This window comes from Acidimicrobiales bacterium (genome assembly GCA_036378675.1).
GTDB lineage: Bacteria > Actinomycetota > Acidimicrobiia > Acidimicrobiales > Palsa-688 > DASUWA01.
The window spans coordinates 1-57,671 of record DASUWA010000047.1 but is presented as its reverse complement, the minus strand read 5'-3'; the positions used below and the strand labels follow the sequence as shown (position 1 = coordinate 57,671).

Sequence of the window (57,671 nt, the reverse complement as noted above, 5' to 3'; positions counted from 1 at the left end):
TCGGGTCCGCACCGGGCACCAGCTGGAAGGAGTTGCCGGAGAGCTTGGTCACCCACTGGCAGTTCGTCATTCCCGAGGAGGCGCGGTTATTGATGTCGATGTGGTGAGTGCCTACCAGGCCCATCGCGTCCCAGTCATGGACTTTTGAGAGGGCAGCGATGAGCGACGCCTGAGTCGGATGCGAGCCGGCCGCGTTGACCCCTTTGACGAAGAGGGCAACCGAGAGATAGCCGTTGTACTCCGCGTATGTCGGCTCGTCCGTCACACCAACCGACTGAAGGTCGCTTTGGAACTGCTGAGTCGCCGCGGTGTGCATCTCCACGGGCTCGTAGGTCAGCGTGAAGTAGACGTTCTGCGCCTCTTGAAGAGCGCCTGGACCGGCTTGGAGCAAGTCACCGCCGTAACCGGTAGGCAGGAGAGCGACCTTGAGGTTCGCACCGGCCTGTCGCAAGGCCGTGATCAAGGCGAAGGATGTGTTCGGATCCACGGTCGCGGTGAATCCGTCAACGCCTTTGCTCTTCATTTGCAGAGCTTCGGGAGCAACATTGGTGCTCCCGAACGGGAACGCCGCGTTCACATAGCCGACCTTCAGGCCGAGGTATTGCGCGGATTTCGCGGCGGCCTGAGCCGCCTCGGATGATGACGGCGAGATGCTGTAGCCGAGCGCGCCGACGGTGGTAACTCCCTGGTTCTTGAAGAACTGACCGGTCGTCGTGGAGACGACCTCGGTGTGGACCGCGCCGTACACGCCGAACATGTTCGTGCTGGTTTGCCACTCCGTCCCGTCCTCGGCGGCTCCGATCACCGGGATGTTGTGCTGGGTCAGGTAGGGGGCAGCGGCAAAGCCAAGGGCAGAGTGGAGAACGACGGCGAACACGTGGTTCTGCTGAACCAGCTTCTGAGCTGCCGACAGTGCGCCACCTGGCGAAGTGGCGGTGTCCGCAACTACGTAGTTGATGTTGTAACCCTCGCGCTTCGCGAGGACCCTGCCCGCTTCGATGCCTTGCACGATGGTTTTGTTGCCTGACGCTGCCGGCCCGGTTAGGTCAGTGAGAACCCCGATGGTGTAGGTGTGCCCGGTGTTCCCTCCACCGGCGCTGGCATTGCCGGCGGTTCCCGACTTGGACGTGCTGCCGCAAGCCCCTGCGACCATCATCGCTGCAGCCACCACTGCCAGCAGCTTCCCCTTGGCCTGAACCATCGTCGCGATTCCCCCCGTTTTGATTGGTATGAAGGCGCGCCCATCTGGACTATCCACACAAAAAGGAACTTCTACCCGAGTGCGGACCCAGCGCAAATGGCGTTTTCCGCAGGGGCGGACGTTAGCACCCATCGATGAGCTTCGCCGCGCAGCTATGCGCCTTTCTTCAGAAAACGCGAGAGCAGAATCAGGCGACGAGACTGCCAGGCTTCGCCGACGATTCCTCGTCGGATTCCGGGCACCCCCGGCAGGGCTCCGGTCGGAGTATCCGCTCCGGCCCGACGGGGGTGAGCTCGGTACCAGGTTCGTCGCCGTGAGCGTGCGTGGCCCACGGATGGGGACTCCGGCGTAGGCCGTTGCGATGGGCGATCTCGAGCCCGAACCACACGGCCCACCCGATCGGCACCAGTCCCCAGAAGCTCACGATGCGGTAGAGCAGCACGACGGCGACCGCCGAGGTCGACGGGGTTCCGTAGGCGACGAGAAGCGCTGCCATCGACGCCTCGACCACTCCAAGCCCGCCAGGTGTCACCGGCAGGCTCGCGGAAATCTGCGTGAAGCCGTAGATGACGAGTACATCCCGCCATGGAACCGAGATGTGCAACGCCTCGATTACCGCGACCAGCGCGGCAGCGTCGTAGAGCCAATTGGCGAGCGCCAGTGCGAAGGCTTCCGCCCAACCGGGCAACCCCGGACGAACCAGGCCAAGGCTGTCCACCGTCCGGCGGGTGAGCCGGCCGATCGCACGAACCGGTCTCAAATGCGATGAAACCGCCACCCAGGTTTCACCAAAGAACTCGTTCACTTTTTGGCTGTGACGCGCCGCCTCAAAGGCGATCGCTACGAGAATGGGGATTGCGGCGAGAACCGCGGCGAGCCATCGCAGATGAGCAAACGGACCCGAGTTGCCGGCGATCCACGCGCCCGCAGCAACGATCACGAAGACGGCGAAGCTCGATAGAGCTCCAGCAACCACGATTACCCACCCGGCCAGGACCCGGTTGGCGCCTCTTCTGCGCAACTGACCGAACGCCCAAGTGGCCGACCAGGCCGGACCGCCGGGCAGGGAGGTGGACATCGCGTTGCCCGCCAAGGCGATTTCGATCATCGAGAGCAACGGCACCTGCACGCCCCCAGCCCGGAGGAGCCAGCGCTGAAGCCGGGCGAATACCACGAAGGAAACGATCTCGGCAGCAATCGCTACAAGAAGCCAGCCGACCCGTATTTGCGAGAGCATCGAGCCCGCACTGGACAACTGGGACCGATGATCGTAAGCCGCCCAAGCCGCGCCCCCGAGCGCCGCCACGGTCACGCCCTGCCGGAGAACCACCTTCCACCGGGGGCGGGCTCCTCCGGAGGCAACTCCGACCGCCGCCGCGGCCTCAACGCCCTCGGTAACCGTCAACACACCTTCTAGAACGTTTCACGGACCCGAAAATCATCCCGCCCACCTTGGAGCCTCGACTGTCAATGCTTGTACGGTACCGAGGCCGGTTGCGACGGTACGAGGCTTTTCAGCCGAACGAAGGGCATCGGCGGACCACGAGTGGAGACGGCTAGCTCGGGACGGTCAAATGTCGTTGGTCCATGAGAGTGCCGTTAACATCCCCCGGCCGTGGATGCCCGGACCTTTCTCGGACTGGAGAGCACTCACAACCCCTATCGCTGGTTGCTGCCGGTCACGCCCGGCGTCTGCACACCGGGGGGCTTCCTGTTCGGAGGCTGCGGGCTAGGAGCTGCGATCGCTGCTCTCGAAGGCACCACCGGTCGACCGGTGATATGGGCGACGGCGCAGTACCTCTCGTACGCCCGACCGCCGGAGGTGCTCGACCTCGACGTGATAGTCGCCGTCGCAGGCCATCAGGTCACCCAGGCAAGGGCCGTCGGGCACGTGGCCGACCGTGAAGTAATCACGGTCAACGCGGCCCTCGGCCGACGCGAGATCCCGTACGAGGGGACCTGGGCGACCATGCCCGAAGTGGCCCCGCCGGACCAGTGCAGCCAGAGAGAGATGCGCTTCAGCACCGAGGGGGACACCCTCCCCGATCGGCTGGACATCCGCCTCGCCATAGGCAGGACCCTCGCAGAGCTACCCGGCCCAGGCATGCCCGGCGGGCGCTCTGCGCTGTGGGCGAAGATGCCGGACGTACTCGACCTGTCGTCGGCGTCCCTCGCGATACTCGGCGACTACGTGCCCTTCGGTATCGGCCAAGCGCTCGGCGTCCGAGCCGGCGGCAACAGCCTGGACAACACCCTCCGGGTGGGAAGCCTGGTTCCTGCAGACTGGGTCCTCCTTGACATCGGAGTGCACCAAGTGGCTAACGGTTTCGGTTACGGAGATGTCCATCTCTGGTCCGAGAAGGGCGTTCTCTTGGGAACCGCGAGCCAGTCCACCATCGTCCGGACATGGCGGGAAATGCCCGGCTAGGCGCCACCGGTCACGCCGCGTAGTCTTCGATCGTGGGGGTTTCGTCCTGGGGACTTAGAGAAATCCCCGAAGACCAGCGCCGCCGATACCGGTCAGAGCGATGGTGGTCCGGAGAGACACTCGGATCGCACCTCGCGGGGCGCCTGGCCGCCAACCGGAACCTTCCCTTCGTGGCGCACTCGGCAACCCGTCCGTGGCGGGGAACCTTCGGCGATGTGCTCGACCTCTCCCGTCGTGTAGCGGGCGGACTCGAACGAAGAGGGGTGCAAGCGGGGGACGTTGTCTCGTTCCAAACGCCCAACTGGATCGAAGGGGCAGCAACCTTCTACGGAGCAACGATGCTGGGCGCAGTCGTCGCTCCGATCGTCCACATCTACGGCGTTCACGAGCTTTCCTACATCCTTGAACAATGTGAGCCGCGGGTACACGTGACTGCGTCCGGGTTCGGTCACCAGAACTACCTGGCCAACCTCGGGTCGCTCCCGGACCTGCGCATGGACGTCTTCGTGGTAGGCGACGATCGACCACAAGGTTCCCTTTCCTTCGACGAGATCGCGTCTGCCCCGCCCGTTGCCGGTCCCTGGGCCGGCGACCCGTCATCGCCCGCGCTCGTCGGCTGGACCTCGGGGACCACTTCGAGGCCAAAAGGGGTGGTCCACTCACACGAGACCGTCCTGGCCGAGATCATGCAGCTGAGCGAAGGGGCCCCACCAGACCCAAGGCCGACCCTCCTAGCCAACCCGATCAGCCACGCCATCGGGATGCTCGGCGGGCTTCTCGGACCCCTCGAGAGGGGTAGACCCGTTCACCTCCTTGATCAGTGGGATCCCGCCAGGGTGCTCGACCTGCTCCTCAACGACGATCTCAGCTCAGGTGGCGGCGCTCCTTACTTCCTGGTCAGCCTTTTGGACCATCCCTCGTGCACCGAGGAGCACGTGAGGCACCTTGCCTATCAGGGAATGGGCGGCGCGCCGGTTCCAAGAGCCGTCACCGAACGGGCCACTGCCTTGGGGATCACGGTGTGGCGGTCCTACGGCTCCACCGAGCACCCGTCGATCACGGGTTGCCGGTACTCCGACCCGCTCGAGAAACGTCTCAACACGGATGGGGCGCCGATGCCCGGGAACGAGATACGGCTGGAAGATCCAGAGGGTAAGCCGGTCGGGGTGGGCGAATCCGGCGAGATCCTCTCGCGAGGACCAGAGCTGTTCGTCGGTTACACCGATCCGGCGCTCACCGCCAAAGTGTTCGAGCCCGACGGCTGGTACCGCACCGGGGATATAGCCGTCATGGACGCGGACGGTTATATCGCGATAACCGACCGCGTCTCCGACGTGATCATTCGGGGAGGCGAGAACATAAGTGCGGCTGAGGTCGAAGAGCTCCTGTTGAGGATCCGGGGCGTGGCTGAGGTCGCGGTCGTCGCCGCCCCCGACCTGCGAATGGGCGAGCACGCGGCTGCCGTCCTGCGAATGTTGCCCGACCACCCGCTTCCCACGATGACCGACGTGCAGGCGCACCTGGAGCGCAGCGGGCTAGCCAGGCAGAAGTGGCCCGAGGACCTCATCGGCGTACCGGAGTTCCCGCGCACCCCTTCAGGCAAGATCCAGAAGTTCCGGCTGCGGGAGCAGGTGCGCACCAGCTCGCACATCCATTAGCGGTCAAGACGATTCGATCGTCCCCTCCTCCGGTTAAAGGGGTCCCATCCGCGTTGCAATGGGGTAGAAATTGAGTAAGGACCGATGGGCTGCGCGCCGCAAACCGTTAACAGGTAAAGGTGCCGAGCTTCGCAGTTCAGGTGCGGCGTGTGTACGAACCCGCGAAGCGCGGTGATGGCACTCGGGTACTCGTTGACAGACTGTGGCCTCGCGGGATCAGCAAGGACGAAGCTGGGCTTGACGAGTGGTGCAAGCAGGCGGCGCCATCGACCGAGCTTCGCAAGTGGTACGGGCACGATCCGAAGCAGTTCAACGAATTCCGGCGGCGCTACCGGGTCGAACTTCGGCATGGAGAGGCGGGAGAGGCTGTGGAGCACCTGCGACAGCTAGCCAACCGGCGGACTCTGACCTTGCTGACCGCGACCAAGGAGGTCGACATCAGCGGGACGTCTGTCCTGGCCGAGGTGATAAGAGGGTAGAACAGCCCTTTACAGTGGCACTGTGAAGATCACTGCGCTGGATCACATCGTCCTGAACACGGCCGACACCGCGCGATCACTCCGCTGGTACACGGACGTTCTGGGACTCGAAGGAGAGCGGGTGGAGGAATGGCGGAAGGGCGAAGCCCCATTCCCGTCGGTTCGCATCGGGCCAGACACGATAATCGATCTTTTCCAGGTCGAGCGCACCGGCGAGAACATGAACCACGTCTGCTTGGTCGTGCCTTCCGAAGACTGGGAAGCGATGCTGGCCGCGGGCGTCATCCCGGTCGAGAGCGGACCGACCAAGGTGTTTGGGGCTAGGGGCCTCGGCGAGTCTGTATATACGCGAGACCCAGACGGAAATCTGGTCGAACTGCGCCGCTACCTCTAGCGCTTGCCACGAACGTAACTGCCAACACCTTCGTGCAATAGATCCGGCGCGCACACGGGCGTGCCTTCACGCTGGCCACTCCGCCCGATCGGCGGATCTACGAAGCTTCGCGCGACCCGACCCTCGTCTAGATTCGAGCGCGCTGGTACATGATCACCATCGGGGACCGGATGATCCCCGGTGCCCCAGAGTATACACCTTTGGTACACGTAGCGTGTATAGTAGGTGTATGAGCAAGGTGCGCACGAACATCGAGATCGAGGACAGCTACTTGCAGGTGATCATGGATCGCTATCACCTGCGAACCAAGACCGAGGCGGTCGACCTAGCACTGCGCCATCTCGCCGGACAGCCGATGACGCGTGAAGAGGCCATCGCTATGCGCGGCGTCAGGGCCATCGGGAAAGTGCCAACCGACTCCCGACCGCCCAGCCCGTGATCCTGACCGATACGTCGGCTTGGGTGGAATACGACCGGGCGACGGGCAGCCCAATCGACCGGCGTCTGACCGAACTAATCACTCACGAAGGTCCCGTGGCCGTCACGGAACCCGTGATCATGGAGGTCCTCGCCGGTGCTCGCAGTGACGACCGTGAGGCCGATCTGCGACGCCTCTTGCTCAGGTTTCAATTGCTGGCTTTTGATGTAGCGGGTGATTTTGATGCCGCGGCCAGGATCTACAGACAGTGCCGTCAGGTCGGTGTGACCCCCCGCGGACTCATCGACTGCATGATCGCCGCCGTCGCCCGACGCAACCAGGCAACACTGTTGGCGGCGGACACCGACATCAGCCGTGTCGCCAGAATCGTCGGGATCAATCTGGACGACGCTTCGATCAAAACCTGATCTCCCCGGTCCTGCGGAGGGCCTCGGGGTAGCCATTCACCGGTAGTCATCCGACAATGCTGTGTGGGTGTGTAGCCACCCACACGCCGTTTCGTGGAGTGGGCCGGGACGGATTTGAACCGCCGTAGGCGTACGCCGGCAGATTTACAGTCTGCTCCCTTTGGCCACTCGGGCACCGACCCAGGGGTCTAGGAGATTACAGCGTCTGCGCCCGCGCCAGCGATCCCGCGGGGATGCAAGCCCCGGAAAAAAAGAGACCGCCTACCGTCACCGATAACCAACCCGTCTCGTGAGGCTTCGCCGTTAGGCTCTGCCGGGTGACCGAAAAGGGCAGGTGGCGGCACACGCGCCGTCAACTTCTGGGTTGCAGCGAGGACGGGGGTCAGCCCAAGTGCTGAGCCGCCTTCTCCGCGAGCGCCTGGGCCCCTATCGACGGACCCTCGCCGCAATGCTCCTGCTGCAGGCGGTCCAGACGACCGCGAGCCTGATCCTGCCAACCTTGAACGCGAGGATCATCGATCGGGGCATCCTCAGGCACAACGAGGCCTACATCCGGTCGACCGGCGTGGTGATGCTGGGATTCTCTTTGGTCCAGATCGTCTTCGCCGTCGCGGCGGTATACCTCGGAGCAAAGGTGGCGATGAGCTTCGGGCGCGACATCCGCAGCGCCTTGTTCCACCAGGTGACGGCCTTTTCGGCCAGGGAAGTCGGGACGTTCGGCGCCCCGTCTCTCATCACGCGCATCACCAACGACGTCCAGCAGGTGCAGATACTCGTCGTAATGGCCTGCACCATGGCGATCGCGGCTCCGATCACGATCGTCGTCGGCATAATTGCGGCGCTGCGCCAAGACCTTGGCTTATCGGCGATCCTCGGCGTGAGTATCCCGATAGCGGCAGCCATCCTGGGCACACTCGTTTCGCGGATGGTGCCGGCGTTCCGCCTGATGCAGGAGCGCATCGACCAGATCAACCGAGTGCTCCGGGAGCAGATCACGGGGATCCGCGTGGTCAGGGCGTTCGTGCGCGAGCCACTGGAGCGCACGAGGTTCGCAGACGCCAATCAGGAGCTCACCGATACGTCGTTACGAGCGGGACGCCTCATGGCGGCGATGTTCCCGACAGTGAACCTGGTCATCAACGCTTCGAGCGTCGCCGTTCTATGGATCGGCGCGTCACGGATCCAGGCGGGACACATGCAGATTGGGTCCCTGGTCGCCTACCTCACCTACCTGATCCAGATCCTGATGTCGGTCGTCATGGCCACGTTCGTCATTTCGATGGTCCCTCGCGCGTCGGTCTCAGCCGGGCGCATTCAGGAGGTGATCCAGACTGAGCCGACGGTCAAATCGCCTCCAGCACCGGCCTCGCCGAGTCGGGGCGAGCTCGACGTGGAGTTCCGTCATGTCGGGTTCCACTACCCGGGGGCCGAGCATCCAGTCCTTACGGATGTCTCGTTCACTACCTTGCCGGGCCAGACGACCGCGATCGTCGGGAGCACCGGCGCAGGCAAGACGACTCTCCTCCAACTTGTGCCGCGCCTGTTCGACGCGACTGAAGGCTCGGTGAGGATCGGGGGCGTCGACGTCCGCGATCTCGACACCGCGTTCCTATGGTCGGTGATAGGGCTGGTCCCGCAACGCCCGTATCTTTTTTCCGGGACCGTTGCAACCAACATCGCGTACGGGAAACCCGACGCTTCCGAATACGAGATGTGGGAGGCGCTCGAGGTCGCCCAGGCTGCGGACTTCGTTCGGCTCATGCCCGGGGGTCTCCACGCGCGGATCGACCAGGGTGGAACGAACGTTTCGGGAGGCCAAAGGCAGCGCTTGGCGATCGCCCGCGCCCTTGTGCGCAAGCCTGACATCTACCTGTTCGATGACTCTTTCTCGGCTCTTGACCTCTCAACCGATGCCCGCCTCCGGGCCGCACTGAAGCCCTACACACAAAGCAGCGTGGTTCTCATCGTCGCGCAGCGGGTATCCACGATCGTCTCGGCGGACCGGATCGTCGTCCTCGAGGACGGAGAGATCGTCGGCATGGGGACCGACGCCGAGTTGCGCGCAAGCAATCCGACATACGCCGAGATCGTCCAGTCCCAGCTCGGGGAGCGAGAGCGGACATGACGACCGTCGAGGACCGCGAGGGGGACCTCCAGGGAGTAAGCCCCGAGGAAACCCGGCCCGCGGGTCGGTGGAACGCGATGGGTGTCCCGACCGAGCGTTCGCGCGACTTCAGGACTGTTGTGGGACGGTTGGTGGGACTCCTCGCCGCAGAGCGATCTAAGTTGGCTCTCGTTGGCGTCACGTCGGTGGCCGGCGTGGTGATGAACGTCTTCGGCCCACGAGTGCTGGGGCATGCGACCGACCTGATCATCTCCGGGTTCTTCCGTCACCACATCCGTTTCTCTTCTCTCGACGGCGTTCTCCGGGAAGCGCTCCTGCTGTATGTGGGGTCGGCCCTGTTCTCTCTGGTGACCGCCTACACGCTCGCGGGTGTTGTCCAGAGGCTCATGCAGCGGTTGCGACGGTCGGTCGAAGACAAGGTTCACGCTCTTCCACTGAGCTACATCGACCGGGGATCGCGCGGCGACCTCCTCAGCCGGGTGACCAACGACATCGACAACATTGCGCAAAGCCTTCAGCAAACCCTCAGCCAGATGTTGAACTCGGTGTTGCTCCTTCTGGGTGTCGCGGTCGCGATGTTCACGATCTCTCCGCTTCTCGCCGCGGTGGCATTGACGACGGTCCCGGTTTCGGTGTTCACGATGAGGGCCATCGCTGCGCGGGCTCGGCCCCGTTACATCTCCCAATGGCGAAGCACCGGTGCACTCAACGGGATAGTCGAAGAAGCCTTCACCGGACATGCGATCGTGAAGTCGTTCGGCCGGCAGCCGGAGGTCGAGGAACGCTTTCGCGAGAAGAACGAGGAGCTGTTCGAGTCGTCCTTCGGCGCCCAGTTCATGTCTAGTGTTATGCAGCCCGTGACCCTTTTTCTGGGGAACGTCCAGTACGTGATCGTGGCGGTCGTCGGAGGCCTGAGGGTGGCTGCGGGGGCCATCAGCGTCGGGGACGTTCAGGCTTTCGTGCAGTACTCGAGAACCTTCTCGATGCCGCTCACACAGCTCGCGTCGCTGATGAACGTCTTCCAGAGCGGCATGGCCTCGTTGGAGCGGGTGTTCGAGTTCCTGGATGCCGACGAGCAGTCCGCCGACGCACCGCCGGCACCGGCTGGCCCGGTTCGGGGCAGAGTCGAGTTCGACAGGGTTTCGTTCTCCTACCACGCCGACGTACCGCTGATCGAGTCCTTGTCGCTCGTTGCCGAACCCGGCCAGACGGTGGCCATCGTCGGGCATACCGGCGCCGGCAAGACCACTCTCGTCAACCTGATAATGCGCTACTACGAGATCGACTCCGGGCGGATAACGATCGACGGGCGGGACATAACCTCGATGCCCCGAGCCGAACTGCGTTCCAAGATCGGAATGGTCCTCCAGGACACCTGGCTGTTCGGAGGCACGATCCGCGACAACATCGCCTACGGCGACCCTTCAGCAACGGACGCCCAGATTCGCGACGCGGCACGGGCAACGTACGTCGACCGTTTCGTACATAACCTGCCTGACGGTTACAGCACCCTCATCAACGAGGAGGCGGACAACGTCAGCGCCGGCCAGAAGCAGCTGATAACCATCGCCCGAGCGTTTCTCGCCGACCCGTGCATACTGATCCTCGATGAGGCGACCAGCTCGGTCGACACCCGGACCGAGGTCCAGATCCAGGAAGCGATGAACCGTCTGCGGGCGCACCGGACCAGCTTCGTCATCGCCCACCGGCTGTCAACGATCCGCGGAGCCGATGTGATCCTCGTGATGGAGAACGGCCGGATCGTGGAGCAAGGGTCGCACGCCGAGCTGCTTAAGCGTGGCGGCGCGTACGCAAGCCTGTACAACTCCCAGTTCGTCGCTCCGGCCGCGGAGGTCGATTAGCCAGTTAGGTGTGCTGCGATCAGCCCCCGAGCTGCGACAGGGGAATGTTGTTGTAGGTCCCGTTGCACTCGTAGCCCTTGTCCGCAGGGTTTAGGCGGACGAACTGATGGCCCTTGACGCCCGCTACCACTATGCAGACGTTGCTCAGTTTCCTGCCCGGGTCCGTCGGGGGTAACAAACCGTCAGCGGTGAAATTGTGGACCTGTTGAACCGCGTTGATCAGGTCGGATCGGCTGGGATTCGCCCCGAGCGACTTCATTGCCTGAGCGAAAAGCTGCCCAGCGGCCCAGGCTTCCACCGTGTAGAGGTCGGGCGTTGCGCCGGGGTGGGTTCGGTTGAGCCAGTCCAGGAAAGTCGCCAGCGCAGGGTTGGTGGAGCGGTCCTGGCCCAGGTACAGGGGGTAGCCCAGCGGCATGTACAGGTTGCTGGCGTCGGCGGAACCGATCGTCTTGAACAGGGCGGCGTCGTATGCCTGGGCTGCAACGATGGCGTCGGGGTGGAAGCCCTGCTGGTCGGCCTGCTGGATGAAGGCCGCAATCGAACCGATCTGCTGAGCCTCGAGGGTCACCACCCGAACACCCAGCGACTTCATCCGCAGGATGTCGCTCGTGAAGTTGGTCTCCAGCGGGCCGGTACCCCTCGTGTACACGTACTTGAAACCCTCGGACTTGTAAGTGTCCGAGATCTCCTCGTAGGAGAGTTTCGCCAGGGTCGAATAAAGATCCGCGCTGTGACCAATGGCGCTGGGGAACTTCTGCTTGAGCCAGATGGCCCCGGTGGTGAAGTACCCGGGCGGCTGAGGGGTGGGGGTGAAGGCGTTCGGAAGCGAGATGAGGTGCGGGTCGAGAAGATATCCCTGGATGTCGGGGAAGGTCGGATTGGAGGTGAGCAGCGTCTTTCCGCAGGTGTCCTCGATCGTGAAGGTTCCGACCACGGAGAACACCTGGTTGCTCAGCGAGTTGAGGTCGTTGGTGTAGCTGTTGCAGTCGAGGCCGTCGTCCTTCTGGACCACCTTGACCGTCCTGCCTCCTATCCCTCCGGTGGAGTTCACATAGGCGGCCCAAGCGTCGAGGCCGTTGAACGCCCCCTGGAACAAACCGGGAACCGGCCCGGTCACTGTGGCGATCTGCCCGATCGTGATCGTGTTACCGGTGATCCCGGGGCTTGGCCCGGAACTGGTCGGGTTCGTCGTCCCGGGCGTCACAGGCGGCGCAGTGGTCCCCGTGCTCGAAGAGCTTTTACTGCTACTTCCGCACGCCCCGGCCAACAGCACGAGCGCCAGCGCGCCCGCTGCCCAACGGCCTCGTCGAATCTGGAAGCGGCTCATGTCAGACCCCCCACGGAACTAACGGAACTAACAGAATGATTTAGATAACGGTCGCGGAGTTCAAATGATGGTCGACCGGTTCGCCGGGCGCACGCATTTCGGTCCCGGCTAACGGGAGGCGACGCGGCGAAAACACCTAGGCGCGGGCGAGTTTGGCCTTTTGTACCTTTCCCATAGCGTTGCGCGGGAGCGACTCCACGAAAACGACCCGTCGCGGCCGCTTGTGAACTGACAGGTTCTCCGCGACAAAGGCGATCAGATCCGACTCTCCCACACCTTCCGCGACGACGTACGCGACCACCACCTGACCGAGGTCGTCATCCGGCTCGCCGATAACTGCGACCTCCGCAACACTGCCGTGCGCGAGAAGCGCCGCCTCGACCTCGCCGGCCCCGATCCGATATCCCCCACTCTTGATGAGGTCGGTCGACGCCCGCCCGACGATCCGATGCCACCCTTCTGGATCGACGCACGCCGCGTCGCCGGTGCGGATCCACCCGTCGGGCGTAGTGATCATTTCGGTCTCCGCGCGCAGGTTCCGGTAGCCCGACATGACCGTTGGGGTTGATACCTCTAACAACCCGACGCGGTCACCGTCGAACTCAACTTCGCAGCCTTCCTCGTCCACCAACCGGGTCCGCACCCCAGCAAGTGGCGTCCCCACCCAGCCTGGGCGGCGTTCGCCCGAAGCGCGACCGCTCACGGTTATGAGCGTTTCGGTCATCCCGTACCGTTCGATCGGCCCCTGACCGGTTAGCGAAGCGAGTCGGTCGAATACCGGTACAGGCAGGCCGGCGCTGCCGGACACCAGCAAACGCGCTCGCCGAAGCGCTCGTGCCGCTGCACGATCAGCCGCCACCCTCGACCAGACAGTCGGCACCCCGAAGTACATAGATCCCCCGGCCTTCGCGTACGCGTCCGGCGTGGGTCTACCCGTATGGACGAGCGGACTCCCCATCCGCAGCGGTCCGAGGACGCCGAGGATCAGGCCGTGGACGTGGAAGAGCGGCAATCCGTGAACCAGCACATCGTCCTCGGTCCACTCCCAGGCTTCAGCGAGCGAATCCAGACACTTCCCTATCGCACCCGCGCTGAGCATCACCCCTTTGGGCATGCCTGTGGTTCCGCTGGTGTACACGACCATCGCCAGACGGTCGGGCGGAAGCGACGTGCCGGGTAGGTCGGCCCGTTCCGTGACGTCGACCTCCAAAGGCAGGAGGTCCGCGGACGAATCGTCGAGGATGTGTCTGCGCTCGAGCGGCCCCGCGTCAGGGGGTAAAGGGACGACCGGGACGCCGGCTGCAAGGGCACCCACGACGGCCACGACCGTCTCGACCGTGGGTACCGCTTCGATCGCGACGATCGGCATGCCGCTAATCCGACGCGCGACGGCACCTGCGGCGCCCGCCAGCTCCTCCATCCGCAGCGAGCGGCCGGCGACGGTGAGCGCAGGCGCAGCACCCGACGACGTCGTGCGAGTTAGCGGCGGCAGCAGGTCCACGCCTACGGGAACCTAGGCGGCCGCACTAGCTTTACGCCATCCTCCACGAACTCGCCCGCGTCCATGATCTCGAGGTTCCAGTCATTACGATCGATTCCCAAGTCGACGGGCGTCCCGTGGCTGGATCATGAACGCGGGCGAGTTTTGGAGGATGAATGCCTACCTTTGACATCGTGTCCCAGGTTGACATGCAGGAAGTGCGAAATGCGGTCGACCAGGCCCAGCGGGAGCTATCGACCCGCTTCGACTTCAAAGGCACCGATTCGTCGGTCGAACTTCATGAAAGCGAGCTTCGCCTTCACTCGGCTACCGAGGACCGGCTGAAGGCGGTCGTCCAGGTCTTGGAGGAGAAGCTGGTGAAGCGGAAGGTCTCGTTGAAGGCGCTCGAGCACGGCAAGGTCGAGGAAGCCGCCAAAGGGACCGCACGCCAGACGATCACTTTGAAGGCCGGCCTTTCAGCTGACAACACCAAGGCGATCAACCGGTGGATCAAGGACAAGGGCCCGAAAGGCGTTTCCTCCCAGACCCAAGGAGACCAGGTTCGGGTCAGCGGAAAAAAGCGAGACGACCTGCAAACGGTTATCGCCGGACTTCGCGAAGAAGACTTCGGTCTCCCGCTCCAGTTCGAGAACTTCCGGGACTAGCGGGCCCACTCCCTCGAGCGGAGGCGGCGGATTCGCTCGTCGGTCGGCGGATGGTCGGAGAAAAGGTTCTTGAAGGAGATGTTCATCCCGGCAAGAGGGCTCACGATGTAGAGCGGGGCCATTTCGCGACGAACCTGCGGCATCGGTATCTGTTTCGACGCGGCCTCGAGCTTGCTGAGGGCGCGGGCCAGCGGATCTCCGTCTCCGATGAGCCTGGCGCCCGAGCGGTCTGCTTCGAACTCTCTGCTTCGCGAGAGGGCCAGATTCAGCATCGTTGCGGCGAGTGGAGCGAGGATCAGCAGCGCGAGCAGTTCGAGGATGTTCTCGCCATCGCCGTCGCGGCCACCACCGAAGAACAGACCGCCCCAGGCCGCTATGCGGGACAGCAGAGTGATAGCCATGGCAATCGTCGCGGCCACGGAGGAGATGAGAATGTCGCGGTTTCCCACGTGGGAGATCTCGTGCGCGAGTACGCCGCGCAGCTCGTCCCACGTGCAGATCTGCAGGATGCCCTGGGTTACCGCCACCGCCGAATGCGCCGGGTTGCGACCGGTCGCGAAAGCGTTGGGCTGGGCGTCGGGGGTGACGTAGAGGCGCGGCATCGGCAGGCCGGCCCGCGTAGTCAGGTCGCGTACGACCGCGTAGTAGTCGGGCATCTGCTCCTCCGACACCGGGACGGCCCGTGCGGCCCGGATCGCGATGGAGTCCGAAAACCAGTAGGAACCGCCCGTGAACAACAGGGCGATGACGAGCCCGATGATCAGACCGCCCCGCCCGCCGAGAAGCGCACCGATCCCGACGAACAAGGCCGCAAGGAACGTGAGAAGGAACGTTGTCTTAAGGGTGTTGCGGCTCATATACACATCATGGTGGACCATGAACCTGAATAAACGACAAGAAAAGGGTTTTCAGTCGTAGTAGCCCGAGTGAATGTACACGGAGGGAACCCCTTCGTCGCGGAACATCGCAACGTTGCGTCGGTCATCCTCGAAGGACAGGACGAGCTCGAACCCGGCTTCACGCAGCTCGTGCACCGAGCGTCTCTTGAACTCCCGGGCGGCCCGGTAGTCGCCGAAGTCGCGCATGACAAGCAGGTCCCACCGCAGCTTGTACCGGCTCAGCCAGGCCATGGTCTGGCGCTGAACTCTGACCGGGCGGCCGGTAAGCAGGACGATCGCCAACGAGGAGTCGAGAAGTTCCAGAAGGCGCGCGATCTCCTCAATGAGCGGGTCGTCGCCGCAGGCCTCGAAGAACGCGTCCCAGTCCCGTGCCGGCCGCTCGAGGTAGTGCTGACGGCTCGCCGCGTCCGAAAGCACCCCGTCGAGATCGAAAACGACCGCACGCCCGCCGTCGATCCTCTCCTCCCGCCACCTCCAGTTGTCGAAGGTCCCCGCCATCGACGGGTCAACCTAACCGCCACCGGACGACTTCGAGGGATTCTGCAGCCGGTACCGGCCCGGAAGCCGGCCGGCGCACCGCTGCGAGCTGGTCGAGCGCGATGGCACGAGCCTGTCCGTGGATGGGTTCGGTCTTGGCGGTCCACCTGTCGACTGCCAGGAGCCACCCCGTTTCAGCGGTGGCGAGCGCGCTCTTCAGCCATGCAACCGCCCCGACCGGGGATGCGTAGCGAGCCTGGTCCACGTGGCCCGACACGACCGCGTCCATCGTCGCCGCCCGGGCCTCGTCGAGCGGCAGGCTCATCTCTGTGAGGACGTCCCCGTCGTCGCCCAGAGCTCCCAGCCGGACCTCCCACCAGGTCCCGTCTTGCCACATGTAGCGGTCGGCCGGCTGCCGGCTCAGCCACCCGAATCCGATCACGACCGCGACCGATGCAGTCGCGAGAACCGGCAGATCGGTCAGCGAGGTGACCAGTGGACCGACGCCTGGCAGCGGCCGGGAGCCCTCGTCGGGGTCGTCGGAGGGGGTGACCGGCCCGAGGGTGAGGGCCGGCGCCTCGATGGACAGGTTCTCGGCTTGGCGCTCCCGTAGGGACGAATCCTCCTCGACCAGGACGACGCGGAGGGCGCTCAGGCATTCCGGACCCAGCCGTAGCAGTTCCCTGGCCCGGGTCCCGTCGCCGGCGCCGACGTCGACGTAGGTGAATGGATCAGGGCTTCCTTCACCGTCCCATATTTCATCCAGCGCAGTAGCGGTCCATGCGGCAAGGTCCACCGGGGGAGGCATCGGCGGTTCGGCCGTCGGTCCGAGGGCGGAGTAGGGCAGCGGGCCGAGGCGCCTTGCTCCCTCCACCAGCTCGTATGCGGCGGGTACCCGTGCTGCCACGGTCAGGGACGGTAGCGGGGTGCGACCGGTCCTCGCGTAGTAGCGTCGTGCGCCGACTTGGCCGACAACAACGAGATCCCCGACGAGCTCCAGCTGGAGGTCCCTGTCGGGGGGCGGGTCATGGTTGTGGCCGACCTGCACCTGAGCAGCGACTCGCGCCCTGCGGACGTCCTGGCGGTCAATGAGGTCGCCTCCGCGGTGGAAGCAGCGACGGGGCCTGGCGTGTTGATCTTCGCGGGCAACCTGTTCGACTCCAACGTCGACCCGTCCCAGGCTCTCGCCGCCCACGGCCGCCTGGCGGTGGACATTGCGACTTACGCGGCGGGATCGAACCGCCGGGTCGTGATCCTGCCGGGTGACCGGGATTCGAGGCTCGCGTGGTCCGAGAAATGCCAGCACGACGTCCGGCAGCTTCTCGGAGCCGACGTGGCTCTGTCGGTCGAGCTGACCCTGTCGACCGGGGCCGGCGAGCGAAAGGTGCGGGTCGAACCAGGCCAGACCCTCGATCCGCTGACCCGGTGCGCCGATCCGCGCAACCCCCGGGAAACCCCCTTCGCGCAGCACGTTCGCGAGGAGGTGATGCCCGCGATGCGCCGGCGGCAGTCGGGGGCCCGCCAGGCGAAATGGCTTTCGGGGATGGAGGACCTGGACGAGCCTGCGGCGCTTTCGCGTTTCATCGGATCGCGGCTGGTGTACCGGCGGCTGGGCCGCTCCGCGTGGCTGTTGTTGGTCCCGGTGATCGTTGCACTCGCGCTGCGGTTGCCGGCGTTCGCGCTTCGCTCCGCCCGCCACGTCGGGGCGACATCCCGGGTGGGCCTGGCCGTGTTCGCGACCGTCGTCGAGCTGGCCTTGTTGTTCCTGCTCGCCGCGGCGGCCCTCCGCCGCACCGGTCTCGCTCTGTCGGCGCTGGCGCTCGATGACGGCGGGCGCGATCCGAACGAGCCCGCCCGCTGCCTTGCCAGGCAGCTGGTGACCGACGGCTACGCCGGCCTGATCACCGGGCACACCTGCCGGCCGGAGCTGGCCCATCTCGGGGACGGCTTCTACGCCAACGCGGGGTGCGGCACGGAGGTGGTCAGCGAGTATCCGACTCGGGTGCCGGGCTTGGGGCTTCCGAGCGTCTTCCTGGCGCACCGGCAGCTGGCGTGGGTCGAGTTGGAGGCCGGCAATGACGTGCACGTCCGCCTGCTGCACGGACGGCAGGACCTGCCCGGCGCCACGATCGTCGAACGTCTGATGGCCGAGCGGTTGGTCGCTCCGACGCAGGGGGACATGCGAGCAGAGGTCGCGGCGAGCTGGCCGCAGGGTGCCGAGTGGCCTCGCCGCCCGAGCGTCGTGTCGCGCGATCGCAGGGTCCGGCGCCTGGCGGCGCTCGCAGTGTTCGCCGCAGGACTCCTGTCCCTCCTCTCCGCTCTGTCGGAGCCGCTGCGCGGCCGCTTGGACGTCCTGCGGGAGCTGTTCCCGACCGCCATCCCCGAGACCGCTTCGGCTCTGGTCGCGCTCGGCGGGGTCGGACTGATCGTCTTGGCCCGGGGGATTCGAAGAGGACAAAGACGAGCGTGGTTCGTGTGCCAGGTCCTCCTCCTCGTTGTCGCGCTTCTGCACGTGATCAAGGGCGTGGACGTGGAGGAATCGCTCATAGCCGTCGCAGCCGCGAGTTTTCTCTGGGTCTACCGGTCCTCCTTCCAGGCGAAGACCGACGTCGAGCGGGTGGGCTCCGGTCTGCTCAGAGTTCTCGGAGCGGCGGTGTTGACCGTGCTCACCGGTTCGTGGGCGCTCGAACTCAGCACATGGTTCAACAAGTCGATGCGAGGGGCGCACGCGCTTTCGTGGTCCCGCGCGCTGGAGGCTTCGGTCGAGCGTATGGGGGGCGTGTCCAATGTGCGTCTCCCCCACCGCGTCGACATGTTCTTTTCGCCAACCATGGCCACCGCCGCGGCAGGGCTGGCGGTGGCCTTCGTGGTCGTCCTTTTCCGGCCGGTCGTGGAACGCCGCCAAGCCGTACGGGCCACCGTAGCGACCGCCCCAGCCCCGTCATTCGATGAGGCTTCCAGTTCGGTCATGCTCGTCTCGACCGACGACCTGACCCGCGCACGCGCCGTCGTCGCTCGCCATGGCAGCGGGACGCTCGACTATTTCGCCCTGCGCCCCGACAAGCAGTTCTTCTTCTGGGGCGAGACGGTCGTAGCCCACGCGGTCTATGGCGGTGTCTGCCTCGTGTCGCCAGATCCGATCGGCCCGGTGGCCGAACGCGCCGAAGCGTGGCGGGCGTTCCGCGCTTACGTCGACGATCGCGGCTGGGCTCTCGGCGGTCTGGGAGCCGGCGAGGATTGGCTGCCGATCTACCGCTCGACGGGAATGCACGACCTGTACGTGGGCGACGAGGGGATAGTTCGCGTTGGCGGATTCTCCCTGGACGGAGGAAAGTTCAAAGGCCTCCGTCAAGCCGTCAATCGCATCGCCAAGTACGGCTACACCATCAGCTTCCACGATCCGTCCCGGATCGATCCGAGCCTGAGGGAGTCGCTCGAGGCGGTCATGACCAAGAGCCGGCGCGGCGATGTGGAGCGGGGGTTCTCGATGACGCTCGGCCGCGTGTTCGACCCCGCGGATCACGGGCTGCTTCTGGCGGTGGTGCACGGGCCCGCCGGCGCTGTCGAACCGTCTGGGAACGGATCCGCGGTGAACTGCGCAGCGCCGAACGTTTCGGCTGTCGCAAACGCTGGCACTCAAGGCGCCCCGGTCGCTTTCTGCCAATTCGTTCCCGCGCCAGGAATCGGGGGATACTCGCTCGACCTGATGCGCCGCGACAACGGCGAACATCCCAACGGCTTGATCGACTTCGCGGTCGTCGAGACGATCCGTGAGCTCGAGCGACGGGGAAACGAGGGTCTCGGTTTGAACTTCGCGACGATGCGCGCAGTCCTCGCGGGCGAGAACGGAGAAGGGGTCAGCCAGAAGGTTCAGGCGTGGGTGCTGCGCAGGATGGGCGACTCGATGCAGATCGAGTCGCTATGGAGGTTCAACGCGAAGTTCGATCCTGACTGGCAGCCGCGTTACGCGATCTACGACGCGCCGGAGAACATGCTCGCAGTTGCGATCGCGGTTGCGAGGGCGGAGTCGTTCTGGGAGCTTCCGGTGATCGGACGATTTCTGGTTCCCCCGGCGCCCGTCGGTTGAATGTTTCGGAGCTAGAACAGCGTCGTTGCGTGCCGGGCGAGATCGATCACCGGCTCCGATACGCCGGCGAAGATCGTGAAGAGGACGCAGACAGTGATCGAGAGTCCTACCGGGAACGGCACCGGCGCCGGCTGGGTAGGAGGATCGAGAAGGGCTGCGGTGGTCGTCGGCGGGTCGAGGGTCCGGACCGGTTCGAGCCCTGCCAGCTCCGAGTCGTCGGGCGCCTCGCCGTTGCCTGACTGGCCGGCGGGGATCGATGCTCCGGCCGCGTCTCCCGAACTTGCGGGCTCAGGCTCAGGTTGCCCGTTGTTGCCGTACATGAGCAGCGCGATCCGAAGGTAGAAGAACGCCGCGATCGCGGCGGCGAGCATGGCGATGATTGCGAGCGGGTATTGCCCGGCCTGCACCGAGGCCTGGATCACATAGAACTTGCCGAGGAACCCGCTCGTCAAAGGAATCCCGGCCTGGGCAAGCAAGAACACGAGCATCGCACCGGCGAGGATCGGCTGTCGGCGGGCGACGCCCCGGATCGCACCGAGGTCGTTCCGGGCCTCGCCGCGGCCCTGGATCACCCCTACGACCGCGAAGCTCCCGGCGATGATGAACACGTAGGTGAAGAGGTAGAACAGGACGCTGGCCGTGCCGGTTGCGGTCGCGGACTGAAGCCCGACCAGGACGTACCCGGCCTGGCTGATGGACGAGTAGGCGAGCATCCGCTTCAAGTCGCGTTGAGCGATCGCGACCACCGAACCGATGATCAGGGTCAGGACGGCAATGAACCAGATGATCGGCCGCCAGTTGGTCGCCTGTGTCGGGAGTGCGCCCATGAGGACCCGGACGAGGCCGGCGAACCCGGCGGCCTTGGCGACCGCCGCCATGTAACCGGTGAATGGGGTGGGGCTTCCCTGGTACACGTCGGGCGTCCAGAAATGGAACGGAACCGCGGCAACTTTGAAACCCAGGCCGACGATTATGAGTGCCATGCCGGCGAGGAGGACGCCGGTGTGGGTGAGCACATCCCGCGAGAGGTAGGCGGCGATCTCGGCGAACTGTGTCGAACCGGTGGCGCCGTAGACGAGTGCGACCCCGTAGAGGAAGATCGCCGAGGAGAACGACCCGAGGATGAAGTACTTGAAGCCTGCTTCCCCCGACTGCGTGCGGCGGCGGTGATAGGCGGCCATCACGTAGAACGCGATCGACATGATCTCGAGCCCGAGGAACAGCATGATCAGCCCGGCTGACTCTGCCATCAGCATTGCGCCGACACCCGCCATGAGCATGAGCACGTAGGCCTCCACGCCGTCGAGGCCCTCCCGTCGCAGGTAGCTGTCGGAGATCAGCGCCCCCAGGATCACCGCGATCGAGATCAAAAGAAGGAAGAAGACGCTGAACCGGTCGTACAGGATCTGCTGACCGATGGCCAACTGCCCGTGGTGGTTCCCGACGTCACTCCACTGCCATGCCGAGGCGATCGCGCCGGCGCCGCCGATGATCACGGTGAGCCCTGGGTAGAGGCCGGGCCAGGATCTCTTGGGAAGGACGGCGGACACCATCAGAAGAACAAGGGCCCCGATCGCAAGGATGAGGACGGGCAGGATCGACCGGTAGGCGATCGGGATGCGCAAGGAGTTGTTCGCCGTGCACAGCGACGAGTATCGAGCGCCGTCGGGATTGATGCACTGTCCGGCTGTCTGGGCCAGCACTCCATGCGCTCCGAAGCCATGCGAAACGAGGCCGATCAGCTGGCCGGTCATTGGCCGTCACCTCCAGCCCGCGACCCCGCCGAGGCGGTCGTACCTGTCCCGGGATCCACGTTCTGGGTGGGCGGGACGAGATAGACCACCTGCGGACGACCCTGCACGGGCACGTGAACCTGGGGTGCCGCGGTCTGTACGTGGTCGAGCAGATGGCCGACGCTGGGATTGACGCGGTCGAGGAACGGTTTCGGGTAGACGCCGAGGAACACGATGCCCGCGAGCAACGGTGCAACCGCGAACAGCTCCCGCCACGACATGTCCGGGACCTTGCGGTTGTCCTCAGACGCCGGCCCGTGGAAAACCCGTTGATAGGCCCAGAACAGGTAGATCGCGCTGGTGATGATCGCCGTAGTGCCGACGACGGCCCACCAGCGGCGCGTTATGAAGGTCCCGACGAGGACGAGGAACTCGCCGACGAAGCCGTTGAGGCCGGGCAGCCCGACCGCGCTGAGCACGACCACCAGGAAGACGGCGGCCAGTATCGGGGCGGACCTCTGGATTCCACCGAGCTCGGTGAACCGGAGGGTGCCCCTGCGCTCCCAGATCATCCCGGCTAGAAGGAAGATGGCGCCGGTGGTGAGACCGTGGTTGACCATCTCGAACACGCCTCCGCTCACGCCCTGCTGGCTGAACCCAAAGATTCCGAGGACGATGAACGCGACATCGACGATCGTGGCGTATGCCACCAGCCGTTTTAGGTCTTTCTGCATGATCGTCACGACCGCGCCGTAGGTGATCCCGACGACGGCAAGGGTGAGCAGGACGGGGGCCATGTCCGCCGCGCCCCGCGGGAGCATGAAGACACCGAATCGAAGCAGCCCGTACGCACCCAGCTTGAAGAGGATGCCGGCGAGGATCATCGATCCCCCGGTGGACGCTTCGGTGTACGCGTCCGGCAGCCAGCTGTAGAACGGGACGAGCGGGATCTTCACCGCGAAGGCCGTAGCGAAACCGGAGAAGATGAGCACCTGGTCGGCGGCGGGCAGTTTCGGGGCCAAACGGGTGAGGGTGATCAGGTCGAAGGTCTGGTGTCCGCCGTTCAGAGGAGCGACCAGGAACACCAATGCAATCATCGAGACGAACATGAAGGCAGAGCCGGCGAAGGTGTATATGAAGAACTTCGTCGCCGCGAAGTTCCGGCGCGGTCCTCCCCATCCGGCGATGAGGAAGTAGGCGGGCAGCAGGCTGAGCTCGAACAGCAGGAAGAAGAGAAACACGTCCATTGACAGGAACGTGCCCATACACACGGCTTCAAGGAGAAGCATCCAGCCCATGTAGGCGCGGTTGTTGGAGCGAACGGTCGGGCCGGCCATGGCGACCGGGAACAGAAGGGCGGTTATCGCGAGCAGGAACAGGGAGATGCCGTCTACTCCGACGCGCCACTCGATCCCGAACGCGCCGATCCACGATTGAGTGCTCAGGTACTGGAAGCCGGCCTCGCCGACGGGAAAATCGACCACCAGGTACGCGACCAGCCCGAGCTCGGCGATGGCGAACGCCATGCCGGCCCTCCGCGCGATGGGCTCCGGCGTGTCCGCAGGAAGCAGCGCACAGAACAGAGCTCCAGCCAAAGGCAGGAAGACGATCACGGTGAGGATCGGGAAGCTCGAACTTGTCATCGGGTCAGCCCCCCACCCTCGCCGCAACATAGGCGAGCACCGCGGCTGCGCCGATGCCGATCCCGAGCGCGTAGTTGCGGACGTAGCCGGTCTGGACCTTTCGCAGCTGGCGTCCGGTACCCGACGTGAGGCGGGCGATGCCATTGACGGTTCCGTTGACCAACCCGGAGTCGACACCGAAGCTGAACCCGTTGGCTACTTCGGTCAGAGGTCCCGAGACGGCAGCGGAAACGCTGTCGTCGATGTACCAGCCGTGACGCAGGACCGCTGGTTCGAGTGCCGGGCGTTCTGCCGTGCGCCACCAGGCGCTGAGCCCCGCGGCCAAGCCGACCAGAGCGGCCGCGGTGGCGGCCGCTCCGATGGCCCACTTGGTGTTCGTAGGGACTTGGAAGGCCGGGGCGATGGTGGTCGGGAAGACCGGAGCGAGCCACTTGGTGAGGAAGTCGAGCCCGCCGAAGGGGGCCTCGATGAGCCATCCGACCACCGAGCCGAACGCCAGAATCACCAGCGGCACGGTCATGACGGGAGGCGCCTCGTGGGGCTGGAAGCCGGCATGCCCGGATGACCCGTATGCCCCGGAAGTCCCGGCCGCTCCGTGGTTTGCCGACTGCTCCGACCAGCGGGCGCGGCCACCGAAGACGAGAACCGCCTGGCGGCTCATGTAATAAGCGGTCAGCGCAGCGGTGACCACGCCGACAGCCCACAGCACCGAGCTCTTGTGCCACGCCGCCGCCAAGACGGCGTCCTTGGACCAGAACCCGTCGAGGGGTGGAATGGCTGCTAGGGCCAGATACCCGATGAGGAACGCCCATTTGGTGATCGGCAGGAACCGCCAAAGTCCGCCCATCCGCTTCATGTCCTGCTCGTCGTGCAACGCGTGGATCACCGCTCCGGCCGACAGGAAGAGCAGCGCCTTGAAGAACGCGTGCATCACTGTGTGGAAGATCCCGGCGGAATAGTCGCCCGATCCCTCCGCGAGGAACATGTAGCCGAGCTGGGAGATCGTCGAGTAGGCGAGAACCCGTTTGATGTCGTCCTGCGCGCAGGCGATCGTTGCCGCAAGGAGCGCTGTGGCAGCGCCAATTCCCGCGACCACCCACTGGGCGGACGAGCTGAAGTGAAATATCGGCGCGCTCCGTGCCACCAGGTACACGCCCGCAGTGACCATGGTTGCCGCGTGGATGAGAGCCGACACCGGGGTGGGACCCTCCATAGCGTCGGGCAACCACATGTACAGGGGGATCTGTGCCGATTTGCCGACCGCGCCAAGAAAAAGCATCAAGGCGAGGCCGGTGGCGGTCGCTCCCGCGAGCGTCGCATGACCGGAGGCGAGAGGTGCCAGCACGCTCGAGTAGTTGAACGACTTGAAGTGCCCGAACATAAGGAACAGGGCGATCATGAAACCGAAGTCGCCAATCCGGTTGGTGACGAACGCCTTCTTCGCTGCGACCGCCGCGACGTTCCGTTCGAACCAGAAACCGACCAAGCCGTACGAGCAGAAGCCGACTCCCTCCCAACCGATGAAACTGAACAGGTAGTTGTCGGCAAGGACCAGGACGATCATCGAGAAGAGGAACAGGTTCATGTAGAAGAAGAACCTGCCGTAGTCGGAGTCACCCTTCATGTAGCCGATCGAATAGAGGGTGATCAGTGTTCCGACCCCGGTGACGAAGAGGCACCACGTGAGCGCCAACGGGTCGAGCTGCAGCGCAAGGTTCACGTGCAGACCACCGACAGGAATCCAGGTGAATATCTGCTTGTAAATCGTGCGGTCTGCAGCAGATCTTCCGAGCATCGTCGCCCACACGACGACGGTTGCCACGAACGATCCCGCGGCCAACAGCGTTGCCAGCCATCCCGATAGAGGATCGCCGATGCGACGCCCACCGAACAGCAAGATGACGGATCCGGCAAGCGGAAGCGCGACGATGGCGTAAGCGGCGTTCACTTAGCGGTCAGCCCTTCAACGAGTGAATGTCGTCAGCGGTCGCCGCAGCGCGGCGCCGGAACATGGCCACGATGATCGCCAGCCCGACCACGACCTCAGCCGCGGCGACAACCAGCACGAAGAAGACCGACGACTGCCCGCCTATGTCGTCGAGGAGACGGGCGTAGGTCACAAACGTCAGGTTCACTGCGTTCAGCATCAACTCGACGCACATGAACATGATCAGCACGCTCCGCCGCAGAAGGAGCCCGGTGGCGCCGATACCGAACAGCACGGCGGCGAGGATCAGGTACCAGGCGCCCGGGACACTCATTCGGCCGGCACCTCCTCTGCGCCAACCTCTCCGCGGTCGGCCTCTTCCACTTCGGAACCTTCGGCATCCCCGGCCCCGGCGTCGGGGCCACCCGAGATCTCGTCCTGCTCGGTCCTCGACATCTCGCCGGCGCTAGGGGCAGCTCGCCGGGACAGAACCACTGCGGCGACCACGGCGATCACCAACAGTGCCGAGGTCATTTCGAAGGGCAGCAGGTAACGGGTGTACAGCGACTGCCCGAGCTTGTCGACATTGTTCCCCGGGCCAGAAAGCGGTCCGGCGAAGCTGTGCAGGCCGCTCGACCAATGGTTGACCCGGGAGAGCACGAGGATCTCGACGAGCGCGACGATCCCGAGCACGAGCGCCAGGGGCCGTTGCGCCGGGGTTCGTTCCGCCCGAGCCGGCTCGCGGCGGTCGACGCCGAGGAACATGATCACGAAGAGGAACAGGATGACTACTGCGCCGGCGTAGACGATTATCTGGACCGCGGCTAGGAAATCTGCGGACTCGTCGACGAACTCGACCGCGACGCCGAACAGGGTGACCACGAGCATCAGCGCGGAATGGACCGGATTCCGCAGCAGTACCACGCCGAACGCACCAGCGAGGATCAAGACTGCGCCGACCGCGAACACGGTCCACGCGGAAGCATGGGCGAGGTGGGCGCCTGACGAGTTGGCGACCAGCGTGGCCGCCGTCAACGTGACTCCCTGCCTCGCCCGGATCCCTTGCGAGGCGCGGCGACACCAACTCCGCGAAGCGCGTTCGCCGCCAGTTCCCTCACCGAGAAGTCGGTCTCGGCGGCAACGTCGGCCCCAGAGGGCTCGCTCTGCCCGCGCTGAGCGGGCCGCGTCCCGTAACCCAGCTCGCCCGACCAGAGAGGCTGGCCCTCCAGGGAGGCGACACCTGCCGGAGCTGTCGCCCGGACCCACGCCGAAGTGTTCCGTTCGTCGCCGTCGACCCAGTGTTCCCAAGGCAGTCTCTGTGGGTTGCCCTCGTCATCGACGAGGAGTTCCGCCTTCGTGTAGATGGCGTCCTCCCGGTTGGAGAACGAGAACTCGAACATCTTCGATTCGGTGATCGCTTCTGTCGGGCAGGCCTCGACGCACATATCGCAGTGGATGCAGCGCAAGAAGTTGATCTCGTAGACGAACCCGTACCGCTCACCCGGGGATACGGGCGAGTCCGGAGGGTTGTCTGCGCCCCGCACATAGATGCAACGGGCCGGGCAAACGCCGGCGCACAGCTCGCAGCCGATGCACTTCTCCATACCGTCCTCGTAGCGGTTGAGTACGTGACGGCCGTGGTAGCGCTCGGGCTTGGGGCGCTTCTCCTCCGGGTACTGGGTGGTGACCCGGGGTTTGAACGGCAGCTTCCCGGTGACGACGAAGCCCTTGAAGAAATCGATGAAGCTCATCGGAGCGACCCCCTCGACGTGCGGTCATCGCGAGCCGTCTCGACCGCGCTGGCGCCATGCCCCACGTCGATGGCTCTCCACAGGAAAGCGATGAACAAGAGGCTCGCCCCGATGGCGATCAAACCCCACTTGCGCTGGGACGCCCACGAACCGCCGGCGTTGATCTGGAACCCGGCGACGATGAGAAGCATCGCCAACGCACCGGGGATGAGCCGCTTCCACCCGAGGTCCATCAGCTGGTCGTACCGGATCCTTGGCAGCGTCGCGCGCACCCACACGTAGACGTAGAGGATGATCAGCAGCTTGATCACGAACCACACCGGGCCTATCGAATGCGAGGCGATTCGAGGCCCGTCCGGCCCGCCGAACCATAGGGTCACGACGATCGCGGAGTTGGTGACCAGAGCCGCGTACTCGGCGAGGTAGAACCACGCGAAGTCGATCGACGAGTACTCGAGGTTGTAACCGCCGGACAGTTCCTCCTCGGCCTCGACGAGATCGAACGGCGGCCGGGTCATTTCGGCGGTGATCGCGATGGAGAAGAGGATGAACGGGATCAGAAGCGTGTGCAGGAAGTTCCAGTGATAGAGAAAGCCTCCGTGCTGCGCCAAGACGATCGAGCTGGTCTGCAGCGCACCCGTCACCACGACTACGGTCGCGGTGGTTAGGCCGAGTACGGCCTCGTAGGACACCAGCTGCGCGCTCGCCCGGACCGACCCAAGCAGCGGATATTTCGAACCGGAAGACCATCCGGCCAGCATGACGCCGTAGACCGCGACCCCCGATGTCATCAACAGGAAAAGGATCCCCCACGGAGGATCGGCGAGCTGAAGCTCGGTGCGGTGATGAGCAATCGTGACGGTGCCCCCGATGGGCACGATGGCAAAGGCGACCATCGCAGGGACGAGCATCAGGTAGGGAGCGATGCGGTACACGAGCTTGTCCGCGCCTCGAGGCGTGAACGCCTCCTTGAAGAGGAGCTTGGTTCCGTCGGCGAGTGATTGGAGCCACCCTTTGGGCCCCGCTCGGTTGGGGCCGTACCGGACGCCGAGGTAAGCGACCGCTTTGCGCTCGTACATGACCATGAAGAGCACCGACAGCAGGACGATTAGGAAGGTGACGACGACCTTCAGCAGCAGTATGAGCCAGACAGCGAGGTTGAGGCCGTTGTCGAACAGCGGGTCATGTCCCATGGTCGCCACCTGCAATGGTTACCTCGGTGTATGGAGCGCTCGAGTCGACGAGGTCACCGGCCCGCCCGCCCGGCAGGTTCCAAGGCAGGAACGCGGTGCCTTCGGGCAGGGACGGGTCGCCCGTCGCGGCCAGCACGACCGAACCCCTCGACGAGGAGACGAGCACGGTTTCGCCGTCAGCGTTGCCTAGATCGGCGAGAACCGACGGGTGCACTCTCAGGCACGGGGCGGGATGAAGCCCCGCGAGCGCGGGAACCGACTGCACCTCGGTCCCACCGTCCCAAAGGGTTCTCCGGGTGACGAGCCGAAGCGCCGGCCGTCCCGCCGACGGACCTTCGTGATCTGCACCCGGAGCGGATGATGTTGTTGAAGGCTCGGGCGCCGCGACGGGAGGAATACCGAGCCGGGACGGCTGCGGCGGCGGGGGCTCCTCCTCTATGGACGCCTGTTCTTTTTCATCTAGTTGTTGACCGGTAAGAACCGGCGACGGAACCTCACCGTTGGGCTCCGGTTCCATCGACACCGCGGCGGAAGCCCGAAGGAGCATCGAGGTGGGCGCGATGTTGTGGAGTTCGGCCGACGCAATCCCCGGGTCGGCCATCGGATCCAGCGTTCGAGGCGGCCGCGGCGGAGGCTCTTCCCCGACGGGAACGACCACGCCGTCGCGCGCCTTCAGGTCCTCGATGAGCTCGTACGCCGCGCCCGCGTGCAGAGGCGAAACCTTGGTGATCTCAGCCCAGACATCCTCCTGGCGGACGAACCCGAGGTCGGTTCCGAGCCGGGCGGCGAGCTCGTTCGCGATCATCCAGTCGGGCCACGCCATTCCTTCCGCAGTGACCAGCTGGCTCAGCCAGGTGATCCGACCTTCGATGTTGGTGAACGTTCCCCGACGCTCCGCCCACGCGGCGGCAGGCAGCACCACGTCGGCGTGCCGTTGGACCGACTCGGTGACGTGGGTGTCGATCGCGACGACGAAACGCGCACCTGAAAGCCCCCGCAGTGCTGCGCCGGCATCGGGAAAGTCCGCGCGCGGGTCCGCACCCACGAGCACGAGCCCGCCGATGCGCCCGTGCTCTGCTGCTTCGAGGATCCCCGCCGTGTCGAGACCGGGGCTGATCGGAAGGACCGTCCTCCAATGGTGCTCGTACCAAGCTCGGGCATCGAGAAGTCCCATCCGGCCGGGTAGCACGCCCGGCGCGAGACCCATGTCGAGCGCTCCGTGAACGTTGCTTCTCCGTAAGGCGGGCAAGAACGCGACACCCTCGATGCCGGCGAGTATTCGCGCGGCGGCGGCGACCTGGTCTGCTCGCTCGGCGAGCGACGGACGCCCCAGGACGACGACGATTCCCGGGCCGCTCGCCGGAGCAGCCCGAAGCAGCTCCTGGGCTCGGGCGATGTGGGCGCGGGCTTGATTGATCTCTTCTGGTGTGATCCCGGCGACAGGACCGGTCACCTCGCCGGTTCCGACTAGCGCCGCGGCCAGTGCCGCGACCTCGCCGGGACGGTACTGCAGGGTCGCGGCCGCGTAAGGCGAAAGACCGGTGCGCGCCGGGGTGAGTTCGACGATCTGGGTCCCTTTGTCGCGAACGGCGTCCCGCAGCCTGAGATAAAGGACCGGCAGTTCGTCCTTGATGTCGGGGGACAGGGTGATCACGAGCGGGGCGCCGGCGGTCTGATCGATGGTCGTCCTGGGCAGCCCGAGGATCGTGGTTGCGGGAAGCCCGTCGCCGAGTTGAGCGTCGACGTTGTCGGTTTCAAGCGCGACCCGGGCAGCCTTCGCCCACACGTAGGCATCTTCGTTGGGCAGGCGCGAGCCGCCGATCACCGCCAAGGACTCACCGCCACCGGCGGCCTTCGCGCTTGCCAGACCATCGGCCGCGACCTGGAGCGCCTCGGCCCACGACGCCTCGACGAGCTGGTCACCTCGGCGGACGAGCGGCACCGACACCCGGTTGGTTGCCCGGGACGACTCGAAAACCCACCGTCCCTTGTCGCACAGCCATCCCCAGTTGACCGGGTCGGAGTCGACGCCGATCATCCGGGTCGCCTCACCGAAGCTCGCTTGAACCGCCACGCGGCAGCCGAACGCGCACGAGGTGCAAGTGCTCTCGACCTGCTCCAGGTCCCACGGGCGCGCCTTGAACCGGTAGGGCTTGGCTGTGAGCGCACCGACCGGGCAGATCTGCACCACGTTGCCGCTGAAGTAGGAGGAGTACGGCTCACCGGGGAATGTCGCCACCTCGGTGAGGTCGCCGCGCTCGGCGAAGTCGATGAGCGGATCGCCGGCGACCTCGTCGGCGAAGCGCACGCAGCGGCCGCACTGGATGCAGCGCTCCCGGTCGAGGTAGACCAGCTCGGAGATCGCAATCGGCTTTTCCCAGTGACGCTTCTCCTCGACGAAGCGGGTCTCGCCGGGACCGTACGCGAGAGTCTGGTCCTGTAGCGGGCACTCTCCGCCCTTGTCGCACACCGGGCAGTCGAGCGGATGGTTGACGAGCAGGAATTCAAGAACGCCCTCTTGGGCCTTTTTGGCCATAGGGCTGGCCGTCCGGATATCCATCCCGTCGGAGACCGTGTTGTAGCAAGCCGGCATCAGGGACGAGCCGCGCGGTCCTTGAACCTCGACCAGGCACATGCGGCACATGCCGACCGGTTTCATGCGCGGGTGGTAGCAGAAGCGCGGGATGTAGATCCCCGCCTCGTCCGCCGCCTGAATGATCAAGCGCCCGGACTTCGTCTCGATCTCGCGGCCGTCGAATTTGACCGTCACGGTCGCCCCGGTCGTGGCGGCCGCCGGCGGGGCGGTTCCGACACCACTTTCGGTAATGGAGGGGCGGGGAACGAGACGCACAGGGACCTCAGACACGCGAGAGCCTCCGAGGCAGCCGGTCCGGCGGGAACGGGCAACGGCCTTCTCTTATGTGCGCCAGATACTCGTCACGGAACATCCGGATGCCGGAGGCGACCGCCGGCGGCATGGATGGACCGAGCACGCAGATGGTCGTTTGGGCGGGGGGCCAGGTCACACCCGGGGAGATGTTGTCGCACACGTCCATCAGGAGATCGATGTCGGACTCCCGGCCCTGGCCTGCCTCGATGCGTTCCAGGATCTTCTCCAACCAGCTCGCGCCCTCCCGGCAAGGAGTGCATTGGCCACACGACTCGCGGTGGAAGAACCGCACTATCCGCCACGCCGCTCGCACCATGCAGGTGGTGTGGTCCATTGGGATGATTGAAGCGGAGCCGGCCATGGAGCCGACCTCGGCTATGGCCTCATTCGACAACGACACGTCCAAGTGCTCCGGGCCGAGCCACGGCGATGAGACGCCACCCGGGATGATCGCTTTCAGATCGTTGTCGTCACGGATCCCGCCGCCGAGGCGGGGATCGTAGATCAAGTCGCGAAAGGTTGCCTTGGCCCACTCGAGCTCGTAGTTGCCCGGGCGTTTCACGTGCCCGGATAGGGAGATCATCTTCGTTCCTTTCGAGCGGCCCTCGCCCAGCGCGGCGAACGCGTCGCCGCCGTGCAGCGCTACCCACGGCAGGTTGGAGACGGTCTCGACGTTGTTGACGATGGTCGGTGCACCGTAAAGACCGAGAGCAGCGGGGAAGTACGGAGGCTTGATCCTCGGATATCCCCGCTTGCCTTCGAGACTCTCGAGCAGCGCCGTCTCCTCCCCGCAGATGTACGCGCCGGCGCCGGGATGCGCGACTACGTCGATCGAGAAGCCGCTGCCGAAGATGTTTCTGCCGACTGCGCCGTAGCCGTACGCCTCGTTAAGCGCGGCCTGTACCCGCTCGAAACCAAGACAAAACTCGCCCCTGACATAAATGAACGCCTGTGTCGCCCCGACCGCGTACGCGCAGATCAACGTTCCCTCGATCAGCTGATGCGGATCGCCCTCGATGAGCGCGTGGTCGTGGAAGGTCGACGGTTCGCTCTCGTCACCGTTGATGGTGAGGTACACCGGCTCGGCCTTGCGGAGCATGCCCCACTTGCGCCCCGCCTCGAAGCCGGCGCCACCGCGCCCGAGGAGGTTGGCGGTGTTGACGTGATCGTGTACCTGCTCGGGTGTCATCTTGAGCGCGGCGCGCAGCCCGTCGTATCCGCCGTCGGCCAGGTACGACTGGAGCGTCCAGGAACGAGGTTTGCGGAGCCGCCGGCTGACGATCGGCGGAACGTCGGTGACTGTCACTGTTGGCCGTCCAGATGTCCGGCGTTCAGGGACGCAACCGCCGGCATCGTCCGGCTCGTCCCGAGCTCGACGTTGGGCTGGGCCTCCCTGGCCGCCGTGTTGCCGGCGCCGGCGGTGACGCGGCGGACCCGGCTGAGCGTCCCGTGCAGTGGTATCTCGTCGTCGAGGCGCCCCGCTCGCAGGTCCTCGATCAGCTGGTCGAAGCTCTCTGGATCGACGTCGCCGAAGAAGCGCCAGTTGACGGTGACGCACGGAGCGTTTCCGCAGAGGGCCAGGCACTCGGCGTCCTCGAGCGTGAACATCCCGTCCTCGGTTGTTCCGCCGGGCGCGACGCCGAGCCGTCCCTCTGCGTGCTCGACCAACCGGTAGGCGCCCTGCAGCATGCAGGCGATGTTCGTGCAGATCGCGACCAGGTACTTCCCGACCGGCTCGAAATGGAACATGTCGTAGAACGTGGCCGTGCCGCGCACCTCCGCGGTGGACAGATCCAGCAGTTCCGCGACGTGGCCCATCCCGTCTTCGGAGAGATGCCCGTCCTGCTCCTGCAGGACATGCAGTATCGGGATCAGAGCAGACCGCGCGTACGGGTAGAGGGAGATCAGCTCCCGGGCGCGTTGCTCATTGTCGGGGGTCAGCCGAGCCACTTCGGACGATCCTTGCCCATAGCAACGCGTCCCGCAAAACCCGGAGGCTGCCCCCGTCCGGGGATGGCGAGACTCACCTGTCGACGTCCCCCAAGATGGGGTCGATGGTGGAGACGATCGCGATGGTGTCGGCGATGAGCGACCCTCGGGCCAGGTGGGGAAGGGCCTGGAGGTTGGCGAAGCTCGCCGCTCGCATGTGCATCCTGTAGGGCCGGGACGTCCCGTCCGAGACGATGTAGCAGCCGCTCTCGCCTCGAGGACTCTCTATCGGCACGTACGCCTCGCCGGCGGGGACCCTGAAGCCCTCGGTGTACAGCTTGAAGTGGTGAATCAACGCCTCCATCGACTCGTCGATGCGGTTGCGCGGAGGCGGCGTCACCTTCTTGTCCTGAGCGCGGAAGTCCCCTTCGGGCATCATGTCGACGATCTGCTCGATGATCCTCACCGACTCCCGGATCTCGTTGAAGCGGATGGCGTAGCGGTCCCAGCAGTCGCCGTTGATCCCCACGATCACGTCGAAGTCGACGTCGTCGTAGGCGAGGTAAGGCTGGTCGCGCCTCAGGTCCCAGGCGACGCCGGTCGACCTCAACAGCGGTCCGGTGAGGCCGAGGCTGATTGCGGTGTCCGCGTCGATCGGGCCGACGCCCTGAAGGCGCTTCTGCAGGATGGGCTGGCCGGTCAACAGGTTGTCGTATTCGTCCATGCGGCGCGGGATCGCTTCGCACAGGGCGAGAACGTCGTCGCGCCATCCGTCCGGCAGGTCGGCGGCAACCCCGCCGGGACGTATGTAGTTGTGGTTCATGCGGAGCCCGGTCACCTTTTCGAAAAAGGCGAGCACCATCTCCCGATCACGCCACCCGTAAACGAGCATGTTGATCGCACCGATGTCGGAACCGTTGGTGGCCATCCACAAGAGGTGCGAGCTGATCCTGTTGAACTCGCACATCAGCATTCGTATCCACGTTGCGCGGGGCGGGATCTCCAAACCCAGCAGCTTCTCCACGCTCAGACAAAAACCGAGCTCGTTGAAGAACGGCGACAGGTAGTCCATCCGGGTGACGTTGGTAGAGCCCTGGTGGTACATGAGCTCTTCAGCCGTCTTCTCCATGCCTGTGTGCAGGTATCCGACGACCGCCTTCGATCTGAGAACCGTCTCGCCGTCGAGCTCGACCATCACCCTAAGCACGCCGTGGGTGGACGGATGCGACGGGCCCAGGTTGAGGATCATGGTCTCGTCCTCGGGGGCCTCGACGTCGATATCCATGCTGTCGAGGTGAATGCCGTCGGGAGTGAGGAGTCCGGATCCTCCTTCCTCGATGCTCATCTCACGCGCGCTCGTCCGCTCCCGCGGCGCCATCTCCTGGGAGCCCTCGTCGGTCTTCGTCTCGAGAAGCTCTGTCAGCTCGTCGTCGCCGGGCTGGACTCGCCCCAGGATCCGGTCGAGGAGGCTCACCTTTCGGGACGTGGACGCAGTGGCGTTGCCACTATCGCCTGCAGTAGCGGTGTCTTCTGAGGTATCGCTCATTTCGGACTCTCTTTGAACTGCACGGGCACGTGACCTACGTCGTAGTCCTTTCGAAGCGGGTGCCCCTCCCAATCCTCGGGCATGAGGATTCGGGAAGGATCCGGGTGGCCGCCGAAACGGATCCCGAACATGTCGTAAGTCTCTCGCTCGTGCGCCTCCACACCCGGCCAGAGGTCGAATAGGGTCGGCACCTCGGGATCGGACGCGGGAACCTGGCACCGGACGCGAATGCGTCTGCGCTTGCGCAGCGACAGCAACTCGACCACCACCTCGAAGCGCTCGGGCGTGATGGACTGGGGCAGCTTCCGGCCGGGGTGGGTGAGGTAGTCGACGCCGGTCACCCCGACGGGCATCTCGTATCCGTCAGCCTTGAGCGCGGTGCACAGGTCCACGTACTGATCGCGGTTGCAGTGGACAACGGTTGCGCCGGCGTGGGTCTGTACCGGACAACCGTTGATCTTCTCGGGGTGATCGATCGTCGCGCTCGACTCGGTCTCGTGGGGCTCCGGCCCCGCCGTCATCGGGGCGTCGGGGTTTGGGGTAGGGGTGTCGCTCACTTCGACGCTCAGCCCGGCAGCCGCACTGGCTGGCGGACCGTGGACGGCTCGAGGTGAATCCCCGCTCCCTTCCCGGTCGACACCCTGCGCGTGATCTCACCCGTCCTGATCTTCTGGTGAAGGGTCAGGATGGAGTGAATCAGCGTTTCGGGACCAGGCGGACACCCCGGCGCGTAAACGTCAACTGGGACGATCTGGTCGACGCCTTGCACGAGCGCGTAGTTGTTGAACATCCCGCCGGTGCTGGCGCAAACGCCCATGGATATGACCCACTTGGGCTCCACCATCTGGTCGTAAACCTGCCTGAGCACGGGTGCCATCTTCTGGCTGAGCCGACCTGCGACGATCATGACATCCGCCTGGCGGGGAGAAGCTCGGAAGACCTCCATCCCGAAGCGGGCGAGGTCGAAGTTGGCGGCGCCGGCGGCCATCATTTCCATCGCGCAGCAGGCGAGACCGAAGTTCGCGCCCCACGAGCTCGACGCTCGTGCCCACTTGACGAACCCCTCGAGGGTGCCGGTCAAGAAGTTGTGCTGGAGGTTCTCAAGGCCCATCAGCTGACTCTCCGTGCGGTGACGGTCGTTTACCCCCGCAAGCTACGACGACGAAGCGGGTCAACGCCAACCGCCGACGGAGTGGGGGCCAGACTTTTCTTTGCTTGCCTTCCCGGCTCGTCAGGCTCTCTGGGATTCCCGGTCGGAACGTCGCTCGCCCGAACCGGGCCCGCCTTCGCCTTCGAGCGGGCGGGGTGAGGGGCCCTGATAGAGCTCCGACGGCCTGGGCACCCGTCTGACCGTCGCCGTCGGGCTGCGCAGCAGCTCCACCGGGGCACGGCCGCCTCGGCGGGTCCTCGGTCCCCAGTCGAGAGCGCCGTTTGAGACCAGGTATCCGAACGCGATGAACACGACGACCACGAACGCCGCCATCTCCCCTAGACCGAATGTCCAAAGCTGGTGGTACCTGGTGGCCCACGGATAGAGGAAGATCACCTCGATATCGAAGATGATGAAGATCATCGCCACCAGGTAGAAGCGCACCGGGAACCGGGCGGCAGGCAGGAACCGGGGTGCGATGCCGGACTCGTACGGCCCTTCCTTCGCTCCGGTCGGCCGCTTAGGACCGAGCATCCGGGACCCTGCCACTGAGCCGCCGGCGAACAGCCCGATGAGCGCCAGCAGCAGGATGATCGGCAGGTACAGCTGCATCGCCGGCGATGTTAGTAGTACCACCGGCTGCACCATTCACGGCCGGGCGTGGGGTTGGGGTCCCCACGCTCGGGAGGAGTCTGGGTTGGGTCCCAGACGGGCCTGTGTCTGAGACGCGCCTAGTACATTGCATGTATGGAAGCCACCGGCACTGGCCGTTCCGCGCGCCCGGAGGCCCACCATTGCGACGTCCTCGTGATCGGCGGCGGGCCGTCCGGATCTGCGTGCGCGTACTGGCTGGCCAGCGAGGGGCACGAGGTCGTGCTGGTGGAGCGGAAGCAGTATCCCCGGGAGAAGACGTGCGGCGACGGTCTCACCCCCCGCTCGGTGAAACAGCTGGAGGACATGGGCCTGTCCGAGGAGTTGGCCGGCACGGGCCATCGTTTCTCGGGTCTGCGCTCGCACGGGTTCGGGCGCACGCTGGAGCTGGAGTGGCCGGATCATCCGACCCTCCCGTCGTACGGGTACGTGATCACCCGGAAGGACCTCGACGCGCTTGTTGCCGAACGAGCGGCGAAGGCGGGCGCTACGGTCTGGGACGGGACCGAGGCCCTGCACCCGGTGGTCGAGGGAGGGCTGGTGCGCGGGGCGTACGTGAAGCAGAAGAACGCGCCCGACGGTCACTCGAACAACGGTTCAACCGGCACGACGCTCGAGGTCCGCGCCCGGTACACGGTGGTCGCCGACGGTGCCAACTCCAGGTTCGGGCGTTCGCTCGGGACGAGCCGCGACCGCGGCTACCCGCTGGGCATGGCCATCCGCGGGTACTGGTACTCGCCGCGCCATGACGAGCCGTGGATCGACAGCTGGCTCGACATCCGCGACGCGAACGGCAACGTGCTACCGGGCTACGGGTGGATATTCCCGGTTGGCGACGGACGGATCAACGTGGGAATCGGCCTGCTCTCCACGTTCAATCAGTGGAAGGCGGTCAACACCACCCACCTGCTTCAGAGCTTCTGCGAGTACGCGCCCTCGTCGTGGGGGATCCGGCCGGAAACCGCTTGCGGCGTGCCAACAGGCGGCCGGCTTCCAATGGGCATGTCGGTCGGTCCACACACCGGGCCCACCTGGCTCGTGATTGGCGACGCCGGCGGGACCATCAACCCGTTCAACGGTGAGGGGATTGCTTACGCGTACGAATCGGGTCGTTATGCGGCTGACGCGGTCCACATGGCTATCTCCTCGGGCGACGGGTTGGCGCTCCACACCTACGAGGAGCGCCTGCAGGCCGAGTTCGCGCTGTACTACAAGGTGGCTCGAGCGTTCGTGAAGGTGATCGGAAGGCCGGAGCTCATGCGCGCGCTGGTTACGACGGGCATGCGCAGCCGGACGCTGATGGAGTGGGCGCTCCGGATCATGGCCAACCTGCTCCGGCCTGACGAGATGGGACCGGCCGAGGCGGCTTACAAAGCGCTTGCGACCCTCGCTCGCGTCATTCCCGGATAGCCGCGGCAACCTCGCCGAAGGCCTCGACCGTGCGGGCAAGATCCGCTTCGCTGTGGGCGAGGCTCGGGAAAAAGACCTCGTATGCACCTGGCGCAATCGCCACTCCGCGTTCGAGCAGGCCGTGCATGAGCGCGGGGTACCGGCCGGTTGATGCCGAGGTCTTGGAACCTTCGTAATCGACGACCGGGTGCCTGGCGAAAAACACCCCGATCAGTGGCCCGGCGACAGGGACCTGGACGTCCGGCCCGACAACGTCCGAGAGCCCGACCGCAAAACGACCGACCGTCGCCGACAATTGGGCGTAACTCGAGTGGTCGAGCTCGGAAAGCACGGCCAGCCCGGCCGCAGTGGCGAGAGGATTGCCCGACAACGTCCCCGCCTGGTACACGTCGCCCGCCGGCGCGAGATGCTCCATCAGGTCGCGGCGCCCCCCGAAGGCCGCCAGGGGCAAGCCGCCGCCGATCACCTTCCCGAAGCACCACAGGTCGGGCTGGACGCCGAAGACCTCGGCGGCCCCTCCGTAAGCCAGGCGGAAACCGGTGATCACCTCGTCGAAGATCAGCAACGCGCCGGCCCGGTCGCAGGCCTCACGGAGACCTTCGAGAAAGCCGGGTGCCGGCGGCACCAGACCCATGTTGGCGGCGACGGGCTCGACGATCACGCACGCAACGTCGGCGCCGATTTCGGGAACCGCGTTGTAGGGAGTGACGACCGTGTCGGCGACAGCAGCCGCCGGAACTCCCGCCGACGCCGGAAGCCCGAGAGTTGCGACACCGCTCCCGCCTCCAGCCAGTAGGCCGTCGCTGTGGCCGTGATAGCAGCCGGCGAAGAGAACGATCCGGTCCCTGCCGGTCACCCCCCGCGCAAGCCGCACGGCCGACATGGTCGCCTCTGTACCGCTGCTGACCAGACGGACCTGCTCGCACCCCTCGACCCGCCTGCAGATCTCCTCGGCGAGGAGCACCTCTCGCTCGGTCGGCGCGCCGAACGACGTGCCTTCGGCCGCCGCCCGCTTAACCGCATCGATCACCTTGGGATGGGCGTGACCCAGAATCGACGCGCCATACGACTGGACGTAATCGAGATAACGGGTTCCCTCGACGTCCCATACATAAGCGCCTTCGCCACGGACGACGAAGTAGGGATCACCCCCGACGGATCGGAAAGCCCTCACTGGCGAGTTCACCCCGCCAGGGATGACCCGCAGCGCGCGCTCGAAGAGCGCGTCGTTGGTCCTTTTATCCATGGAGCATTTCAGCCAGCTCACCGGCGAGGTAAGTCAGGATCATGTCGGCCCCGGCGCGCTTTATGGCGATCGTGTGCTCCAGCGCGACCGCTGGTCCATCGATCCAACCGCGCTCGGCTGCCGCCTTGATCATGGCGTACTCGCCGCTCACGTGGTAGGCGGCCAAAGGCACGTCGAACTTGCGGCGGACCGCCGAGATCACGTCGAGGTAGGCGAGAGCGGGCTTGACCATGACCATGTCGGCACCCTCGTCCACGTCGAGCTCCACTTCGCGCAGCGCTTCGCGGACATTGCGGTGATCCTGCTGGTACGACTTGCGGTCGCCTCCCCCCTCAATCTTCACGTCCACCGCGTCGCGGAAAGGCCCGTACAGAGCGGACGCGTACTTGGCCGCGTACGCGAGAATCGCCACTTCGGTGAAACCCGATCGGTCCAACGCCTGCCGTATGGCCCCCACCTGCCCGTCCATCATTCCCGACGGGGCAACCACCTGTGCGCCGGCGCCGGCTTGAGCAATCGCGGTTAGGGCGTAACGCTCCAGGGTGAGGTCGTTGTCGACCTGACCGCGCGCGTCGAGGATCCCGCAGTGCCCGTGATCGGTGTACTCGTCGAGGCACAGGTCGGCGATGAGCACAGTCGAATCGCCGAGTTCTTCGGCTAACCGTCGAAGCGCGACCTGGACGATTCCGTCGGAGTCGGACGCTCCGCTCCCGACCGGATCCTTTTGCGCCGGCACGCCGAACAGCACGAGCGCCGGGATGCCGAGCCCGGCAAGCCGGCGGCCCTCCTTGACGAGTGACTCGACTGTGTGCTGCACCACCCCCGGAAGCGATGGGATCGGCTGCGGCTGGTCGATGCCTTCACGCACGAACAGCGGCGCGATCAGATCCGCCGGGGTCAGTGTGGTCTCGGCGACGAGGTCCCTGATCCCGGTCGTGCGACGGAGACGGCGCAACCTGGTCGCGGGGTAGGCCATGAGACAAAGGTACCGTCGCGCACTGAGGAACCTCTAGGAGGGAGACTGCTATGGCACGGCACTACCGCCGCCCCGGCTGGTTTACCAAGCACGTGTTCAACCAGCTCGTCGCCGGCATGACCGCTGCGGGCCTCAGCGTGAGAGGGTCCCGTGTGCTCGAAGTGAGGGGCCGAAAGAGCGGGCAGCCAAGGCGCACCCCGGTCAATCTTCTCGAGCATCTAGGCGAGCTCTACCTGGTCGCCCCGCGGGGTGAGACCGAGTGGGTGCGCAACGTGCGAGCGGCGGACGGGCGGCTCACTTTGATCCTCGGCAGGCGCCGGCAGGACATGATCGCGACCGAGGTTGACGACTCGGAGAAGGTTCCACTCCTGCGGGAGTACCTCCGCAAGTGGAAGGCGGAAACCGGCGTGTTCTTCGACGGCGTCGGACCCGATTCGTCAGACTCCGAGATCGCGGCCATCGCCGGCCGGCACCCCGCCTTCCGTCTGGCGCATCTCACAGCGGAACAACCCGCTTAACTCGGACCCCCTCCGCGCCGTAGAAGGTGATCCGAGGTCCGCTGTAACGGCCTTCATGTCAGGCCGTTCTTAAAATTGATGTCGCCGTCAATATGGGCCTTCAGAGTGCATATACTCGTCCCGGCGCCACATCCTCGAACGAACAGGCGCGCCGCCCGCCCGCCATCAGGAAACCCAAGGGGGGAACCCGAGATGAGCACCACCGAAGCGGAGGTCTACTACGACCCCTACGACTTCGACATCGACACGGACCCGTATCCGGTATGGAAGCGCCTCCGGGACGAGCGCCCCCTTTATTACAACGAGCGTTACGACTTCTTCGCACTGAGCCGGTTCGAAGATGTCGAACGATCCCTCGTCGATTGGAAGTCCTATATATCCGGGCGCGGGACCGTGCTCGAGATCATCAAGAGCGGCCTGGAGATGCCGCCTGGGAGCATCATCTTCGAAGACCCGCCCACTCACGATCTTCATCGGGGCATCCTCTCGCGGGTCTTCACACCCCGGCGGGTCAGCGCCATCGAACCGAAGATGCGGGAGTTCTGCGCCAGGAGTCTCGATCCCCTCGTGGGCGCGGGCGGGTTCGACTTCATCAAGGATCTCGGGGCTCAGATGCCGATGCGAACAATCGGGATGCTGCTCGGCATACCCGAACAGGATCAGGAGGCGATCAGGGACCGCATCGACGAAGGGCTCCGCCTCAAGGAATCGTCAATGCCGGACTCGCAATTCCAGACGATTGACGCGTCCAGGGAGTTCGAGGATTACATCGACTGGCGAGCAGAGCACCCGTCCGACGACCTCATGACCGAGTTGCTGCTGGCCGAGTTCGAGGACGAGACCGGCACCACCCGAAGACTGACTCGCACCGAGGTGCTCAACTACGTGAATCTCGTTGCCGCCGCCGGAAACGAGACGACAACCAGGCTCATCGGATGGACAGGAAAGCTCCTGGCCGAGAATCCCGACCAACGCGCCGAGATCCTCGAGGACCGGACTCTCATTCCCAATGCGATCGAGGAGATTCTCCGGGTCGAACCGCCGTCCCCTGTCCAGGCGCGCTACGTGGCCCAGGACGTCGAGCATCACGGTCAGACCCTGCCAGCCGGGAGCATCATGCTCCTTCTGAACGCTTCGGCCAACCGGGACGAGCGCAGATTCACCGATCCCGACCGCCTCGACATCCATCGCAAGATCGGGCATCACCTGAGCTTCGGGTACGGCATCCACTTTTGCCTCGGGGCAGCACTCGCCCGGCTGGAAGGACGGATAGCCCTAGACGAGGTGCTCAACCGGTTCCCCACCTGGCGCGTCGACTGGGACAACGCAGTTCAGGCCCGCACTTCGACAGTCCGCGGATGGGAACGGCTCCCCGTCCTCGTCGACTGACCGGCTGGGCTGTCAGAAATGCCTGACGCGCCGAAGGGAACGGACTCGGAACCGATACGGGCAGTCGTCGTCGGAGCCTCGAGCGGCCTCGGCCGTTGCATTGGTACAGGGCTCGGGCGGCGCGGCGCTCGAGTCGCGCTGCTCGCCAGGCGGGTGGACCGGCTGACCGCAGCGGCAGGCGAGGCCGGGCCGGAAGCGTTAGCCATCCAGTGCGACGTCACCGAGGAGAAATCGTGCCGTGACGCGATCGAAGAGGCCGCAGAAAAACTTGGGGGGATCGACGCGCTCGTCTACACGCCGGCTATCGGCCCGTTGAGCCGGATCGAGAACGTCAACTCGGAGACCTGGTCCCGGGTTTTCGCGACCAACGTCACGGGAGCTTCGATGGTGACGGGGGCGGCATTGCCCTATTTGTTGTCCTCCCGAGGCAGAGCCGTGTTCCTGTCCTCGATCAGCGCGACATACACCGCGCCGTGGCCCGGTCTGGGTGCGTACATAGTCAGCAAGGCGGCTCTGGAGAAGCTGATCGACGTTTGGCGCACGGAGCATCCCGGCGTAGGTTTCACCCGTATCGTCGTCGGGAACTGCGTTGGCGGCCAGGGTGACTCGGCGACGGGCTTCGCCGACGAATGGGATTGGGATCTCGCCGCGGAGCTGGGCGCGCATTGGACCTCCCGCGGATACATAACCGACAACTTCGTCGACGTCGAGGACCTGGTCGGCGTCGTCGACTCGGTGATCCGTGCGGGGCCGACTGCCAGCATTCCGTACATCGTGGTGACCCAGCCCGGCTTGTAGCCGGTCAGGAAGACGCGGTGACGGCTGCTCCCAGATAGTTGACCAGCAGCTCTCCTCCAGCTGATTCGGCCGGCCCCGCCCACGCGACCGCACCTCGTTGCAGCAAGAGACACTCATCGGCGAAGGCAAGAGCGCGATGGACGTACTGCTCGATCATGATCACTGTCACACCGGCCTCCTTTGCTTTAGCGAGACCTTCGAAAACGACATCGACGAGCATCGGCGCAAGCCCAAGGGACATCTCATCGGCGATGATCAGCCTCGGAGAAGTCGACAGCGCGCGTGCCAGCGAAAGCATCTGCTGCTCTCCACCCGACAGCGAGGAAGCGATCTGACGGCGACGCCCTGCCAGCGCGGGGAAGAATTCCAGCGCAGATTCAACTGCACTCACTCGTGATTGGCGACCAGGTAGACACGCCGCGGCCATCTTCAGGTTGTCGAGAACCGACAGGCTCCGGAACACGCCTCGTCCCTCGGGCAGGTAGACGATTCCGGCGCGGCGGATCCGGTCACAGGACCACCCGTCAATTCGCTCCCCTTGGAGAAAGACCCGGCCACGCGACGCCGGAACCAGGCCGGACAGCGCACGGGCGAGGCTGCTCTTGCCGGCGCCGTTGGCGCCCAGAACGGCCAGCGCCTTGCCGCTTCCGAGGGTGAAGGAGACTCCTAAGAGGGCAAGCGCGTCTCCATAACGAAGTTCTAGGTCCTCGACTGTTATCTCCGCTGACGATTCAGAGACGAACGCTCTCGAGTCCACACGATCCAGAACAGGAGCAGCGTCCAGAGCCGGCTCCGGCGCCGGCCCCGGCGACAAATCGGGGGTCTGTACGCGCCCAATGTTCGTGGGTTCAACGGTTCTCGCCGAGATCTCTTCTCCCAGATATGCGGCGCGCACGGCCGGATTCGAGCGAACTTCGCCCGGCGTCCCGCACGCGATCAGCGATCCGAAGTCCAGGACGTAGAGGGTGCGGCACAGACGCATCACCAGTTCGACGTCATGCTCGACGAGCAATACGGATATCTGCCGCTTCTCCGAAACCCGGTGCAGCGTCGCCTCGAACTGTTCCGTCTCCCCGGTATCCATTCCGGAGGAGGGTTCGTCCAGAAGAAGGACCGAGGGGCTGGTGGCAAGGGCTCGGCCGAGTTCGACAAGGCGAGCTTGTCCGAGCGGAAGGCCTAAGGCCGGTCGGTCGGCAACCGACTCCAGGCCCAAAAGCCCTATCAGATCGCCCACGCTTTGGGTCTCGTCGGAATCGGAGCCGCGGAGGCTACCCATGGTGAAAAGGTCCGACCAGATCCGGCGCTTCTCGTAGCGAACGCGGTGTGCGAGCACCAGGTGCTCCTTGACGGTAAGTCCGGCGAAGATCTCGGGATGCTGGAAGGTCCGGGCCAATCCGAGCGACGCTCGCGTCTGGGGAGACTCGTCGGTGATGTCCCGGCCGTGCATCTTGACCCGGCCCGACGATGGGCGAAGCAGCCCTGACATGACCCCGAAGAGCGTGCTCTTACCAGCCCCGTTGGGTCCGACGAGACCCACGATCGTTGCCGGCGGGACCCGCAGGTCGACATCTCTGACAGCCATGAGACCTCCGAAGCGGACCGACACTCCGATGCTCTCGAGGCTTGCCGCGCCACCCTCGCGTTCCATCAGATCCGCTCCCCCGCTGGCTCTTCCCGGCCCTGCGCTATCGGTCACTTGACCACCTCGGCGGTCGTGACATCGGTCGAGATCGACGAGACCGAGCCGATTGAGGTAGCTCCTCCCGCTCCGGCTAGCGGACCGATCGGACGGCCGGGTTGGCCCCACTTCGAGGCCACAATTGCGATCAGCTCCCGGAGCTGCCTGCCGGTCTGTGCGACCACACCTTCGGGTCTGCGCGCGACTCCAATGGCACCGAGGCCGAACAGGATCGCCGGCACTTCCCCCCAGCGTGCCGGAACGTAGGTCTGGAAGACTCCCGGGAGAACGGCGAAAGTCACTCCGGCGATCGCGGCGCCAGCTATAGAGCGAACGCCCATCGTCACGACCACCGCCAACCAGACCAACCCCTCGAAAGTCGAATACGACTGCGGTTGTGCCACGCCGGCATCGAGCGCGAGAAAGCCACCGCCGATAGCTGCGACGAACGCGCCTAGAGCTCCAACGATGACTTTCACTTGAATCACGCTGAGACCGAGCGTTTTCGACGCGGCTTCGCTGTCGCGAACGGCTCGCAGTGCCATACCGCTCGTCGAGCGACGGAGGTTCAACGTCAGAACCGCGATTACTGCGAAAACTGCGAACGCCAGGTAAGCGAACTTCAGGTCGCTCTGCGCGAACGCAGGTCGGCTGATCGGAACACCCACGCCGCCTTTGAGGAAGTTGCTGCGCGTGAAGACGAGCGTCTCGACAAGCAAACCGAATGTGAGGGTGACCAGCGCGACGTACAGGTCGCCGAGCCGGATCGTCAACAGGCCGATGATCGCTCCTGCGGCCGCCGCGATCACACCACCCATGACGATCGCGAGAAGCACCGGCACGTGCCAATCGGTTACGAACTGTCCGGCTGCGAGAGCCCCGGCGCCCGCGAAGATGATCTGAGAAAGCCAGAGCATCCCGCCCTCCCCGGTGACCACCGTGAAGGTAAGGAAGGTGAGCGCGTAACACATCCCGATCGCAATCAGGCCCAGCCAGTAGGGGGATCCATGGAAGATGAGGGGAAGCAACGCGACCACCCCGATTGGGACGAGACCCAGAAGCGCTCCTGCTCCCCTCGCCGCGAGCTGGCGAGCCGCAGCACAGTCGGATCCGTCGCTCGCCGGGCGAATCGCGCGATCCAGCGGCCCACCGGGTTCAGATTCCTCGCGAAGCGATCCCGACCTGATCAGGTAGATGATCAGGAAGACCAGGATGAACGCGAACGGAATGCTCGGGATGAGGGCCGCGGTAAACGAGCTGTTCGGAGGAAGGTACTTCTGGATTACATCCGTGACGACACCCATGGCGAAGGAGATCGCCACAGCTCCCGCGAGTGAACGAAGGCGGGCGGCAACGACCGCAGCGAAGGCCGCTGCCATCAGGGTCGTCATCCCAGTAGGCGTCAGCCCGTTCGCGGGGGCGACGAGGATCCCCGCGATCCCCGCAAGAGTCGTGCTGGCGGCCCAGACCCCTAAAGACACCCGGCCCGGGTTCGTTCCGGACAGCGACGCCATCGCTTCGGAGTCGACCATCGCACGAACTTTCAAGCCGACATCGGTGAATCGAAGCAAGGCAGTCCCGGCCAGGAGGATGAAAAGGACAAACCCGAAAATGATGAATTGGTCGGTGGTTACCGTGGTTCCAAGCAGATGGAACGGCTTGTCCTTGAGAGACGCCAAGCCGGGAGCCGACACGATCGCTTGGTTCCCGAAGATGAGGTCGGCGACAGCTGGAAGAGCAACCGACAAGCCGATGGTCGCGACGAGCTTGATCAAGGTCGACTTGCCGCGAAGGAACCGGAACAGGGCTGCGTAGAGGACGACTCCGACGAGCGGCGCAAAGACCAGAATCGAGACCAAACCCGCTGTGTTAGTGCCCCATCCTTGCTGTGAGTTCAACCAGTAGTAGAAACGCGCCACGAGGTAGGCCGTCGACCCGAAGGCGAAATTGAGTACGCCGGCGGAGACGAATGTGATGACCAGTCCGGACGACGCGATGGCGTAAATGGATCCGAGGGCCAGTCCAGCTATGACGTATTGCAGCATCGATTGTTCCTCCGCCCGACGAATCTATTTGGGTGAGAAACGCAAAGCACCGTCAAGCCGGATGTTCTCTCCGTTCAAGTACGGGTTTCGTGCGATTGATTCGACGAGGAGGGCGAACTCCTCTGGCCGTCCCATCCGCTTCGGGAAGACGATCGAACTGACGAGGTTGTCCTTGACCTTGTCAGGCACGCCGAGCATCAGGGGTGTTCCCATGGTCCCGGGCGCAATCGCGCACACCCGGACCCCGATCGGCGCGAGGTCCCTTGCCATCGGGAGTGTCATGCCCAATATGGCCGCTTTGGCGGAGGCATACGCCAGTTGCCCGGTTTGTCCCTCCATCCCTGCAATCGACGCGGTGTTGACGAGGACGCCTCGCTGGCCGTCCTCGTCCGGTTCGTTCGATGCCATTGCGGCCGCAGCGAGACGGCACACGTTGAAAGTCCCCAACGCATTCATGTCCATCGTCTTGATGAACGAGTCCTTGTCATGAGGCGTACCTTCTCGGCCAACGGTTCGCCCGCCGCCGACCCCGCCCCCTGCCACGTTCGCCACCAGAGCCAGAGGTGATGCCGCATACGCGGCTTCGATCGCTGAGTCGACGGCCCCGTCGTCGTTTGTGTCGCCCGACACCGCCACGGCGCCTCGACCGCACTCGTTCGCGATCTCGTTCGCGCGATCCTTGTCCCGGTCGAAGACGACGACGTGCATGCCGGCGCCGGCGAGCTTGCGGACCACCGCCGATCCGAGCCCGCCGGCCCCTCCGGTGACGACGGCAGAACGTCCTTCCAAGTTCACGGCTTCCACCTTTCGATCGCACCCGGTCGCCTCGCTCGCACCGGTTCACCCGGTGCGCGTCCCTCCGTGCAGGCGGACCGACGGTACTCAACTTTGACGGCGACGTCAATATTGATTACGCTCCGCCAACGGTGTTACTCCACCTCACCGACGAGCAGGAATTCGTACGCGACACGACGTCGAAATTCCTCGGTAATGAAGCACCGGTCAGCGACGTGCGGAAGCTTCGTGACAATCCCGACGGCTTCGACCGCAGCTACTGGCGTCGGGGCGCGGAGCTGGGGTGGACGTCTTTTCTCGTCAGGCCCAATGCCGGCGGGGGATCGGTTAGCGGTCGGGGACTGATCGACCTCACGCTGATCGCCCACGAGTTCGGACGAAATGCCGCGCCTGGCCCGCTCTTGCCCACCAATCTCGTGGCCGCTGCACTCGGCTGGTCCGCAACAGAATCGAACGCCGCAGAGTCGAACGCCACAGAGATTTTGCCGGGACTCCTCGACGGAACCGAGATCGCCACCTGGTGCTACGAGGAGCACCCCGGCCGGCGACTGGCCGACATCGAGCTGGAAGTCAACGTCGACGGGCAAGAGGTGGTCATCAACGGTTCCAAGCGACCGGTCGAAGCAGCGGGGCAGGCCAGCCATCTGCTCGTCACCGGACGGACCGGACCCGGCCTCACTCAGGTCATAGTTCCGGCCGGCGCACCCGGCGTGACGATCACGCCGATGGACTCCGTGGACCTCACCCGACGCTTCTACATGGTCAAGTTCGCGAATGTGCGGCTCCCGTTTAAGTCGGTCCTCGGAGGACCGGGAGAAGCCGGCCCTCAGGTCGAACGGCTCGTACGTCACGCGCTAGTCCTGCAGTGCGCCGAGTCGGTCGGGGCCATGGAGCGGGGCTTCGAGATGACCGTCGAGTGGGGATTCGACAGGTACTCCTTCGGTCGGCCGCTCGCCTCCTACCAGGCTCTGAAGCACCGATTCGCCGACATGAAATCGTGGCTGGAAGCTGGGCACGCCATCAGCGACGCCGCAGCAGACGCCGTCGAATCCGACTCCGACGACGCCGCGGAGCTGGCGAGCGCCGCCAAAGCATTCGTGGGGCACTACGGCGGCGAGGTATTGCAGGACTGCGTTCAGATCCACGGCGGTATCGGCGTCACCTTCGAGCACGACTTGCACCTGTTCCTGCGAAGGCTCACGGTGAACCGCATGGTCTACGGGACGCCGGCAGAGCACCGGCAGCGGCTCGCCGACTTGGCATTCCCGGAGGGAGCGCTGTGACGGTCGACGGCATCGAAGACGTCGAATCGTTCCGCCGCCGGGCGAGGAATTGGATAAGCACGAACCTCGAACCGCGTTCGAACCGTCCGCAGGCTCGGCTCGGCATCGTCCAGAACGAGGACGACGACCTCGCCGCCATCGCTCGGGAACGTGACATCCAGCGACAGCTATTCGAAGCAGGCCTAGCGGGTGTCTGCGTGTCTCCCGAGTATGGGGGTCAGGGTTTGACCCGAGCCCACCAGCAAGCTCTCAACGAAGAACTCTGCGGCTACGAATACCCGTCCCGCATCCAGGTTCCAACGTTCTCACCCTGCGCGTCCGTTCTCCTCGAGTTCGGTACCGACGCTCAGAAGCGAGCCCACCTCCCCGCGATTCTCCGGGGCGAGGAGCTCTGGATGCAGCTCCTTTCCGAGCCTAGCGGCGGCTCCGACGTCGCGGCCGCGCTCACGACGGCTGTCCGGGACGGTGACGAGTGGGTTCTCAACGGGTCGAAGATCTGGACGACCGGTGCGTGGTGGTCGGACTGGGGACTTTGCCTCGCGCGAACCAATTGGGACGTCCCCAAACACCGCGGCCTAACCGTCTTCATACTCCCCCTCCACCAGCCCGGGATCGAGATCCATCGGATCGAGATGCTCAACGGTGACAAAGAGTTCTGCCAGGAATTCCTCACCGACGTTCGCGTTCCTGACAGCGACAGGATCGGGGAGGTCGACGAGGGGTGGACGGTCGGCGTCCGCTGGATGTTCCACGAGCGAATGCTGTACAACTCTCCCCTGGTGACCAGGCCTCCCGACTCCGGTCAGGGAGGCGGCGTGATGAGACCCGTCGCACAGGTTGCGCGCGACAGCGGTCTATCTGAGGACCGACTGGTCCGCGACCTCGTCGGCGAGGCGCGCATGCTGGAGATCGTAGAGAGCCGGCTCCTGGAAAGGATCTCGGCGGGTATTCGTTCAGGCACCATGTCGGACCAGTCGTCGGCGATCGGCCGGCTCTTCCACGGAGTCGCGGCCGCACGCACGCGCACGATTTCCTGCGAGGTGGCCGGATCCGCCGGCGCGGCGTGGACGAATGACGACGGCGAGGCTGCGGGCGCGGGAATCGAGTTCGTCATGCGCCAAGCCTCGTGCATCGGGGGAGGTACGACCGAGATGGCGCGCAACGTGATCAGCGAGCGCGTGCTCGGCATGCCAAGGGAACGGACACCTGACCGGGACACCCCGTTCCGGGATGTGCCGCGCAGCGCTTCCGCGGGGTCGCGGCGTGACAACTAGCTCTGAAGGTTCGAGGGGTCGTCGCTTGACACGACCCCGAGTCGGCAAGGAGGCCAAATGACACTGTTCGATGCGTTCCGGTACAGCGGCAAGCGCGCGCTCGTCGTCGGGGGAGCCACCGGCATGGGGGCTGCAGTAGCGGAGCTCGCACTTGACGCCGGAGCCGAGGTCGTGGTGATGGACATCGCCGACAGCTCGCTCGACGGCGCCAAGTTCATTCGCGTGAACCTGGCCGATGCGGCCTCGATCGACGCTGCAGTCGACGAGTGCGGAGGGCCCGTGGACGCGCTCTTTTCGTGCGCGGGCGTTGCCGACGGCACCCCCGGGATCGAGAAGATCAACTTCATAGGCCACCGTCACCTGATCGATCGGCTCCTGGCAACCGACGCGATGCCGAAGGGATCGGCGATCGGGTTCATCTCCTCGGCGGCGGGCCTCGGATGGGAAGCAAGCCTCGCCGAGTTGAACGATTACCTGGACACGCCCGATTTTGAGTCGGCGACGAAATGGATCGAAACCAACGGGCATGCCGATTACATGTGGAGCAAGCAGGCCATCTGCGCCTACGTCGCCCGTCAGGCCTACCCGTTCTTGAAGCGAGGAATCCGGATCAACGCGATCTGCCCCGGACCGACGGACACCCCTCTGGCCCAGGCGAACAAGGAGCTGTGGCTCGGCTTTGGCGCGGACTACCGCGGCGATATCGGGATCGGAGCTTCGACCCCGGTGCAGCAGGCCTATCCGTTGGTCTTCCTGTGCAGCGATGCTGCGGTCGCCCTCAACGGGATAACCCTGATAAGCGACGCCGGGTACATAAGCTCAGGCATCACCGGGTCCTACCCGGCTGCGACCGACATCGCCCGATTCCTGACCGGGAAGATGTAAGCCCAGGAGTCCTTGGTTGTCGAATTCTGAGCCAATCGGCACCGACAAGCCGAACGGACCTCGCTCGCGCAAGGGCGCCAATACGAGGGCTCGCCTGGTCGCGGCTGCCAAGGAGGTGTTTGAGGAAAGCGGATTCTTGAACGCTCGCGTCTCTGACATTGCCGAACACGCCGGGCTGTCCCACGGCTCCTTCTACCACTACTTCGAGTCGAAAGACGAGGTGTTCCGGGAGGTCGCCGAATCGGTGGAGAATCAGCTCAGCGCTCCTTTGGGCGACGTCATCCTCGACCCAAGCTCTGGCGCGTCTCCACAGGAGCGGATACGAGAGGCAGTCCGTCGCCACATGGAGAGCTACCGCGACGAAGCCCGGATCATGGGAGTCATCGAGCAGGTTTACCGCTACGACGATCAGATAAAGGCCGCCCGCATCGAACGCCACAACCACTACAACCGCCAGGTCGTGCGCGCAATCGCCCAGCTTCAGAGACGAGGGCTGGCGGATCCCGACCTCGATCCGGTCATCGCCGCGTCGGTCATGGGAGCCATGACAAGCCGCTTCCCGGAGCTGTGGTTCGTCGAAGGCCGCATCGACAGCGATTTCGACGAGGGCGTCGACCAGCTGACCCGGATGCTGATAAACGCGCTTGGGCTGAAGCAGGAACCATCGAAGCTGCGCGTGCGTCGGGCGAAGGCAGCTGTAGGTCCGTAGCGGCACTTTCTCGTGAAACGGCACGTGTGGGGTGATGCGTCCGATCTCATAGACGTGCTGAACGTCCGTCCCGACGGCGACGGTCGCTTCGTCAGCGTCACCAGAGGCAGCGAGGAGCGATCGGTGGCCGAGGGGAGCCAGATGCTCGGCCAAGCCATAGTCGCGGCCGGCCGCCGCTTCGAAGGTCGTCGCCCGGTCTCGGCGCACATGGTCTTCTTTCGGGTCGCCGACGACACCGAACCGCTTTCCTTCAGCATGGCCGATTTGAGCGCCGGAAGAACCTTTGCCGCGGTGAGGGCAGACGTGGCCCAGGCCGGCAGGATGTGCGCCAGCGGAACAGTGCTGATGGACGCGAGTACCGCTGACCTCGTGCGCCACGAGGTCGAGGCACCGGATGTCCCACGCCCGGACGAGTGTGAACCGTTCGACATGGCGGTCACCGGCAGGTACGTGCGCGTGGCAGACGGGGCATACGACGGCGACCCCGACGCACCAACCGGCCCGCCAGTGATCGACGCGTGGGTCAGGTTCGATGAAGTCCCGGACGACCCGTGCATGCACGCCGGCCTTCTGGCTCAGTTCACCGGCCACATGTCGATCGCCGCCGCCCTCCGGCCGCACGCCGGGCTCGGCCAGGATCAGGCACACAGAACTCTGTCAACGGGGATCAACGCGATAGGCATCTCGTTCCATGCCGATGTCCGCGCTGACCGTTGGATGCTCTACCACCACGTCTCGACCTTTGCCGGGGACGGCATGACCCACTCGGAATGCCGGGTCCATGACGAGGAGGGTCGCCTGCTCGCCTCCTTCAACGTCGACGCCATGGTGCGCCGGTTCGGCAGCGTCCCGAACGGCATCCCTGAGAAGGCACTCCTGTGACCCTCACCGGAGCTCGGGGCCCGCTTGGTCCCAAGCCCTCAGGGCGTTTCGTGCCGCCGGTCAACCAGCCGACCGCCTACGTCGAGCCGTTCCGTCGAAGGGTGCGCGGCTTGGTCGGCGAACGCCCGGTGGTCGACAGCGAGTCCGTGCTGCTCGTGCACCGTCCCGGGCAAGCGCCGGCGTTCGCGTTCCCGGCTCCCGACGTCTCGGTGGTGAATTCGCGACCGTTGCCCGAGGTCGAGGGATACGTCACTGTTCCCTGGGATGCGGTTGAGGCGTGGTACGAGGAAGAAGAACGGATCGAGATGCACCCGCGCAATCCGTACCACCGGGTGGACTGTGTGCGGACGACACGACGGCTTCGAGTCGAAGTACATGGAGAGGTTCTCGTCGACACCAACGAAACGATGGGCGTGTACGAGACGTCGCTCGAACCGCGCCTGTACGTTCGCAAGGATCAGGTTCTCGGGAACTTCCTCTTTTCAAACCCGACTACCGAGACGTACTGCCCCTACAAAGGTTTCGCGTCCTACTGGAACGCTGTCATCGGGGGTGTTGTCATTGAGGATGCGGCGTGGTCATACGAGGACCCTCTGCCGGAATCGACCGCCATACGCGGAATGTTGTGCTTCGACGAGAACCGGGTCTCGGTGTCACACGACCTGCCCGCCCCCGCCACGCCCTGACTCTCCGGCACCCCTTAGCGGTGTGACGGGAAACCGAGGTCTACCGCGCTCGACCCGCTCTCGGGCCAGCGCGACGTGACCACCTTGGGGCGGGTGTAGAACCGGATGCCTTCCGGCCCGTAGATCGGCGCATCACCGAACAGCGACGACTTCCAACCCCCGAACGAGTGGGATGCGACCGGCACAGGTATCGGGACGTTGATCCCCACCATTCCGACGTGGACCGACCGCTCGAACTCGCGAGCCGCCCCGCCGTCGCTGGTGAAGATCGCCACGCCGTTGCCGTAGGGATTGGCGTTGACGAGAGCGACCGCCGCCCTGAAGTCCGGAACGCGCACGACCCCGAGGACGGGCCCGAATATCTCGTCGTCGTAGGCCTTCATTCCCGGGGTCACCCTGTCGAGGAGTGAGCAACCGAGGAAGAATCCGTCTCCGCGCTCCTCGGCGGTCCCGTCGACCACTACAAGTGCGCCCTCTCCGCTCGCGCCTTCGACGTAAGACCGGACACGGTCGCGGTGCTGAGCCGTAATCAACGGTCCCATCATCGATGCGGGATCGTCACCGGGACCCACCACCACGTCCGGGATCCTTGCCGCTATGGCGTCTACCAGGGGGTCGGCAACCGATCCGACGGCCACTACCACCGATATCGCCATGCAGCGCTCTCCCGCCGATCCATACGCGGCGGATATTGCGGCGTCCGCGGCGCCGCCGATGTCGGCGTCGGGCAGGACGACCATATGGTTCTTTGCTCCGCCGAGGGCTTGAACCCGTTTCCCGTTGCGGGTCCCCGTTTCGTAAACGTGACGAGCAATCGGCGTGCTACCGACGAACGAGACTGCGTCCACGTCGGGATGAGCAAGAAGTGCGTTCACTGCTTCTGCGTCTCCGTGGACGACGTTGACCACGCCGTCGGGAAATCCGGCGCGCTGCACCAGCCCCGCGAGCACGACGGATGCGGAGGGGTCTCGCTCCGACGGCTTGAGCACGAACGAGTTACCACAGGCGATCGCGTTGGCGAGCATCCAGAGCGGCACCATGACGGGGAAGTTGAACGGTGTGATGCCCGCCACCACCCCGAGCGGGTGCGGCACGGTGTGAACATCGATGCCGGTGGAGACTTCGGAGCTGAACGAACCCTTGAGGAGGCTGGGTATTCCGCAGGCGAAGTCGACGCATTCCAACCCGCGCGCAACCTCCCCACGGGCATCCGAGAGCACCTTGCCGTGTTCGCTGGTGATAATGGCCGCCAGGTCGTCCTGGTGTGCGAATACCAGCTCACGCAGGTGGAACAGCAGGCTCGCTCGGCTGGCAAGCGAGGATCTACCCCAGTCTTCTGCGGCGTCCGCAGCCACCTTGACCGCGTCAGCGACTTCAGTGGCGCTGGCCAAGCTCACCGATGCAGTTTGCGTACCTCTCGCGGGGTCGTACACGGGACCGGAGCGACCAGAGGTTCCTGGCGATGTTCGGCCGCCCACCCAGTGATCAATCGTCTTCAACCCGGATCCTCCCGACATCTTCGAACGACACCCGACGACGATTGACCATCGTATTGCCGGGTTTGCTCACATCGCGGTGGACGCTCTTCCCTGAGTGCGTGATTCGTCGCGGAATCGGCGGATCATGCTCTCCTGGACGAAGGAAGCTACGAGCCGGCCGTCTTCGGCAAATACGTGTCCCTCGCCGTAGGTGCGCCCTCGGCCGGCGTAGAGGCTGGTGTTCGTTATGAGGAGCCAATCGTCTGCGCGGAACGGTTCATGGAAGGTCAGGGTGTGGGCTATCACCCCCGTCGAGAGCGTCTGATGCGCCTGACTCTGGCCAATCCCCTCGTGAGGGCGCATAGCCGCCGCGATGAGAAAGCCGTCGGTGTACCACGACAGGAGGGCCTGGTGGAGAGCAACGACATCGGGAACGTCGGAGAAGCGAACCCACACGTTTACCTCCGCCGGACCTGTCACGTCCGTGGCCATCAAATCGACTCCGTCGACCAAGCGCATCTCGACCCCCGCTTCCGGCTGGTCGACCGGCGGAGCGTCATCGGGAGAGGCACCCGGTGCCTGCGGCTGCTGGTGCCGGATGACGTCGGGCTCTGTGCTGTCCAACAGGAGCAGGCCCTGACTCAGATGCCGGTCGCCTTGTGATGCCATGGCGCTCGTGCTCGCAAAGGCCCTGCCCGAGTGCAGAGTTCGAAGTTCGATATCCACCGGCAGTTCGGTGGTCCCGGCACGAGCGAAGATCAGATGCAAAGACCTCACCGTCTTTTCCGGATGGGCCAGCGACGCCGCCACGATCATCTGCCCCATGATCTGTCCCCCGAACACCGCCGGCCGTCGCTCGTCTCCGACTGACGCACCGCGAAACCTCGAGTCGCCGACATTCTCCAGGTCGAACGCCGCGAGGATTTTCGAGGGACCGTTCGACGTCGTGCTCATTGGAGAGCTCTCCTTCGTGTGAAAGATCTTCCGCTTCTGACGATCTTGGGGATCATGGCTCGCCAGGATTCTTGCCCGAAATAAACACGCTACGAGAGGATGTGCCAATGGGCCGGGGATCCGCCGAAGAATTCCGAATGTTCGATCTGCAAGACCGGGTGGCGATCGTGACGGGCGCGTCATCGGGCCTGGGCGAGGAGATATCGCGGGTTCTCGCGAGTGCAGGGGCCCGCGTGGCTGTCGTCGCCCGCAGGCAGGAGAGGCTGGTCCCGCTCGCGAAGGAAATCGGCGGCCTTGCAGTAAGCGCCGACCTCCTCGACTTGGACCGCATCGGCGACGTCGTGGCGAAGGTTGTGAGCGACCTCGGTCCCGCGGAGATCCTCGTGAACGCGGCAGGGCACTTTCTGAGCGAAGGCCGAGCCGAGAAAGAGCCGGCGGACGCGATCCAGGCAACACTCAACCTGAACCTGGTCGCTCCGTTCCGGCTGTGCCAAGAGGTCTACCCCCAAATGGTCTCGGTCGGGCGGGGGTCGATCATCAACATCTCGTCCATCAGCGGGCACGTTGGCGTACCTTCGATCCCTCAGGCTTCGTACGCGGCGGGAAAGTTGGGGCTTTCGGGAATGACCAGGGAGCTGGCAGTTCAATGGGGTCCCGACTCGATCAGGGTCAACACCATCGCTCCGGGGTTCTTCCGCAGCGAGATCACCGACGAGCTCTACGCATCGGAGAAGGGTGACGCCTGGCTTCGGCGGAACACCGTGCTGCCATATCACGGGACAGCCGAAGACTTCGTGGGTGCCGTTCTGTGGCTGGCGAGCGACGCCGGGCGCTTTATCACCGGGCAGACCATCGTGATCGACGGCGGGTGGACCGCTCGCTAGGGACCTCTCCGGACATCTCGGCCGGGACACCTCGGGCGGGGGCCCGGCACAGCCACCCTCTCCCCGATCGTCCACACGCATCGCCCCGCGACTTTTGACTTCGACGCCGATATTGGCGAGAATGCGCAAACCGCCTTTTTCGCGCGGCGCCACGAATGCTCCGGGGGGAGTCTTGATCGGAGGGCTAGATGGGTCCGACGGACGAGCCAGCACTCGTCGATCCAGAACTCGACGAGCCAGCACTCGTCGATCCAGAACTCGTCGAGCCACTACTCGGCGTACCTGTACTAGATGAGCCAGTACCTTCAGTTCCGTAACTGGCTGAACACCAGTTCCTCTGCTGAGAAGAAGCTCGCGACGGCAGCGCTGGTAGTCGTGCTTGGACTCACCGGGTGGGCGCTGGTCCCGACGGGAGGAGTGGGGGGCAACTCGGTCGCGGTCGGCCCGAACGGGCTGAGTGCAGGAAGCGGGCAAGGCACGACGTCGGGCGGGCAGGCAGGCGCAAGCGCGTCGTCGGCGGGGACCGTCCCGGGTTCGGGCCTCCCAGGGTCCGCTTCGGGTTCGCAAGCCGCGGGGGGTGCGGCCGGTACCACCTCCGGATCGGGCACAGCCACGAGCGGAACATCCGGGGGTAGCGGAGGACAGACGACCGCAGGCGGAGGCGTGTCGTTACCCGGCTGCGTGAAGAGCTCCGAGCCCGGGGTCAGCGCCACCCAGATCAACGTTGCCGACATCCTTCTGAACCTTGGCGGTGCGATCGGAAACAGCGCGGTCGGGCAATCCTCACCCCAGACACAACAGCAGATGGCCCAAGCGGTGGTCGACGACATCAACTCCCACGGTGGGGTTGCCTGCCGCAAGCTGGTGGTGACGTTCTACCAGGCGAACCCGATCGACCCGACCAGCACTCAGAACATCTGCTTGCAGATCCAGCAGGCGGGGGTGTTCGCGGTCATCGGCGGGTTCGCTTATCCCGAGAGCGCCAACGACTGCCTCGCCCAGGCGAAGATCCCTGTGATCGCGAACATCGCGCCGACACCGTCCGAGGCGAAGCAGTACTACCCGTACATGATGTCGGTGTCTCCCGACCCGTTGCAGGACTACAGAAACTCCATATTCGGGCTGAAGGCCAGGGGCTGGTTCACCGCCGCACAAGGCTTTCAAAAGCTGGCCATCCTCGAGGACGACTGCTCTATCGAGATCGACCATGCGGTTTACAACGACCTGCTGCAGGCGGGAGTCTCCGCCAACCAGATCACCAAGAACGACTTCTCCTGCCCCTCGAGCGGGTTCGCCTCGCCCAGCGACATGAGCAACTTCGCGACCCAGGACAACCTGGGGCACGTCACCAACATCGTCGAGGTCACGGGGGGCGGCAGCTTCAAGGAGTTCTCGACCGCCGCCCAGCAGCAGGGTTACAAGCCGCATTACCTGGCTTCG

At 65.0% G+C, this 57,671-nt stretch carries 50 protein-coding genes and 1 tRNA gene (1 of these 51 running past the window's edge); 22 read left to right on the top strand and 29 right to left on the bottom strand.

Features of this window, described 5'->3' with window-relative positions:
* Both VFZ97_15555 and VFZ97_15550 read right to left on the bottom strand, forming a co-directional pair.
* Positions 1 to 1,201, bottom strand: partial view of an ABC transporter substrate-binding protein gene (locus VFZ97_15555; GenBank protein ID HEX6394851.1) — the 5' portion only. The gene continues 47 nt to the left of window position 1, outside the view; only the first 1,201 of its 1,248 coding nucleotides appear in the window; it begins with the start codon at positions 1,199 to 1,201; its stop codon lies off the left edge, out of view.
* A 187-nt stretch (positions 1,202 to 1,388) separates the two neighbouring features.
* Positions 1,389 to 2,606, bottom strand: coding sequence for a YbhN family protein (locus tag VFZ97_15550; protein HEX6394850.1), 1,218 nt, complete (start codon positions 2,604 to 2,606; stop codon positions 1,389 to 1,391).
* Between the two features lie 210 nt (positions 2,607 to 2,816).
* Between VFZ97_15550 and VFZ97_15545 the strand changes: the two genes are divergently transcribed.
* The 6 genes from VFZ97_15545 to VFZ97_15520 all read left to right on the top strand — a co-directional run bounded on the left by VFZ97_15545 (position 2,817) and on the right by VFZ97_15520 (position 7,006).
* On the top strand, positions 2,817 to 3,629 hold the full coding sequence (locus VFZ97_15545; GenBank protein HEX6394849.1) for an acyl-CoA thioesterase: 813 nt from the start codon (positions 2,817 to 2,819) through the stop codon (positions 3,627 to 3,629).
* Positions 3,630 to 3,661: 32 nt separating this feature from the next.
* Positions 3,662 to 5,287 carry an AMP-binding protein gene (locus tag VFZ97_15540; protein ID HEX6394848.1) on the top strand — a complete coding sequence of 542 codons (1,626 nt, stop codon included), beginning with the start codon at positions 3,662 to 3,664 and terminating at the stop codon, positions 5,285 to 5,287.
* A 119-nt stretch (positions 5,288 to 5,406) separates the two neighbouring features.
* A complete protein-coding gene (locus VFZ97_15535) occupies positions 5,407 to 5,766 on the top strand; it encodes a DUF488 family protein (GenBank protein HEX6394847.1) in 360 nt (119 codons plus the stop codon).
* Positions 5,767 to 5,788: 22 nt separating this feature from the next.
* Positions 5,789 to 6,160, top strand: a complete 372-nt coding sequence (locus VFZ97_15530) for a VOC family protein (GenBank protein HEX6394846.1) — start codon at positions 5,789 to 5,791, stop codon at positions 6,158 to 6,160.
* 229 nt (positions 6,161 to 6,389) lie between these two features.
* On the top strand, positions 6,390 to 6,599 hold the full coding sequence (locus VFZ97_15525; GenBank protein ID HEX6394845.1) for a type II toxin-antitoxin system VapB family antitoxin: 210 nt from the start codon (positions 6,390 to 6,392) through the stop codon (positions 6,597 to 6,599).
* Positions 6,596 to 7,006, top strand: coding sequence for a PIN domain nuclease (locus tag VFZ97_15520; protein HEX6394844.1), 411 nt, complete (start codon positions 6,596 to 6,598; stop codon positions 7,004 to 7,006). Before VFZ97_15525 ends, VFZ97_15520 begins: the two co-directional genes overlap by 4 nt.
* A gap of 99 nt (positions 7,007 to 7,105) precedes the next feature.
* Here VFZ97_15520 and VFZ97_15515 read toward each other — a convergent pair.
* A tRNA-Tyr gene (locus tag VFZ97_15515) sits at positions 7,106 to 7,188 on the bottom strand.
* 209 nt (positions 7,189 to 7,397) lie between these two features.
* On the opposite strand from VFZ97_15515, the gene VFZ97_15510 reads away from it, so the two are divergent.
* Both VFZ97_15510 and VFZ97_15505 read left to right on the top strand, forming a co-directional pair.
* Positions 7,398 to 9,131 (top strand): ABC transporter ATP-binding protein, encoded by a 1,734-nt coding sequence (locus VFZ97_15510; GenBank protein HEX6394843.1) that lies wholly within the window; start codon positions 7,398 to 7,400, stop codon positions 9,129 to 9,131.
* Positions 9,128 to 10,993 carry an ABC transporter ATP-binding protein gene (locus tag VFZ97_15505; GenBank protein HEX6394842.1) on the top strand — a complete coding sequence of 622 codons (1,866 nt, stop codon included), beginning with the start codon at positions 9,128 to 9,130 and terminating at the stop codon, positions 10,991 to 10,993. Before VFZ97_15510 ends, VFZ97_15505 begins: the two co-directional genes overlap by 4 nt.
* Before the next feature lie 19 nt (positions 10,994 to 11,012).
* On the opposite strand, the gene VFZ97_15500 is transcribed toward VFZ97_15505, so the two are convergent.
* Together VFZ97_15500 and VFZ97_15495 are read right to left on the bottom strand one after the other, a co-directional pair.
* Positions 11,013 to 12,320, bottom strand: coding sequence for an ABC transporter substrate-binding protein (locus VFZ97_15500; protein HEX6394841.1), 1,308 nt, complete (start codon positions 12,318 to 12,320; stop codon positions 11,013 to 11,015).
* Positions 12,321 to 12,456: 136 nt separating this feature from the next.
* A complete protein-coding gene (locus tag VFZ97_15495; GenBank protein ID HEX6394840.1) occupies positions 12,457 to 13,821 on the bottom strand; it encodes an AMP-binding protein in 1,365 nt (454 codons plus the stop codon).
* A gap of 155 nt (positions 13,822 to 13,976) precedes the next feature.
* On the opposite strand from VFZ97_15495, the gene VFZ97_15490 reads away from it, so the two are divergent.
* Positions 13,977 to 14,465, top strand: a complete 489-nt coding sequence (locus VFZ97_15490) for a YajQ family cyclic di-GMP-binding protein (protein HEX6394839.1) — start codon at positions 13,977 to 13,979, stop codon at positions 14,463 to 14,465.
* Here VFZ97_15490 and VFZ97_15485 read toward each other — a convergent pair.
* From VFZ97_15485 to VFZ97_15475, 3 genes are read right to left on the bottom strand one after another with little or no spacing between them, the layout of a single operon-like run.
* On the bottom strand, positions 14,462 to 15,322 hold the full coding sequence (locus VFZ97_15485) for a M48 family metalloprotease (protein ID HEX6394838.1): 861 nt from the start codon (positions 15,320 to 15,322) through the stop codon (positions 14,462 to 14,464). The two genes, VFZ97_15490 and VFZ97_15485, sit on opposite strands and share 4 nt — an antisense overlap.
* A gap of 51 nt (positions 15,323 to 15,373) precedes the next feature.
* Complete coding sequence (locus VFZ97_15480) at positions 15,374 to 15,862, bottom strand: HAD family acid phosphatase (GenBank protein HEX6394837.1); 489 nt, start codon at positions 15,860 to 15,862, stop codon at positions 15,374 to 15,376.
* 7 nt (positions 15,863 to 15,869) lie between these two features.
* Positions 15,870 to 16,748, bottom strand: a complete 879-nt coding sequence (locus tag VFZ97_15475) for an SAM-dependent methyltransferase (GenBank protein HEX6394836.1) — start codon at positions 16,746 to 16,748, stop codon at positions 15,870 to 15,872.
* Between the two features lie 57 nt (positions 16,749 to 16,805).
* On the opposite strand from VFZ97_15475, the gene VFZ97_15470 reads away from it, so the two are divergent.
* A complete protein-coding gene (locus VFZ97_15470; protein HEX6394835.1) occupies positions 16,806 to 19,928 on the top strand; it encodes a phosphatidylglycerol lysyltransferase domain-containing protein in 3,123 nt (1,040 codons plus the stop codon).
* 11 nt (positions 19,929 to 19,939) lie between these two features.
* Here VFZ97_15470 and VFZ97_15465 read toward each other — a convergent pair whose 3' ends face one another.
* From VFZ97_15465 to ndhC, 14 genes are all read right to left on the bottom strand, one after another.
* Positions 19,940 to 21,682, bottom strand: coding sequence for an NADH-quinone oxidoreductase subunit N (locus VFZ97_15465; GenBank protein HEX6394834.1), 1,743 nt, complete (start codon positions 21,680 to 21,682; stop codon positions 19,940 to 19,942).
* The gene (locus VFZ97_15460) at positions 21,679 to 23,304 is read right to left on the bottom strand and encodes an NADH-quinone oxidoreductase subunit M (GenBank protein ID HEX6394833.1); all 1,626 of its coding nucleotides are present in this window, start codon (positions 23,302 to 23,304) and stop codon (positions 21,679 to 21,681) included. Before VFZ97_15460 ends, VFZ97_15465 begins: the two co-directional genes overlap by 4 nt.
* Positions 23,305 to 23,308: 4 nt before the next feature.
* The gene (gene nuoL, locus VFZ97_15455; protein HEX6394832.1) at positions 23,309 to 25,252 is read right to left on the bottom strand and encodes an NADH-quinone oxidoreductase subunit L; all 1,944 of its coding nucleotides are present in this window, start codon (positions 25,250 to 25,252) and stop codon (positions 23,309 to 23,311) included.
* A 7-nt stretch (positions 25,253 to 25,259) separates the two neighbouring features.
* A complete protein-coding gene (gene nuoK / locus VFZ97_15450; protein ID HEX6394831.1) occupies positions 25,260 to 25,565 on the bottom strand; it encodes an NADH-quinone oxidoreductase subunit NuoK in 306 nt (101 codons plus the stop codon).
* A complete protein-coding gene (locus tag VFZ97_15445) occupies positions 25,562 to 26,266 on the bottom strand; it encodes an NADH-quinone oxidoreductase subunit J (protein ID HEX6394830.1) in 705 nt (234 codons plus the stop codon). The genes nuoK and VFZ97_15445 overlap by 4 nt, the downstream gene beginning before the upstream one ends.
* A complete protein-coding gene (gene nuoI, locus VFZ97_15440) occupies positions 26,263 to 26,982 on the bottom strand; it encodes an NADH-quinone oxidoreductase subunit NuoI (protein HEX6394829.1) in 720 nt (239 codons plus the stop codon). Before nuoI ends, VFZ97_15445 begins: the two co-directional genes overlap by 4 nt.
* Entirely contained in the window at positions 26,979 to 28,175 is a 1,197-nt protein-coding gene (locus tag VFZ97_15435; protein HEX6394828.1) for a complex I subunit 1 family protein, read from the bottom strand. Before VFZ97_15435 ends, nuoI begins: the two co-directional genes overlap by 4 nt.
* Complete coding sequence (nuoG, locus tag VFZ97_15430; GenBank protein HEX6394827.1) at positions 28,165 to 31,041, bottom strand: NADH-quinone oxidoreductase subunit NuoG; 2,877 nt, start codon at positions 31,039 to 31,041, stop codon at positions 28,165 to 28,167. Before nuoG ends, VFZ97_15435 begins: the two co-directional genes overlap by 11 nt.
* The gene (nuoF, locus tag VFZ97_15425) at positions 31,034 to 32,371 is read right to left on the bottom strand and encodes an NADH-quinone oxidoreductase subunit NuoF (protein ID HEX6394826.1); all 1,338 of its coding nucleotides are present in this window, start codon (positions 32,369 to 32,371) and stop codon (positions 31,034 to 31,036) included. The genes nuoG and nuoF overlap by 8 nt, the downstream gene beginning before the upstream one ends.
* On the bottom strand, positions 32,368 to 33,015 hold the full coding sequence (locus VFZ97_15420; GenBank protein HEX6394825.1) for an NAD(P)H-dependent oxidoreductase subunit E: 648 nt from the start codon (positions 33,013 to 33,015) through the stop codon (positions 32,368 to 32,370). Before VFZ97_15420 ends, nuoF begins: the two co-directional genes overlap by 4 nt.
* Positions 33,016 to 33,088: 73 nt before the next feature.
* Positions 33,089 to 34,540, bottom strand: a complete 1,452-nt coding sequence (gene nuoD / locus VFZ97_15415) for an NADH dehydrogenase (quinone) subunit D (protein HEX6394824.1) — start codon at positions 34,538 to 34,540, stop codon at positions 33,089 to 33,091.
* Positions 34,537 to 35,097, bottom strand: a complete 561-nt coding sequence (locus VFZ97_15410; protein ID HEX6394823.1) for an NADH-quinone oxidoreductase subunit C — start codon at positions 35,095 to 35,097, stop codon at positions 34,537 to 34,539. Before VFZ97_15410 ends, nuoD begins: the two co-directional genes overlap by 4 nt.
* An 8-nt stretch (positions 35,098 to 35,105) precedes the next feature.
* Positions 35,106 to 35,651: an NADH-quinone oxidoreductase subunit B family protein gene (locus VFZ97_15405; protein ID HEX6394822.1), complete on the bottom strand. Its 546-nt coding sequence runs from the start codon at positions 35,649 to 35,651 to the stop codon at positions 35,106 to 35,108.
* A 120-nt stretch (positions 35,652 to 35,771) separates the two neighbouring features.
* Positions 35,772 to 36,302 carry an NADH-quinone oxidoreductase subunit A gene (gene ndhC, locus VFZ97_15400; GenBank protein HEX6394821.1) on the bottom strand — a complete coding sequence of 177 codons (531 nt, stop codon included), beginning with the start codon at positions 36,300 to 36,302 and terminating at the stop codon, positions 35,772 to 35,774.
* A gap of 135 nt (positions 36,303 to 36,437) precedes the next feature.
* Between ndhC and VFZ97_15395 the strand changes: the two genes are divergently transcribed.
* Complete coding sequence (locus VFZ97_15395; GenBank protein HEX6394820.1) at positions 36,438 to 37,751, top strand: geranylgeranyl reductase family protein; 1,314 nt, start codon at positions 36,438 to 36,440, stop codon at positions 37,749 to 37,751.
* Here the strand turns inward: VFZ97_15395 and hemL are convergent.
* Together hemL and hemB are read right to left on the bottom strand one after the other, a co-directional pair.
* A complete protein-coding gene (hemL, locus tag VFZ97_15390; protein ID HEX6394819.1) occupies positions 37,738 to 38,997 on the bottom strand; it encodes a glutamate-1-semialdehyde 2,1-aminomutase in 1,260 nt (419 codons plus the stop codon). The genes VFZ97_15395 and hemL overlap by 14 nt on opposite strands.
* The gene (gene hemB / locus VFZ97_15385) at positions 38,990 to 39,973 is read right to left on the bottom strand and encodes a porphobilinogen synthase (protein HEX6394818.1); all 984 of its coding nucleotides are present in this window, start codon (positions 39,971 to 39,973) and stop codon (positions 38,990 to 38,992) included. The genes hemL and hemB overlap by 8 nt, the downstream gene beginning before the upstream one ends.
* A gap of 50 nt (positions 39,974 to 40,023) precedes the next feature.
* On the opposite strand from hemB, the gene VFZ97_15380 reads away from it, so the two are divergent.
* The 3 genes from VFZ97_15380 to VFZ97_15370 all read left to right on the top strand — a co-directional run bounded on the left by VFZ97_15380 (position 40,024) and on the right by VFZ97_15370 (position 42,678).
* Positions 40,024 to 40,491, top strand: coding sequence for a nitroreductase family deazaflavin-dependent oxidoreductase (locus VFZ97_15380; GenBank protein ID HEX6394817.1), 468 nt, complete (start codon positions 40,024 to 40,026; stop codon positions 40,489 to 40,491).
* 192 nt (positions 40,492 to 40,683) lie between these two features.
* The gene (locus VFZ97_15375; protein HEX6394816.1) at positions 40,684 to 41,880 is read left to right on the top strand and encodes a cytochrome P450; all 1,197 of its coding nucleotides are present in this window, start codon (positions 40,684 to 40,686) and stop codon (positions 41,878 to 41,880) included.
* An 18-nt stretch (positions 41,881 to 41,898) separates the two neighbouring features.
* Complete coding sequence (locus VFZ97_15370) at positions 41,899 to 42,678, top strand: SDR family oxidoreductase (GenBank protein ID HEX6394815.1); 780 nt, start codon at positions 41,899 to 41,901, stop codon at positions 42,676 to 42,678.
* A gap of 4 nt (positions 42,679 to 42,682) precedes the next feature.
* Here the strand turns inward: VFZ97_15370 and VFZ97_15365 are convergent, their stop codons facing one another.
* Genes VFZ97_15365 through VFZ97_15355 form a run of 3 tightly spaced genes read right to left on the bottom strand, consistent with a single transcriptional unit; the run spans position 42,683 to position 47,196 of the window.
* Complete coding sequence (locus VFZ97_15365; protein ID HEX6394814.1) at positions 42,683 to 44,374, bottom strand: ATP-binding cassette domain-containing protein; 1,692 nt, start codon at positions 44,372 to 44,374, stop codon at positions 42,683 to 42,685.
* The gene (locus VFZ97_15360) at positions 44,371 to 46,401 is read right to left on the bottom strand and encodes an ABC transporter permease (protein ID HEX6394813.1); all 2,031 of its coding nucleotides are present in this window, start codon (positions 46,399 to 46,401) and stop codon (positions 44,371 to 44,373) included. The genes VFZ97_15365 and VFZ97_15360 overlap by 4 nt, the downstream gene beginning before the upstream one ends.
* Positions 46,402 to 46,425: 24 nt before the next feature.
* On the bottom strand, positions 46,426 to 47,196 hold the full coding sequence (locus tag VFZ97_15355) for an SDR family NAD(P)-dependent oxidoreductase (protein HEX6394812.1): 771 nt from the start codon (positions 47,194 to 47,196) through the stop codon (positions 46,426 to 46,428).
* 131 nt (positions 47,197 to 47,327) lie between these two features.
* Between VFZ97_15355 and VFZ97_15350 the strand changes: the two genes are divergently transcribed.
* Genes VFZ97_15350 through VFZ97_15325 form a run of 6 tightly spaced genes read left to right on the top strand, consistent with a single transcriptional unit; the run spans position 47,328 to position 52,915 of the window.
* Entirely contained in the window at positions 47,328 to 48,479 is a 1,152-nt protein-coding gene (locus VFZ97_15350) for an acyl-CoA dehydrogenase family protein (GenBank protein HEX6394811.1), read from the top strand.
* Complete coding sequence (locus tag VFZ97_15345; protein ID HEX6394810.1) at positions 48,476 to 49,753, top strand: acyl-CoA dehydrogenase family protein; 1,278 nt, start codon at positions 48,476 to 48,478, stop codon at positions 49,751 to 49,753. The genes VFZ97_15350 and VFZ97_15345 overlap by 4 nt, the downstream gene beginning before the upstream one ends.
* A 57-nt stretch (positions 49,754 to 49,810) precedes the next feature.
* The gene (locus tag VFZ97_15340) at positions 49,811 to 50,638 is read left to right on the top strand and encodes an SDR family oxidoreductase (GenBank protein ID HEX6394809.1); all 828 of its coding nucleotides are present in this window, start codon (positions 49,811 to 49,813) and stop codon (positions 50,636 to 50,638) included.
* A gap of 16 nt (positions 50,639 to 50,654) precedes the next feature.
* The gene (locus VFZ97_15335) at positions 50,655 to 51,347 is read left to right on the top strand and encodes a TetR/AcrR family transcriptional regulator (GenBank protein ID HEX6394808.1); all 693 of its coding nucleotides are present in this window, start codon (positions 50,655 to 50,657) and stop codon (positions 51,345 to 51,347) included.
* Positions 51,348 to 51,359: 12 nt separating this feature from the next.
* Positions 51,360 to 52,229, top strand: a complete 870-nt coding sequence (locus VFZ97_15330; GenBank protein ID HEX6394807.1) for an acyl-CoA thioesterase domain-containing protein — start codon at positions 51,360 to 51,362, stop codon at positions 52,227 to 52,229.
* Positions 52,226 to 52,915 carry a DUF427 domain-containing protein gene (locus tag VFZ97_15325; protein ID HEX6394806.1) on the top strand — a complete coding sequence of 230 codons (690 nt, stop codon included), beginning with the start codon at positions 52,226 to 52,228 and terminating at the stop codon, positions 52,913 to 52,915. Before VFZ97_15330 ends, VFZ97_15325 begins: the two co-directional genes overlap by 4 nt.
* Positions 52,916 to 52,929: 14 nt before the next feature.
* On the opposite strand, the gene VFZ97_15320 is transcribed toward VFZ97_15325, so the two are convergent.
* Together VFZ97_15320 and VFZ97_15315 are read right to left on the bottom strand one after the other, a co-directional pair.
* A complete protein-coding gene (locus tag VFZ97_15320; GenBank protein ID HEX6394805.1) occupies positions 52,930 to 54,432 on the bottom strand; it encodes a CoA-acylating methylmalonate-semialdehyde dehydrogenase in 1,503 nt (500 codons plus the stop codon).
* A 48-nt stretch (positions 54,433 to 54,480) separates the two neighbouring features.
* Positions 54,481 to 55,347, bottom strand: coding sequence for an acyl-CoA thioesterase domain-containing protein (locus VFZ97_15315; GenBank protein HEX6394804.1), 867 nt, complete (start codon positions 55,345 to 55,347; stop codon positions 54,481 to 54,483).
* Positions 55,348 to 55,454: 107 nt separating this feature from the next.
* Here VFZ97_15315 and VFZ97_15310 point away from each other — a divergent pair, with 107 nt between their 5' ends.
* The gene (locus VFZ97_15310) at positions 55,455 to 56,231 is read left to right on the top strand and encodes an SDR family oxidoreductase (GenBank protein ID HEX6394803.1); all 777 of its coding nucleotides are present in this window, start codon (positions 55,455 to 55,457) and stop codon (positions 56,229 to 56,231) included.
* Positions 56,232 to 56,522: 291 nt separating this feature from the next.
* On the top strand, positions 56,523 to 57,671 hold a 1,149-nt coding region (locus VFZ97_15305; protein ID HEX6394802.1), incomplete at its 3' end, for an ABC transporter substrate-binding protein.

Coding starts and splice junctions, on each gene's coding strand:
- VFZ97_15360 (HEX6394813.1), bottom strand. CDS start 46,401: ATGCTGCAATACGTCATAGCTGGACTGGCCCTCGGATCCATTTACGCC.
- VFZ97_15320 (HEX6394805.1), bottom strand. CDS start 54,432: ATGTCGGGAGGATCCGGGTTGAAGACGATTGATCACTGGGTGGGCGGC.
- nuoD (HEX6394824.1), bottom strand. CDS start 34,540: ATGAGCGATACCTCAGAAGACACCGCTACTGCAGGCGATAGTGGCAAC.
- VFZ97_15525 (HEX6394845.1), top strand. CDS start 6,390: ATGAGCAAGGTGCGCACGAACATCGAGATCGAGGACAGCTACTTGCAG.
- VFZ97_15500 (HEX6394841.1), bottom strand. CDS start 12,320: ATGAGCCGCTTCCAGATTCGACGAGGCCGTTGGGCAGCGGGCGCGCTG.
- VFZ97_15485 (HEX6394838.1), bottom strand. CDS start 15,322: ATGAGCCGCAACACCCTTAAGACAACGTTCCTTCTCACGTTCCTTGCG.
- VFZ97_15370 (HEX6394815.1), top strand. CDS start 41,899: ATGCCTGACGCGCCGAAGGGAACGGACTCGGAACCGATACGGGCAGTC.
- VFZ97_15435 (HEX6394828.1), bottom strand. CDS start 28,175: ATGGGACATGACCCGCTGTTCGACAACGGCCTCAACCTCGCTGTCTGG.
- hemL (HEX6394819.1), bottom strand. CDS start 38,997: ATGGATAAAAGGACCAACGACGCGCTCTTCGAGCGCGCGCTGCGGGTC.
- VFZ97_15405 (HEX6394822.1), bottom strand. CDS start 35,651: ATGGGCCTTGAGAACCTCCAGCACAACTTCTTGACCGGCACCCTCGAG.
- nuoI (HEX6394829.1), bottom strand. CDS start 26,982: ATGAGCTTCATCGATTTCTTCAAGGGCTTCGTCGTCACCGGGAAGCTG.
- VFZ97_15375 (HEX6394816.1), top strand. CDS start 40,684: ATGAGCACCACCGAAGCGGAGGTCTACTACGACCCCTACGACTTCGAC.
- VFZ97_15395 (HEX6394820.1), top strand. CDS start 36,438: ATGGAAGCCACCGGCACTGGCCGTTCCGCGCGCCCGGAGGCCCACCAT.
- VFZ97_15310 (HEX6394803.1), top strand. CDS start 55,455: ATGGGCCGGGGATCCGCCGAAGAATTCCGAATGTTCGATCTGCAAGAC.
- VFZ97_15465 (HEX6394834.1), bottom strand. CDS start 21,682: ATGACCGGCCAGCTGATCGGCCTCGTTTCGCATGGCTTCGGAGCGCAT.
- VFZ97_15480 (HEX6394837.1), bottom strand. CDS start 15,862: ATGGCGGGGACCTTCGACAACTGGAGGTGGCGGGAGGAGAGGATCGAC.
- VFZ97_15490 (HEX6394839.1), top strand. CDS start 13,977: ATGCCTACCTTTGACATCGTGTCCCAGGTTGACATGCAGGAAGTGCGA.
- VFZ97_15380 (HEX6394817.1), top strand. CDS start 40,024: ATGGCACGGCACTACCGCCGCCCCGGCTGGTTTACCAAGCACGTGTTC.
- hemB (HEX6394818.1), bottom strand. CDS start 39,973: ATGGCCTACCCCGCGACCAGGTTGCGCCGTCTCCGTCGCACGACCGGG.
- VFZ97_15340 (HEX6394809.1), top strand. CDS start 49,811: ATGACACTGTTCGATGCGTTCCGGTACAGCGGCAAGCGCGCGCTCGTC.
- VFZ97_15315 (HEX6394804.1), bottom strand. CDS start 55,347: ATGAGCACGACGTCGAACGGTCCCTCGAAAATCCTCGCGGCGTTCGAC.
- VFZ97_15460 (HEX6394833.1), bottom strand. CDS start 23,304: ATGACAAGTTCGAGCTTCCCGATCCTCACCGTGATCGTCTTCCTGCCT.
- VFZ97_15505 (HEX6394842.1), top strand. CDS start 9,128: ATGACGACCGTCGAGGACCGCGAGGGGGACCTCCAGGGAGTAAGCCCC.
- ndhC (HEX6394821.1), bottom strand. CDS start 36,302: ATGCAGCTGTACCTGCCGATCATCCTGCTGCTGGCGCTCATCGGGCTG.
- nuoK (HEX6394831.1), bottom strand. CDS start 25,565: ATGAGTGTCCCGGGCGCCTGGTACCTGATCCTCGCCGCCGTGCTGTTC.